Consider the following 55,277-nt stretch of genomic DNA (forward strand, 5'->3'; position numbering starts at 1 on the left):
GGGTCGAGGAGAAGCCGATGATCGGCGGCGTATAGTTGAAGGCGTTGAAGAAGCTGTAGGGGGCCAGATTGGCGTTGCCCTTGCCGTCGCGCGAGGAGATCCAGCCGATCGGGCGCGGCGCGACGATGGCGTTGAAGGGATCGTGCTTGAGGCCGTGGCCGTTCTTCGGTTCGTAGAAATGCAGATCCCGTTCGGTCACGCCGTCGTCCCTTCCGTCATTGCTGGCAATGACGGAGAACTTAGCTTGCAGCGCCCTTCGAACCAAGCCCCACCAGGACGAAATCGATCATCTCGTCGATGGTCGGTCCCGGCTTGGTGGCGCATTGCGCGATCATCTGGGGATGGAAGAAGCGCATCATCGCCGTGCAGGCACATTTTGCCGCCAGCGGAAGGTCGGAAATGGCGAACTCGCCCGACGCGGCGCCCTGCCCGATCACGCGGCCGATGATCTCCGTGATCAGCAGCATGTGGCACTCGCAGACCTCCCAGCTCTGCTCCATCGCCACCGCGACCATCTCGTGCAGCTTGTTGTCGCCGACATAGCGCTCGGTGTTCATGCGGTGGATGGTGCCGAGCAGCTCGCGCAGCCGCGGCGCGACCGGGCCGGGGCGCTCGGCGATCGCCATCGCCGCCGCCTCGACCTGCCCCATCAACGTCCGCGCGACACCCTCATGGATCGCCTTCTTCGAGTCGAAGAACCGGTAGACGTTCGCCGGGCTCATGCGGAGCTCCTTGGCGATGTCGGCGACGGTGGTCTTCTGGTAGCCGATCTGTCGAAACAGGCGCTCCGCCACGACGAGGATGCGTTCGCGGGTATCGGGTTCGATGTGTTCGGAAACCAGCGTCATCATGCCTGCGATCTTGTTGATCCCTTATTCGGCGGCCTCGGCGAGCGGAAGCGCCGGGGCCGGTCCATCAACGTGCTGCGCTGCAGAATGATCCGTCGCACCTGCCCCGCGCTCGTCCAGACTCTTGCGGAACCATAGGGCATACAGGCCCGGCAAGTACAGCAGCGTCAGAAAGGTCGCAACGAACAAACCGCCCATGATGGTGATCGCCATCGGCCCCCAGAACGCCGAGCGCGACAGCGGGATCATGGCCAGGATCGCGGCTAGCGCGGTCAGCACCACTGGGCGGGCGCGGCGCACCGTGGCCTCGATGATCGCCTCGCGCCGGGTCAGGCCGGAGGCGACATCGTGCTCGATCTGATCGACCAGGATCACGGTGTTGCGCATGATCATGCCGGCCAGCGCGATCAGGCCGAGCAGCGCCACGAAGCCGAACGGCGCATTGGCGACGTTCAGTCCCAGCGAGGCGCCGATGATGCCGAGCGGCGCGGTCAGGAACACCAGGAACAACCGCGAGAAGCTCTGCAGCTGAATCATCAGCAAGGTCAGCATCACGATCGCCATCAGCGGGAAGAGCGCGAAGATCGACGCATTGCCCTTGGCCGATTCCTCGATCGCGCCGCCCATCTCGATGCGGTAGGCCGGATCGAGCTTGGCCCTGATGTCGGCGAGCTTCGGCCAGATCTGGTTGGTGACGTCGGGCGCCTGCACGCCGTCGGCAACGTCGGCGCGCACCGTGATCGCCATGTCGCGGTTGCGCCGCCACAGGATCGGCTCCTCATGCGCATACTCGATCTTGGCGATCTGCTGCAGCGGCACGGCGACGCCGTTGCGCGAGGTGATGGTGAGGTCGCCGACGCCGGCGAGATCGAGCCGCTCGGACGGCACGGCGCGGGCGATGACGCCGACCTTCTCGATGCCGTCGCGGATCGTCGTCACCTGCACGCCGGAGATCAGCATCGCCAGCGACTGCGAGACGTCCTGCGGCGTCAGGCCCAGCGCGCGGGCGCGGTCCTGGTCGACGACGAGCTTGAGGTACGGCGACTGCTCGTTCCAGTCGAGCTGCGGATCCCTGACGTTCGGATTCTGCCGGACGACGTCGCGCACCTCGCGCGCGATCTCGCGCACCTTGGCGGTGTCCGGGCCGATCACGCGGAACTGCACGGGGAAGCCGACCGGCGGGCCGAAATTGAAACGGTCGACGCGGACTCGCGCCTCGTTGAGGTCGCCATTGGCCGCGGCCGTCTCGATCTTCGCCTTGATGCGCTCGCGCGCGGCGACGTCCTTGGCGACGATGACGATCTCGGCGAACGCCTCGTTCGGCAGCTGCGGCGACAGGCCGAGCCAGAACCGCGGCGAACCCTGCCCGACATAGGCGGTGAAGGTCTCGATGTCCTTGTCGTCCTTCAACAGCGCCTCGGCCTTGCGCGCGGCCTTCTCGGTGACGTTGAAGGCGGTGCCCTCCGGCAGACGCAGCTGCAGGAACAGCTCCGGCCGCTCCGACAGTGGGAAGAACTGCTGCTGGACGTGGCCGAAGGCGACGATCGAGGCGGCGAACACGCCGACCGTCGCGGCGACCGTGGTGATGCGATGCGTCACGCACCAGCGCACGACGGCGCGCAGGCCACGATACATCCGCGTGTTGTAGACGGCGTGCTCATCATGGCCGTGATGCGCCTTCATGTCCGGCAGCAGCTTCACGCCGATATAGGGGGTGAAGATGACCGCGACGAACCACGAGGCGACCAGCGCGATGGCGACGATCCAGAAGATGCTGCCGGTGTACTCGCCGACCGCCGAATTGGCGAAGCCGATCGGCAGGAAGCCGGCGGCGGTCACCAGCGTGCCGGTGAGCATCGGGAATGCGGTGGATTCCCAGGCATAGGACGCCGCGCGGACGCGGTCCCAGCCCTGCTCCATCTTCACCACCATCATCTCGACCGCGATGATCGCGTCATCGACCAGCAGGCCGAGCGCAATGATGAGAGCACCGAGCGAAATCCGGTGCAGATCGAGCCCCATGGCGCTCATCGCGATGAACACGATGCCGAGCACCAGCGGCACCGACAGCGCCACCACGATGCCGGTGCGCCAGCCCAGCGCCAGGAACGAGACGAACAGCACGATGACCAGCGCTTCGACGAAGGAGTGCACGAACTCGCCGACCGCGGTCTCGACCACCTTCGGCTGATCGGCGATCTGCTTCAGCTCGATGCCCTGCGGCACCGCCTTCATGAAGTCGGCGGAAGCGGCGTGAACGTCCTTGCCGAGCTCGAGGATGTTGGCGCCCTTGGCGGTGACGACGCCGATGCCGAGCGCAGGCTTGCCCTCCTGATGCACCTTGTAGGTCGGCGGATCGACGAAGCCGTGCGTGACGGTGGCGATGTCCCCGAGCCGGAACACGCGGCCATTGCTCTCCACCGGCGTCTCTGCGACCGCCTTGGCGCCGTCGAGCGCGCCGGTGACGCGCAGCGGCACACGCTGCGACGACGTCTCGACCGTACCGGCGGGAGTCACGTTGTTCTGCTTGGCAAGCGAATCGAACAGCGCCTGCGCGGTGAGGCCGAGCGTCGCCAGCTTGGCGTGACTGAACTCGACATAGATGCGCTCGTCCTGGGTGCCGTAAAGGTTGACCTTGGTGACGCCGTTGACCTTGAGCAGGCGCTGCCGCAGTCCCTCGGCGACCTTCTTGAGCTGCGCGTAGTCGGCGCCGTCGCCGGTCATCATGAACAGGATCGAATCGACGTCGGAGAACTCGTCGTTGACGAATGGTCCAAGCACGCCCGAGGGCAGCGAGCCCTGCACGTCGGCGAGCTTCTTGCGCAGCAGATAGAACAGATATGGCACGTCCTTCGGCGGCGTCGAATCGCGGAAGGTGACCTGCATCGCCGCGAAGGCCGGCTTCGAATAGGTCTGCACCTTCTCGAAATAGGGCAGCTCCTGCAGCTTCTTCTCGATGGGATCAGCGACCTGGCTCTGCATCTCCGTGGCGGTGGCGCCGGGCCACATCACCGAGACGTTGACGACCTTGACGGTGAAGAACGGGTCTTCGGCGCGCCCCAGCCGCTCATACGAGATGAAGCCGAACAGGCCGAGCGCGACGATCAGGAACAGCACCAGCGGCGGATGGCTGACCGCCCAGGCCGACAGATTGAACCGCTTCATGGCACGCTCCCCGATGAGGACCTAATCGTTTCGAGCATCAGTGGCCTCATCCTTCGAAACGCATCGCTTCCGCGATGCTCCTCAGGATGAGGGGTTGGCTCCTCATGGTGAGGAGCGCCGCCTCTTGCGGCGCGTCTCGAACCATGAGGCCACATACGGGCCTCGCCCTTCGAGACGCCCGCCTTCGGCGAGCTCCTCAGGGTGAGGGTTGAGAGTCAATCAGAACGTCAGCGCCGAGACCACGCGCACCTTCTGCGCGGGGTCGATCTTCTGCACGCCGAGCGCCACCACCTTCTCGCCCTCGTCGACACCTGACGTGACCAGCACGTCCTTGCTGTCGTAGGCCTTCACCTTGACCGGCTTCAGCGTCACCTCGCCCTTGTCGTTGACGACGTAGAGCGAGGGATCGCGGCCGTCGCTGAACAGCGCCGACAGCGGCAGCCGCGCGACGCGCGTGGTGGCGGGGTCGGACAGCGTGAGCGTCGCAGTCATGCCGAGCGAGACGCTGTCGTTTGCATCCGGCAGCGAGAATTTTGCGAGATAGGTGCGCGTCGCGGGATCGGCGGCCGGCGCGATCTCGCGCAGCCGGGCCGTGTAGGTCTTGCCGGACTCCGACCACAGCGACACCGTCGCCTTGCCGTTCTTGGCGCGGTCGAGCAGGGTCTCGGGGATCGCGACCACTGCTTCCTTCTCGGCGAAGCGCGCGACGCGGATGGCAGCCTGGCCGGCGGCGACGACGACGCCCGGTTCGATCATCGAGGCGGTGACGACACCGCGGGCATCTGCGACCAGCGTCGCGTAGGACAGCGAGTTGCGCGTCAGTTCGACCGAACGCTCGGCGCGATTGAGCCGCGCGCGGGCTTCATCCGCGGACGCCTTGGCCTGGTCCATCTGCGCATCCGTGGTCCAGCCCTTGGCGCGCAATTCCTTGGCGCGGGTCTCGGCCGCGGAGGCTTGCGCCAGCACGCCGGTGGCGGCGCGGAATTCGGCCTCGGCCTGCTCGGCCTGCAGCTTCAGGTCGACCTCGTCGAGCGTGGCGAGCGGCTGGCCGACCTCCACCGTCTGGCCGACCTCGACCAGGCGCTTGGCGACCTTGCCGGCGACGCGGAAACCGATGTCGGCCTCGATCCGCGGCCGGATGGTGCCGACGAAACTGCGCTCCGGCGTCTCGGCCTCAAAATGGACGGTTGCGACCAGGACCGGCCGGACAGGCTCGGCTTTCTGGGCGACGGTCTCATTGCAGCCGGCCAGGGCAACGGCCGCCGCGGCCAGCGCAACGCCGCTCAACAGCCTGGAAAAGCTGGAAAAAACCTGCTGGACGAGCATCGGACACCCCTTCGCTGCTGTTGCGAGAGAGTGTCGAGTGTCGAGTGACGATTGTCAATAATCGTCATAGATCATTACTTCGTGACCGTTAAGACATGTTGCCGCAGGTGCTCAGGAGAAGGGCAGATCTCGATTGGCGGGAGCGTCCATCACCCTGCGGTGTCATTCCGGGGCGACCGCGACAGCGGTCGAACCCGGAATCTCGAGCTTGGTTTGCACCACAGCGACTCATCTCGGGATTCCGGGTTCGGTCGCTGTCGCGACCGCCCCGGAATGACGGCGCCTGGTCCCAACGCACGGTGTCCGCAGTGCGGATCACCGCACGCGCTCACTCCGCCGGCGCCTGGCCGGCGAACTCCATCTTGCTTTCATGTCCGCCGAAGAACACCAGCAGACCGGCAATCAGCGGCAGCGCGGAGAGCGCGAGCAGGCCATGTGTGGTAGAGCCCGTCGTATCCTTGATCCAGCCGACCAGATAGGGACCGCCGAAGCCGGCGAGATTGCCGATGGAGTTGATCAGCGCGATCGCGCCGGCGGCGGCCGTGCCGGACAGCCATGCGGTCGGCAACGTCCAGAACACGCCGAACACGCAGAACACGCCGATCGCGGCGAATGTCAGCGCGACCATGGTCAGCGTGGGGTCACCGATCATGCTCGACGCAGCCAGCGCCACCGCGATCAGGATCATCGGCGCGCCGACATGCACCACGCGCTCGCGCGTCGCATCGGAATGGCGCGCCCACAGGATCATCGCAACGGTGCCGAACGCATAGGGAATCGCGGTGACGAAGCCGGTCTGCGTATTCGTCAGGCCGAACGCCTTGACGATCTGCGGCAGCCAGAACTGCATGCCGTAGAGCGCGCCGACGAAGCCGAAATAGATCAGGCTGAGCACGATCACCTTCGGCGACGACAGCGCCTCGCCGAGCGTCATGTGCCCGGCCGCCTGCTTCGCCGCGGTCTCCGCCTCGAGCTTGGCCGCGAGCCAGGCCTTTTGCTCCGCCGTCAGCCAGGTCGCGTGCTCCGGCCGGTCGGTCAGGTAGAACCAGGTGACGACACCGAGGATGATCGACGGGATGCCTTCGATGATGAACAGCCACTGCCAGCCCTGCAGCCCCATCCATCCGTGCAGGCCGAGCAGCAGGCCCGACACCGGCGCACCGATCACGGTCGAGATCGGCACGGCGACCGCAAAGGCGGCAAGGAAGCGGGCGCGATACTGCGCCGGGTACCAATAAGTGAGATAGAGGATGATGCCTGGGAAGAAGCCCGCCTCGGCGACGCCGAGCAGGAAGCGCAGCGCGTAGAAGCTCCAGGGGCCCGAGACCAGCGCCATCAGCGCCGAGATGATCCCCCAGGTGACCATGATGCGCGCGATCCACCGGCTGGCGCCGAATTTCTCCAGCGCCAGATTGCTCGGCACCTCGAAGATGAAATAGCCGATGAAGAAGATGCCGGCGCCCCAGGCGAACACCAGCGGGGAGAATTTCAGCTCGGCGTTCATCGTCAGCGCGGCGAAGCCGAGATTGACGCGGTCGAGATAGGAGAAGAAATAAGCGAGCACCAGGAACGGAATCAGCCGCCACGAAATGGCGCGGATGGTTGCGGCCTCGATGTCGGACCGGCCAGACGCGGCGGGACGAATGGTTGACGAGCTCATCGATCTCCTCCCGGGAGCATTGCAGAGTTTGATAGTTGGTGGCGGTGTTGAGCATCGGTCGTGGCAAGTCAATTGGAAAACAAGCAATCCCACAGCATGTCGGTGCATCGCGGGCGCGCGGCGTGCGCATGACGACCTCAGGGCCTGATGCTCCCGCCGCGCCGGCTCGACACGCATCGCCGTCACGACACGCCCCATTGTCGTCCCGGCGAAAGCCGGGACCCATACCCCCAGGGTGCAGTTTGAGGCGCGCTGGGGGTTGGCTTTTTCGCAACTCACATCGGCCGCGGCGTCTGGATCCCGGATCGGCGCTGCGCCGCGCGGGCGCGCGTCGCAGCTTGTCCGGGACGACAGTGGAGGGTGGCCGAGCATGACGGGACTGAATGAGCACCGCCGTGCGTTGGCCCTGGCGACAGCGTTGATCGTGATCGCGCTCGGCCTCGCCTTGCGCTTCTACGGTCTGGGCCTCGGCCTTCCCGCCTTCATCGTCAAATACGGCGGTTCCATCCTCTGGGCGACGATGGTGTACATGCTGCTGGTCGCGCTGCTGCCGCTGAGATCATGGCGGCAGATCGGCGGGCTCGCGCTCGCCGTCGCCGTGACCGTCGAGGCGAGCCGGCTGATCCATACGCCCTGGCTCGACAGCTTTCGCCTGACGCTGGCCGGCGCGCTGCTGCTCGGGCGCATTTTCTCGCTGTGGAACATCGTCGCCTATGCGATCGGCATCCTCATCGGCATAGCGATCGATCGGATCACGTTGCGGTCTCCTCGGCCTAACAGCACGGCGAAAGATGCTGCCAATTTGTAACTCCGTCATGCCCGGGCTTGTCCCGCCTGCGCGGCCGAAGCCGCTTCGGCGCGGCGAAGGCCCGGGCATCCACGTCGTTCCCAATATGCCGGATGACGTGGATGGCCGGGACAAGCCCGGCCATGACGACGTGGAGATGGACGAGCGCAAAACTGCCGTCCCAATGCGATCGCCCAGCACGGCTTAGGTTGCCTGGGGCGAGGCTCCATGCCGGCTGAGATCTCAGTTCGAATTGGCACCGGCGCGGCTGAAGAAAGCCATCAGTTCCTCCGCCAGGACGGCCGGCTGCTCCTCCGGGATGTAGTGGCCGCACGAGCCGATCGTGATGCCATCGACGTGCTCGGCGACCTCCCTGAGCGGCGCGGCCATGTCGACGATCGATCCCTGATCGGCACCGACCGCCAGCACCGGCGGCTTGAGTTTGCCTTTGGCTTTCAGCTCGCGGTTCTGATCCGCCGACAGTGCGGCCGCACGATAATAGCCAAGTCCCGCGCGCAGGCCGCCGGCCTTGGTCAGCACGCGCGCGTATTCGTCGAGATCGCTCTCGGAGAATGCTTCGGGATTGGCACCCTTGCGGCGCAGGAACCAGGCGAGATAGTCGCGCTCGCGGCCCTGGATCAGCATCTCCGGAAGGTCCGCGACGACGTGGAACGCGAAGTGCCAGGTGCGCCACGCGCGGTCCGGCGCGTAGGGCAAAGCCTCGGGCAAGGTCACGCCGGGAATCCCGGCATCCAGCAGCGCCAGGCTTTGCACCGCATCTCCGAACAGTGCCGTATAGGGATAGGCCACCCACGCGCCGATGTCGTGGCCGACGAGATGATGGCTCGTGACGCCAAGCTGCTGCAGCAGGCGATGCACTGACGTGGCGAGCGTCTGGGTGTCGTAGCCATCCGCCGGCCGGTCCGAGTCGCCCTGCCCTGGGAAATCGATCGCGATGACGTGATAACGCGCGTCCAGCAGCGGCATGACCTTACGCCAGGCGAACCAGCTCTCTGGAAAGCCGGCCAGCAGCACGACGACCTCGCCGTCCGGCCGGCCACCGCTGACATAGTGTAGCCTGAGGCCGTCGATGGTCTCGAACCGGTGCGTGAAGCCGGACAGCGCGGCGTCATCGCGCGCGAATGGCTCCGCCGGGACCAGCCGCGACGGAGCTTGGGGAGAAACGGCATTCATCAATTCCGACATGGATCATCCTCGTTATTATAGAACAAACGTTTCCTAATTTCGCGCAACATCACGCGAACAAGACCGAAGCTTGTTTTGCGATGGTCATCATCTCGCCCTTGGTGCGTCCCGTTTTGCCGACCACCCGCAAGCCCTGGATGACGCAGAACAGAGCCCCCGCTGCGACCTCCGCATCGAGATCCGGCCGGATCGATCCGTCCGCCTGGCCGAGCCTGATCAGGTCGCGCAACAGAGTCTCGACCCGGCGCAGCGAGGTGCGGACCTTGGCAGCGGCTTCCGCATCCAAGGTGGCGAGCTCGGTGGCGCTGGTGACGACCAGGCAGCCGCGCTGGCCCTCGCCATCGCTGGCGGACTCCGCATAGAATTCCAGCAAGATCTCGAGCTTGTCGCGACCGCAAAGTTGCGCATCGAGCCGCTCACGAAGCTGCCGGTCGCGGCGCGCGATGTAGTAGTCCAGCGTCGCCAGGAAAATCGCGCTCTTGTCCGCGAAGGCCTTGTAGAGGCTGCCGGTGGCAAGCTTCATCGCAGCCCGCAATTCCGCCAGCGATGCGCCGTGGTAGCCACGCTCGCTGAACACCACCAGCGCCCTGCCGAGGGCGGTGTCCATGTCGAACTCGCGCGGCCGGCCTGGCCCGCGGCGCTCGGATGAATTCGTCTGCGGCTTCGTCATGCCCCCTTTTAGGGAACATTTGTTTCCAAATCAAGCCGGATGAGCGCTCGGTCTGGCGGAAGGTCAATCGCCGAGCTGAAACCGCTGGAACCGGTGCAGTTCGTCCTCGATGGTCCGCTTCAGCGCCTTACGATGGTCGCCGCGCGCCGCCTTGCCCTGGCCGACCCAGCTCCATTTCTGCATCAGCAGCTTGCTGTTCTGCCGGTCGGTCTTCAAATCGATCGCCGCGACGATCTCCTCGCCGACCAGAACGGGTAGCGCAAAGTAGCCGAACAGCCGCTTGTCCTTCGGAACATAGGCCTCGAAGCGATGGTCGTAGTCGAAGATCGCCTGCGTCCGCTTGCGCTGGATGATCAGCGGATCGAACGGTGACAGGATGTGCACACGCGCAGGGTCGATCGCGATCGCCTCCTCCAGCGCGGCCGGCATCGCCCAATGCTCGTGCCTGCCGCCGCCCTCCAGCGCGACCGGCACAAGTTCGCCACGGCGGACCCGCGCGTCGATGACCCGTCGCACATCCGCCTTGCGCGGCGCATTGAGATGGCAGAGCGAGTCCAGGCTGACGACACCTTGGGATCGCAGGCCGCGGTCGAGCAGATAGGCTGCGATCTCGCGCTCGGTGGCGCCCTTCGGCAACCGGTCCCAGCCGAAATGGCGGGTGGTGAGATCGTAGGTCTTGAGCATGCCGTCGCGGCCGGCGACCGTCAGCGTGCCCTCGTAGAAGCCGAGCTGCAGCGCCCGTTTCGACGGCTTGCGGCTGGCCCAGGCGTGGTCCTTCTCCCGCAGCTCATCGTCGTCGATGTCGCGGATGGTCAGCGCGCCGCCCTGGCGGATCAGCCGCATCACCTTGCGCGAATCCTCAGGCTTTACGGTCTGCAGCCAGCGATGTCCTTCGCGGCGATAGCGCCGCATCGCCGGCACGAAAAAGCGGAAGTCCTGCACCGGCACGTAGGACAGCGCATGGGTCCAATATTCGAAGACGGTCTTGTCGCTGCTCTGCGCCTGCCTGAGATCGGCACGCCGATAGGCCGGGATGCGGCTGAACAGGATGTGGTGGTGGCAGCGCTCGATCACGTTGATGGTGTCGATCTGCACATAGCCGAGATGCGCGATCGCCGCCGCGACGGCTTGCGGGCCGGCGCCGAACGGCGCCTCGGTGTCGAGGCGCTGGGCGCGCAGCCAGAGACGACGTGCGGTGATCCTCGACAACGGAATGGGAGCAGGAACGGCGGCCATGACGGCGCGATCGTGCGAGATTCGGCGGTGCCCCCGCAACGCCAATCATGCCCGACAGATCCGGTTCGGGAACCTATGGCTTGCTCTTGTCGGGGATGCTGCCGGTGGCGATCTCGGCCTTGCAGCTGGCGCGGCCCGGATCCGGCGCGCGGCATTTGTAGATCCGTCCGGTCAGGCGGTCGACCAGCCAGGCCGTATCCTCCGAGGGACTCTCCAGCCCGACATAACGGTTGCCGACCGCGGTGATCAGCGTCGACAGCAGGATCGCCGCGGCGATGATGCCGGCGCCGATCAGCGTCGACATGGAACTCGTCGATCCCGACGAGTCCTGGCTGCTGGCCCGATGGGACTGGTAGTCGCGCCTGGGGGATGAGTTGAACACGGCTATGCTTTTCCGTTGGCGTTTCTTGACTTCAATCGTTTGTTGCCCGCCTCGCTTCCCACGGTTTGCGATTTTTTTCCGGCGAGAGATATCCGGTAGAACCGCATCTGGCCGATTTGTTGTTCGCAGACCGGCCACGTGCCGATGGCTTTGCGACAACCTCGCAGCAGTGGACGCGAGACGGCCATGCGTGATATCGATCACATTCGAACGCTTTGAACCCGTTCTATCGTCCAAGCATCCAATGGCTATGAGCCATGACCACCCGAGGATGACGACGATGACCGCATATTTTGGACGTATTGCAGTTCGAGCGGCGGCATTGACCGCCATGCTGACGATGAGCGCCGGCGCCGCGCTCGCCGGCGAGGCGGTGTCCGCCGATCAGATCCTGAACGCGCTGAAGCCGAAATCCGCCACCCGGGGCATCTCGGTCGGACCGCAGACGGCCCCGCAGGTCGATGCGGCGACGCAGGCCAAGCAATCCGCCTTCATCGACAGCATGCGCAACCGCAAGACCCGCTCGCTGTCGCTCGGCGAGCGCGAGCAGATCGCCGAGCTGGCGGCGACCAAGCCGAAGATCGATCTCGAGATCCAGTTCGACTACAACTCGGCCGAGATCAGCAAGGCCTCGATGCCTGCGGTGCAGGAGCTCGGCAAGGCGCTGTCCGATCCCAACCTGAAGGGCTCGACCTTCGTGGTCGCCGGCCATACCGACGGCATCGGCGGCGACGGCTTCAACCAGGATCTGTCCGAGCGTCGCGCCGACACCATCAAGCGCTATCTGGTCGAGAAGTTCGGCCTGACCGGCCAGGACCTCGTGACCGTCGGCTATGGCAAGACCAAGCTGAAGGATGCCGCCAACCCGGCCGATCCGCTCAACCGGCGTGTGCAGGTCGTCAACATGGACACCAAGACCGCGGCGAAGTGAGCGCTCCGCCGCGCGTATCGCCCCGCTTGCCGACGGTCCCCGGCAGGTGGGGCGCTTTTTGCCCTGTCAGATCCAGCTCTGGAACAGCATCAGCCGGGTGAACGTCCGCATCGTCGTGCCGATGAAGGCGGCGCTGATCGGCAGCATCAGGGCGAAGCCGAGCATCGCGATCCCGACATAGGCCCACATCACCCGGCGCGGCCACCGCAGCAGCACATGGACGAGCGCGAGGCTCGCGAGCGTTGCCGACGGCAGATAGTAGTAGAGAAAGCTCAGCGCGCGCGGCAGCAGCGCCCAGGGCAGATAGCAGCCGAGATAGAACGTCAGGATCAGGAACGCCGACGCGCTGCGCTGGACGACGAAATCCCGCGCGCAGATCGCGAGCGCCAGCAGCACCGGCCACAGCACCAGCGGATTGCCGAGCAGCACCACCGCGGCAATGTCGGTCTCGCTCGCCTTGTCGAACAGGAACCAGACGGGGCGCACCAGCAGCGGCCAGGTCGGCCACGCGCTCATATAGGTATGGCCGGCAATCGCCGTGGTGACGCTGTCGGCGAAGATGCGCCGCTGCGCTTCGGCGATCGCGCCGATGGACAGGCCGTGCAGCGGCACGAAGGTCGCGAGATAGCAGAGCGTGGGAACAGCGACGAGGCAGAGCGCGATGGACGCCCATCGCAGTTGCGGCCATTGCTCCGGCTGGTACCAGTCGGTCGGCTGGGGATCGCCGAACGAGGTCTGCCAGTGCTGCAGCAGCTTGATCAGGCCCACGATGAGAAGCGTCGTCAGCAGCGGAAACAGCCCGCTCCATTTGCAGGCGATCGCAAGACCGAACATCGCCCCCGCGAGCGCCAGGACGAAGTGCGGCCGCCGCAGCCTGAACGCGAACAGGAACGCCGCGATCCCGAGCAGGCCGAAGGCGAGCGCGCCGATGTCGAGCATCGCGATGCGCGCCTGCACGAACAGCATCTGGTTGAAGAAGGCGAGCAGCGCGGCGGCGATCGCCGGCGACTGCGCCGCAAACAGCGCAAGGCCGCACAGATAGATCGCGGCGACGGCGAGGCCGCCGAGCACGGTACCGGGATAGCGCCACGCGAACGCATTGTCGCCGAACGTCCTGATCGACAGCGCAATGAGCTCCTTGGCGAGCGGCGGATGCATCGGGTTGAGCTGCGGCGATGCCGGCGCCAGCCCGAGCATCTGCCGCGCAGCGGGCACGTAGTGCACCTCGTCGAACACGAATTTGGGCGGCGAGGCGAGGCCGATCATCAAGATGACGTGCGTGATGACGAAGATCATGAACGCCGTGAGCACACAGCGGCGCGCCGGCAAGGCGCCGTCCTGCGCGACATCGCCGTCGTCGTCATCCTCGTCACGGCGAGCCGCAGCTGACTTCATGGGCATGCGATTGAACTGACCTCAGGGTGAGCGCAACTAAACATCGTCGACGCATCGAGGCAAACTTGTGTCCATTTTACAACAACCTCGCGCAGGGTCCTCGGCTAGATTGAACCGGGAACAATCTTCGGTGTGGATATGAATCTGCGTCACCGAACATGCGTTGCTGCGCTGTCGGCCGCCGCCCTCTTGGGCGTCGCGGGACCGGCCCGCGCAGATAATCGCATCGGCGAAGCCGTGCTGGTGCAGAAGGACGTGCTGCGCATCGCCGGCACGTCGACCAGCCCGATCAATGTCGGCGACGGCGTGGTGCGCAACGAGACGGTGCGCACCGGCACCGACAGCGCCGCGCGTCTCGTCATGATCGACAGCACCAATCTTTCGCTTGGGGCCAATGCGAGCCTGACGCTCGATCGCACCGTGTTCAACGACGAGACCAGCTATCGCGACATCGCGATCCGGCTCGGCACCGGCGCGTTCCGCTTCGTCACCGGCCATTCCGAGAAGACCGCCTACAAGATCAACACGCCGCTCGCGACCATCGGCGTCCGCGGCACCATCCTCGACATCCGCTCCAGGCGCGGCGAGACCATGGTGGTGCTGCAGGAAGGCGCCTCGCGGGTCTGCACCCTCACCTTCCAATGCCTCGAGCTGACCCAGCCCGGCGACACCGCGATCATCACCGCGACCGGCCAGGGCCGCAGCGCGATCAGGAAGACCTCAAATCCGTCCTGGAGCTTCGCGGCGACCTGCACATCGACCTCGGGCCTTTGCACGGTCACCGATCTCGCCAGCAGCGCGCCGCCGCAGGACTTCACCGGCATTCTGTGCGGGCGATGACGATGCACGCACGCCGCAATCAGCTCGCTGCATGGACGGCCGCCATCGCAGGCGGGCTGCTCGCGCTCGCGGTGCAGGCGGCACCGGCCACGGCGCAGAGCAGCTGCGGCGTGGAGAATGTCGCCGCAGCGCTGTGCCCGACCCCAACGCCGTCACCGACCTCCTCACCCAGCGCAACGCCCACGCCGACCGCAACTCCGACGCCGACCCCGACGCCCTCGATCTCGCCGACACCGACGCCCGCGCCGACCGGCGCGGGAAGCAGCGCAAACTCGATCACCGGCCTCGCCGACCAGCGCTTCAACCAGATGATCACCAATCGCGTGCTCGGCCTGGTGCTGCTCGGCGTCAACGAGCAGGTCAACTGCAACGACTGCATCAGCGCGTTCGGCTCGGCCGGCTCGTTCTCGGCCGGCATCCACGGCCGCAAGCAGCTCACCGGCAATCTCGCGCTGCTCGCCGGCCTCGCCTACACGCACTACAACGAGAACGGCTATCACGTGACCTCGGCGCCGATCGGCGCGTTCGCGCTGCGCTACGACTTCGCCGATTGGGGCTCGTCGCGGCCGTTCTTCGACATCGGTACGATCCTGACGCCCTATGAGAAGGTGCGCTACGGCCGCAGCTACGCGACCAGCCTCGGCAACGTCTCCGTGGACGGCACCACCACGGCTTCGAACTACGCGGTCTATGGCCGCGCCGGCTGGATCAGCCGGATGTCGCCGCGCGACGAGGTCGCCGCCTCCGTCGAGCTGTGGCAGCTGTGGCAGCGCGTGGCCGGCTATCGCGATCCGGCTGCCGCGTTCAACCCGTTCGACGCCTCGATCGCCGGCGGCACCGACCGCACCAGCCTGGTCAAGATCGGCGGCCAGTGGACGCATCTGTTCGGCTCCAGCATCGAAGCCAACGTCAATGGCGGCTATGTGCAGTCGTTCGCGAGCAGATCCGGCCTCGTCGCTACCGTGACCGGCAACGGCACGGTGACGCCGACCATGGGCAACCAGGGCTGGTTCGAGTATGGCGGCCGGCTCGGCTTCCGTCTCCAGAAGGGCTGGATCGCCGATCTGTTCGTCAACGGCACGCTCGGCCCGCAGCCGGTCGGCAACACCATCCATGGCGGCGTCGGCCTGCGCATCCATTACTAGAGCATGATCCGGAAAAGTGGAGACCGGTTTTCCGAGAAGATCATGCTCAAACAAAGAGATAAGATCATGATGCGTTTCCGCCGAAACGCATCATGATCTAGACGCCCCGCCACTCGGCTGCCGTCCCCGTTCAAGAAATCATGACCGGTCTGCGCCCGGGCCTGCTTGACCCGCCAATGGCCGCGGTCATATTGGATGACGATCATCATTCAAATGCAACGCCGCCGGCCGGCGCGCGCGGAGGCAAAATGGACGTATCGACGGAGCCGCGCACGGCCGCACAATCCGCTGCGTCCGAAGCGACGCCCTGCCCGCCGCCTCCGGACGCCCAGCGCACGAAAGCCGCGGCGGCGCGCGCCGCCTTGCTGACCGGCCCGGTGCTGCCCACGCTCATCCGGCTCGCGCTTCCCACCATGACCGTGCTGGTGGCGCAGACCGCGGTCAACGTCGCCGAGGCGTATTATGTCGGCTTCCTCGGCACCGACGCGCTCGCCGGCGTGGCGATGGTGTTCCCGATCTTCATGCTGATGACGATGATGTCGAATGGCGGCATCGGCAGCGGCGTCTCCTCGGCGATCGCGCGCGCCGTCGGCGCCGGCCGCAACGCCGATGCCGACGCCATCGCCTTCCACGCCATCGTGCTCGCGGTGATCGCCGGCGGCCTGTTCACGGTCACGACCGCGCTGTTCGGTCCGGCGCTGTATCACGCGCTCGGCGGCCGCGCCGGCGCGCTGGAGGCGGCGCTGCGCTATTCGAATTATCTGTTCGCGGGCGCGATCGCCGTGTGGATCGTCAATCTGCAGGCGGCGGCACTGCGCGGCGCCGGCAATGTGCGGGTGCCCGCGCTGGTCACGCTGGTCGGCGCGCTGGTCATGATCCCGGCGTCGCCGATCCTGATCTTCGGCCTCGGTCCGCTGCCGGGCCTCGGCATCGCCGGCGCCGGCATCGCCTTCGGACTGTACTATTGCGGCGCCATGCTGGTGCTGCTGCGTTATATGGCGAGCGGCCGCTCCAGCCTGCATGTCCGCGTCGCGCCGCTGCAGCTCCGGCTGTTCGCCGACATCCTCGGGGTCGGCCTGCCCACCGCGCTCAACGCCGTGCTCGTCAACCTCACCGTGATCCTGGTGACCGCGCTGGCCGGCCGCTTCGGCACTTCGGAGCTCGCCGCCTACGGCATCGCCTCGCGGCTCGACTACATCATGATCCCGATCCTGTTCGGTCTGTGCACGGCGGCCTTGACCATGGTCGGCATCAATGTCGGCGCCGGCCAGGGCGGACGCGCCCGCCGCATCGCCTGGGTCAGCGCGCTGACCGGCGCGGTGCTGGTGGGCGCCATCGGGCTGGTCGTGGCGCTGCATCCGCCGCTCTGGCTGACGCTATTCAGCCATGACCCCGACGTGCTGCGGGACGGCGCGATCTATCTGCGCACCGTGGCGCCGGCCTATGCCGCGCTCGGCTTCGGCTTCGTGCTGTCCTTTGCCGGCCAGGGCGCCGGGCACGTGCTGTGGCCTTTCGTCGGCTCCGTTTTGCGCATCCTGATCGCCGCCGGCGGCGGCGCCATCGCCGTCGTGACGCTGGGCGGCGGCATGGCCTCGCTCGCCGCAACGGTCGCGGTGTCGCTGGTCGCCTACGCGCTGGTCTGCAGCCTGGTCCTCCCGTCGGACCGGATCTGGCTCTCGGCCCGGCGCTAACCGCACGTCGACGAACAAGCGAGCGCCACCGTTTCACAACTAACAAGCGAGACTTGGAGACCACCCTCCAGAGCAGGTGTTCTGTGCAATCACCACCCCCGAGAGGTAACATCACCCTTCTGTCGACGATCGCTCCAATGGACTGATAACCCTGAGTTCCCGCGTGCCGTACACAGGTTCCGTTTCGGGAACCGGATTCAGCTCGCGGTAATGTCTGCAGCCCATGTCGTGGACTGAGGGGGCTCCGATGTGGCGGCGGCGAGCCCTGAGCAGCCAGCAGGGGAAACGTCGTAGATGACCGCATCGATTTCATCCGAGAGTCTCCGTGCCCGGTGCCGCCGGTTCTGGCGCGCCCGGGACGGCCAGATCAGCATGATCTTCGCCATCGCCATCATTCCGATCGTGATCTCGATCGGCGCCGCCGTCGACTTCTCCAAGTCGAGCGACACCAAGACCCAGCTGCAGAAGGCCGTCGATGCGGCCGTGCTGGCCGGCGTGATCCAGCCCAGCGCGCAGCAGATTTCGACGGCGACCGCGGTGTTCAAGGGCGATTTCGGCGGGCGCTTCGGCTCGTCCGCCTCGGCCGCTTTCACCTCGAACAATGATGGCACGCTCACCGGCACCGCGACGGCCACGGTGAAGACGTCGTTCCTGAACGTGATGGGTACCACCTCGCTCGGCGTGACGGCCTCGGCCACCGCCAAGGCAGGCGCGCAAAGCAAGACGCCGGTGTGCATCCTGCTCGTCAGCACGCTCAACTCGCAATCGCTGCTGGTCAATTCCGGCGCTCAGCTCAAGGCGCCGACCTGCGAGGTGCACGTGCTGTCGACGCAGAGCCCGGCCGCCATCTTCAACGCGACCTTGAACGCCAAGCGCATCTGCATCAAGGGCTCGACCATCATCAAGAACGGCGGCGTCACCCCGCCGGCCGAAACCAATTGCGCGGCGATCTCCGATCCGTTCGCCGGCACGCTGCCGGCGGTGACGGTCGGATCGTGCACCACCAACAACAAGGTGTACGATCCCGGCTCGGTCACGCTCAATCCGGGCGTCTATTGCGGCTCGACCAATTTCAACGGCTCCGGCACGCTGACGCTCAACCCGGGCCTGTACATCATCAAGGGCACGATGACCTTCAACTCGGGCTGGACCGTCACCGGCAACGGCGTGACGTTCTATCTCGTCGATCAGAATGCCACGCTCACCTTCAACGGTAACGTCAGCGCGACGCTGTCGGCACCGACCACTGGCACCTATGCCAACATCCTGATGTACGAGCCGAACGGCCTGTCGCCGACCAACCTGCCGATCAACGGCACCAGCGGCTCCTCCTACACCGGCCTGATGTATCTGCCGAGCCGCAACGTCACCATCAACTCGGTCTCCAACGTCAGCAGCAACAGCGTCACCATGGTGTTCAACACCCTGATCCTGAACGCCACCAACTGGTCCATCGCCCCGGGCGCACTCTCGATGTCGGTTGCCAACGGCCCGGCGGGAACGGCCTATCTGTCGAAGTAGTTGCTGCCGGGAGTCATGCTCCCGCTTGCTGCTTTGAGACATGATCTCCAAGCGATGCCGCGCAGACGGTGCACTCCCTCTCCCCGTTCTTCACGGGGAGAGGGCTGGGGTGAGGGGCAGCCCCACAGGCAACCCTTCCATGATGCACGGCAGATCTGATGAGTCCATCAGACCTGTTCGTCGCGTGATTTCATCTTTGATGCGATCTGCTTCAGCTCCACGTCCATGGAATTGAGACCGCTCGTGTGGCTGCCCCTCACCCAGCCCCTCTCCCCGTGAAGAACGGGGAGAGGGGGCGCAGCGTCGCTCTTGGCGAAGGCGCGTCGTCTCTCGCTGATCGTTCGTGAAGCCCCCCCGTCGGCCGGGCCATGGCCGGCCGACGCTTCCGTCATCGCGTCCACCTCCCCGGCTCGGCGCCGCCGAGCGCGATGGCGCCGGACGACCACCCGCTCACACCTTCGTCACCGGCCTCCCCTTGACAGCACGAGTTGTTCTAGATGATTGTTATGTTATAACATCACACACGAGGCCGCATGCCTGCTCGCCGGCACCGACCGCTCCCCCTGAAGAGGCTGTTCGATCTCGATGCGCAAACTCCCCGTCACGGTCTTGTCCGGCTTCCTCGGGGCTGGGAAGACCACTTTGCTCAACCACATCCTGAACAACCGCCAGGATCTGAAGGTGGCGGTGATCGTGAACGACATGAGCGAGGTGAACATCGATGCGGACCTCGTTCGCGATGGCGGTGCCAATCTTTCGCGGACGGATGAGCAGCTGGTGGAGATGACCAATGGCTGCATCTGCTGCACCCTGCGCGACGACCTGCTGAAGGAAGTCCGCACGCTCGCCGAGAGCGGCCGCTTCGATTATCTCGTGATCGAGTCCACCGGCATCTCCGAGCCGCTGCCGGTGGCCGCGACCTTCGACTTCCGCGACGAGGACGGCATGAGCCTGTCGGACGTCGCACGGCTCGACACGATGGTCACCGTCGTCGACGCGGTGAACCTGCTGAAGGACTATGGGTCGTCCGATTTCCTGGCGCAGCGCGGCGAGGCGCTGGACGGCGACCAGCGCGCGCTGGTCGATCTGCTGGTCGAGCAGATCGAGTTCGCCGACGTGATCGTGCTGAACAAGATCGATGATGCCAGCGCAGACCAGCGCGACACCGCGCGCAAGATCATCCGGTCGCTCAATCCGGATGCCGACGTGATCGAGGCCAGCCACGGCGTCGTGCCGTTGGAGCGCGTGCTGGCGACCGGACGTTTCGACTTCGAACGCGCCCAGCAGCATCCGCTCTGGTACAATGAGCTCTACGGCTTTGCCGATCACGCGCCGGAGACCGAAACCTATGGCGTGACGAGCTTCGTCTATCGCGCCCGCCGTCCGTTCATCCCCGCCCGCTTCGATCAGTTCCTGCGCGAGCCGTGGCCGGGCGTGATTCGCGCCAAGGGTCATTTCTGGCTGGCGACGCGGCCGCAATGGCTGGGCGAGATCAGCCAGGCGGGCGCCATCGTGCGCACGAGCGCGCTCGGCTTCTGGTGGGCCTCGGTGCCGCAAAAATTATGGCCCGAGAATCCCGACTGGCGGGCCCGCATGCTGCAGCGCTGGGACGAGATCTACGGCGACCGCCGCCAGGAGATCGTGTTCATCGGCAGCAACATGGACGAAGCCGGATTGAGCGCACGGCTCGACGCCTGCCTGTTGCCCGGCAAGCCGGCGATGGATGTCGCCGCCTGGGCCCGGCTGTCCGATCCGTTTCCGGTGTGGCGCCGCGCCAACGAGGCCGCCTGACGGGCGACCGACGAGACACACGCGCGACAGTCGCCCCTGCTTCGCGTGTGGAGGGGGCGGTACAGCCGCTCCCTGCCCGGCGGAGCCATCGCGAGATGGCTCCGCCAATCTTCGCCGGCATTAGGATCGGGTCTCGCCGGGGTCGCGATGCACCGGATCGATCCACAGCACCGTCTCCGGCTTCTCGACCGGCTCGATGTCGATGTTGATGGCGACCGCCTCGCCGTCGCTGCGCACCAGCACACATTCCAGCACCTCGTCGGGGCTGGCATTGATTTCCTGATGCGGCACATAGGGCGGCACGAAGATGAAGTCGCCCGGTCCGGCTTCGGCGGTGAATTGCAACTGCTCGCCCCAGCGCATCCGCGCCTTGCCCTTCACGACGTAGATCACGCTCTCGAGATGGCCATGATGATGCGCGCCGGTCTTGGCATCGGGCCTGATCGTCACCGTGCCGGCCCACAGCTTCTGCGCGCCGACGCGCGCGAAGTTGATCGCAGCCTTGCGGTCCATGCCCGGGGTCGACGGCACGTTGCCGTCGAGCTGATTGCCGGGAATGACGCGCACGCCGTCGTGCTTCCAGCGCTCGTCGCCGTGATCGTGGGAATGGCCGTGCGCGTGGTCGTGAGAACCTGACATTTTTCTTCTTCTCGAATTCGTGATGGTCGATAGGAACCCACGCATCCTAGTCGAAATGCCGCGGCGGCGCCATTCCGGTTCCCCGCGAACCTTTTCGCGCCGCCCGCGTTGATCCCGCACAGTTCACGCAAACAACGGAGAGCAACTATGGGTTCGACCATGGACAAGATCAAAGGTGCGACCAACGAGGCCATCGGCAAGGCCAAGCAGGGCATCGGCGAGGCCACCGGCAGCGAGCGGCTGCAGGGCGAAGGCGCCATTCAGGAAGTGAAGGGCAAGGGCCAGCAGGCGCTGGGCGATGCCAAGCAGGCCACCAAGGACGCCGTGAACACTGCGGCCGGCGCGGCCAACAAGAACCTCTGATGAGGTGAGCGCGACAGCGCGCCGCTGAAGCGGTGCTGCTGATCGTCGACATCGAGAACACAAAGCCGGCTCCTGACGGGGCCGGCTTTGCCTGTTTGTTAGTTGTGATCCGTGGGGTGGGCAAAGGCGCCGAGCTGCTTCCATCGAAGCTCACCTGCCGCCCGCCGTACCCACCATTCTGACCACACCCGCCGATCGGCGGTGGGCACGCGTGCTGCCTTGCCCACCCTACGCGACAGCAAGATCGACAGCCTAGCGCTGCCTGATATAGCGCCCTCTCCCCTTGTGGGAGAGGGCATGTACGGCTCATCCACGTCCACGATGGGGTGAGGGGTCTCTCTCCACCGGATGCGCTCGTGGAGACAAACCCCTCACCCAACCGAGTACGCTGCTCTGTCCTACATGCCCTCTCCCACAAGGGGAGAGGGCGCAGTCATCAGCACCGCATCCATGCGCAGTGCTACGTGTGAAGTTGGCGATCAGGCGTCCTACTTCACGCCCAACAACTCCACATCGAACATCAGCGTCGCGTTCGGCGGGATGACGCCGCCGGCGCCGCGAGCACCGTAGCCGAGCTCCGGCGGAATGATCAGCGTGCGCTTGCCGCCGACCTTCATGGTGGCAACGCCCTCGTCCCAGCCGGCGATCACGCGCTTCATGCCGATCGGGAATTCGAACGGCTCGTTGCGGTCGACCGAGGAGTCGAATTTCTTGCCCTTCTGGCCATTCTCGTAGAGCCAGCCGGTGTAGTGCATCACGCAGGTCTGACCGCGCGACGGCGTGGCGCCGGTGCCTTCCTTGGTGTCGATGATCTGCAATCCGGAGGGAGTCGTCATGGTCTTTCCTGTCGGTTTGGCGGAACTGGTCTGTGCCGAGACCGGATGGAAGCCCAGCACGGCGCCGGCCGCAGCGGATGCCGCCGCCATCAGCGCAACTCTTCGATTCATCGGACGCCGCATGCTCCAGACTGCCTCTGCTCGTTCACGGGAGCCGCGGTTTAGCGCATGGCGGCGCAAGTGACCAGCCCGGCATCGACTTCCGAAATAAATAAACCTCTTGCGCTTTATCGGAATTCATGATTGATTGCCGTCATCCCGCCTCACCGCAGAGGGGCGTTGCGCGCGATCGTCACGACACGCGAGGCGGGGATGCGATGGCCGCGGTGTTGCCGCAGCGTGTCTTCGGGCACGCCGACGAACGGCTTTGCTGCGGACGTGAAATCGCAGCGTCCTGATACCCCGACGCTGGTATCAAGCCGCGATGGCGCTGACGTGCCGCGTGGTGATGGTGGCCAACAAGCCCGGCGCACCAGGGAGACTGCGTATAAGCGTGAAGACCGTCGCGCAGGGAATGCCGGTTGAACCGGCTTTGCCTGTGGTACCTGCCGCCTGCATTTTTTTCCGCAGGCGGGCCATGGGTGAGGCCTTCACCCGGCATTCCCTGCGCCCTCTGCATGTTTGCGAGGGACGAGCGATCGCAGACCTCGGGCGATATCGCCGCGAGAACGCGCTGCCACGTCCGTCACCTGCCCCAGCTGTTTGAGCCGTGAATCCATCCACTGTCGTCATCCCGGACAAGCCGTGACGCGCGAAGCGCGGCATGGCGCCGATCCGGGATCCATACGCCGCAGCAGACGTGATGGGCAAAATGCCAATGACCAGCCTGCCCCGAACCGCTCCCTGGGGGTATGGGTCCCGGCTCAAGGCCGGGACGACAGCAGAGGATGCGGACACAGCAATGCCTGCGCGCAGTGATGGTGAGGTCGTTCCTGAGAACGCGCCCGCCTCAATAGCCCAGCGCGCAGCCGTCCTTGCGCGGGTCGGAGCCGCCGGTGAGCGTGCCCTTGTCCCAGTCGATCCAGATCGCCTGGCCGCCGCCGAGCGGCGAGACCACCTTAGCCGTCTTGTGGCCGATCTTCTGCAGCCCCTCGACGACCTCGGCCGGGACGCCGTCCTCGAGCTGATAGACGCCCTCGTAGTGCAGGCCGCGCGCCATATCGATGGCTTCCTGCACGTCGCAGCCATAGTCGAGAATGTTGGTGAGCACGTGGGTCTGGCCCACGGGCTGATACTGGCCGCCCATGACGCCGAACGACATCTGGGCGCGACCGGACTTGGTGGCCAGCGCCGGGATGATGGTGTGCAGCGGCCGCTTGCCCGGACCGATGCAGTTCGGATGACCCGGCTGAATGCGGAAGCCGCCGGCGCGGTTCTGCAGGAGCACGCCGGTCTCGTTGGAGACGATCGCGGAGCCGAACGAGTGCGCGATCGAGTTGATGAAGGAGCAGACGTTGCGGTCGCGGTCGACGACCGTGATGTAGACCGTCTCGGGATTCATCGGCGGCGCGACGTTGGGCAGGTCGAGCAGCTTGTCGAGGCTGATCTGCGAGATGTACTCGTCGGCGAATTCCTTGGCGAGGATGCTGGCGACCTCGGTGGTCATGTGCGCGGGATCGCCGATATGCTGCTCGCGCATCATGTAGGCGATGCGCGCGGCCTCGGCCTCGAGATGGAAGCGCTCGATGCTGAGCGGCGCGATGCGCGTGAGGTCGAAGCGCGCGAGGATGTTGAGCATGACCAGCATGGTGATGCCCGGACCGTTCGGCGGGCACTGCCAGACGTCGTGGTCCTTGTAGGTGGTGCCGATCGGCGCGGTCACCTCGGTCTGGTGGTTGGCGAAATCCTCCAGCGTATGAAGACCGCCGATGCCGCGCAGGGTCTGCACCATGTCCTCGGCGACGGCGCCGGTGTAGAAGCCCTTCGGTCCGTCCTTAGCGATCACGCGCAGGGTCTGCGCCAGCTCCGGCTGGCGGATCACGTCGCCGGCCACCGCCGCCTTGCCGCCCGGCAGGAAGTGGCGCGCGGTGTTGGTGCCGTTCTTGAGCTTCTCGAACTGGTTATTCCAGTCGAAGGCGACGCGCGGCGCCACCACATAGCCGTCCTCGGCGGCGCGGATCGCCGGCTGCAGCAGCCGGTCGAGGCCGAGCCGGCCATGGTCGCGCAGGATACGGTCCCAGGCGTCGATCGCGCCGGGCACGGATACGGCATGGGCCGAGGTCAGCGGTACCGAATGGATCTTGCGCTCGAGATACCAGTCGACAGTGGCCGCCGCGGGCGCCCGGCCGGAGCCGTTATAGGCCATGATCCGGCCCTCGCCCTTGGGCTGCACCAAAGCGAAGCAGTCGCCGCCGATGCCGGTCGATTGCGGCTCGATCACCCCGAGCAGGGCGCAGGCCGCCACCGCCGCGTCCGCCGCGGTGCCGCCGGCGCGCAGCACCTCGATCCCGGCCAGCGCGGCTTGCGGGTGCGAGGTTGCGATCATGCCGTTCTGGGCGTGGACCGTGGACCTGCCGGGAAAGTGGAAGCTTCTCATCGTTGCTCGCTGCGTGATCTCGTGGTGGCCGTAATGCCAGTCCCGGCCAGCTACATGGCACATTCTTTCCAGCCTCGGCAATGGCCGGGGATACCAGCTTTTCTATGGTCAGGTCTGCTGGTAAACGGCCGCATGCCTCTGACCGTCGCCGCCTTCTATCAGTTCGTCGCCCTGCCGGATGTCCGCGATCTGCGACCGCCGCTCCAGGCCTTCTGCGCCGCGCGCGGTATCAAGGGCAGCATCCTCTTGGCCGAGGAGGGCATCAACGGGACGGTCGCCGGATCGGCCGAGGCGATCGCCGCGCTGGTCGACGAGCTTTGCCAGGGAACGCTGTTCGCTGGCCGCCTCGATCACCTCGAGCTGAAATATTCTCGCGCCGCTTCCATGCCGTTCCAGCGCTTGAAGGTCCGGCTGAAGCGGGAGATCGTGACGCTCGGCGATCCCGCCGCCGATCCGACCCGCCAGGTCGGGACCTATGTCAGTCCCGCGGATTGGAACGCGCTGATCGCCGCGCCCGACATGGTCGTGCTCGACACCAGAAACGCGTTCGAGGTGGCGATGGGGACGTTCGAAGGCGCGGTCGATCCCGGCCTGCGCAGCTTCGGGCAGTTCAAGGATTTCGTGGCCAGCTCGCTCGATCCGGCGCGGCACAGGCGGGTGGCGATGTTCTGCACCGGCGGCATCCGCTGCGAGAAGGCGAGCGCGCTGCTGCTGGCCCGCGGCTTTTCCGAAGTCTACCATCTCAAGGGCGGCATCCTCAAATATCTCGAGGAGGTTCCGGAGGCCGAGAGCCGCTGGCGTGGCGGCTGCTTCGTGTTCGACGAGCGGGTGGCGCTCGGTCACGGCCTGCGCGAGCTCGGCCACGCTGCCACCCCGACACACCCGGAGGGCGCGTGCCATGAGCAGCTCTGAGCAGCCGCAGTCGAGCCAGGAGCTCAGCGAGCGGATCGATGCGCTGGAGATGCGCCTGACGTTCCAGGACGACACGATCGAGACGCTGAACCAGACCATCACGGCGCAATGGCGCGAGATCGATGCGCTCAAGCGGCAGATCGCATTGCTGGTGGAGCGCCTGGCCGAGGCCCAGAGCACCGTCGAGGGGCCGCGCCATGAGCCGCCGCCGCACTACTGACGGCAGCGGCATCTCAGGCCGGAACGGTCGCCGGGGCCCTGCTCGACGGCAACTCGACGACCTCGCCGGCCATGACCATGCGGTCACGGCCGCCGTCCTTGGCAGCGTAGAGCGCGCGGTCGGCGGCTTCGATCAGCGAGGCCGGGCCGGCGGAGCGCTCGAAACCCGGACGGCAGACCGCGCCGCCGAGGCTGGCCGTCACGACGCCCCCAACGTTGTGCTCGTGGACGAGGCCGGCCGTATGCAGGGCGCGCCGGATGCGCTCGCCGAGTCGGGCGCATCCGGTGGCATCGGTGTTCGGCAGCAGGATGGCGAACTCCTCGCCGCCATAGCGGGCCACGAGGTCCGAGCTGCGCTGCGCCTCGTCGGCCAGGATGCCGGCGACGGTGTGCAGGCATTCGTCCCCCGCCGGATGGCCATAGGTGTCGTTGTAGGCCTTGAAGTGATCGATATCGATCATCAACAACGCCAGCGAAGTCCTTTCGCGGTAGGCCCTGCCCCATTCCTCCAACAGCCGCTCGTCGAAGCGGCGGCGGTTGGCGAGCCCGGTGAGGCCGTCCTCGATCGCGAGTGTCTCCAGCCGGCCTTGCAGCGTCTTCTGCTGCGTCACGTCGCGGGTCACCGCGACGAAGCCGTCGAGCTCGCCATCAGGACGGCGGGTGGCACGGATGGTGGCCTCGACCCAGATCTCCGATTTGTCACGCCGACGCATCCGGTAGGTCGCGCGCGCCTCGTCCGCGGCGCCCTTCCGGAGCTGATCGAGAATCTCCTGGAGTTGCGGACGATCGAGCGGGTTGACCCCCGAGATTGCGCGCTTGCCCAGGAGCTGCGACGGATGCCAGCCGAGAACGCGCGAGGTGGAGGGCGAGACGTAGCCGATGCACTCGTCGAGCTCGATTCGCGTCACGATGTCGCTGGAGCCTTCGGCAAGCAGCCGGAAGTTCTCCTCCTTGGCGGCCAGCGCCGAAGCGAGTTGCTGCCGCTGCAACAGCTGCTTCACCAGGAAAATGCCGATCGCGATCACGAGCGCGACCAGGGAGACCAGCACCGCGAGACGGACGAAGGCCTCGCGTCTCCACGAGGTCAGCACTTCGGCTTCCAAGCGCGTGGCAAGAACAAGGAAGGGGTAACGCTGCGCGTGCTGATAGAAGCCGATGCGCCCGGAAATCTCGCCGGAGCGGCGGAAGGACAAGATGCCAGATGCGGGATGATAGGGGATCGCCTCGTCGACCGGCCGACCGAGACTTTTCGGGTCCGGCTCGGAATTGTCCGCGAGCACGGCACCATCGCGGCTCATCAGACTGATCGTGCCGTGCGGCCCGACGTCGAACTGTCGGTAGTACTGAGCGAAATAGGCCACGTCGATGGTCGCCAGCACGACGCCGCCGAACCGGCCGTCGGCGTGATTCCAGCGCCGCGACAGGGTGATGACCCATTGCCCGCCGGACTTGCTCTGCACCGGACGGCCGATCAGCAGGGAGCGGTCAGCCGACGTGCGGTGATGAACGAAGTAGTCGCGATCCGAATTGTTGTAGTTGGTGAGCGTGACGTCCTCTGTCGTGGCGAGCCAGTCGCCGTTCTCGCCATAGGCGAAGACGCCGCGGATGCGGCCGAGGCCCGGTTTTCTCGACTTCAGGATCGTCTGCAGGCGAGTGATCGCGCCCGGCTTGCCGTCATCGGTCTCGAGCGCGGTGACGACGCCGCGCAGCAGCGAATCCGCAAGCTCGACGGTGTCCTCGACATGCTGGGTCAGCGAGCGCGCAAGATTGCCGAGATCAATCTCCGCATTGCGCATCTCCGCGTTCCGGGAGGTCCATTCGCTCCAGACACTGAAGGCAAGAATGGCGCCGCAGACGAGCGCGAGGACGCCTGCCGCCCACACTGGCAGGCGGCTTCGATCGACTCTGGTCGCAACAACGTCCATTCCGCGGGACTCTCCGGACGGCGGGAGAGTCCCATGGACATCTTATTTAACTCTGAAATGCGCCCCATCCGAAGCCGTTCGAAGCGAACCGTAAGACTACGGCAATCACCGTACAATTACGGAATTCTCGCATCCAACAAGCGCAGTTCGGCGCCGTCGCGCTTGTTAGTTCAGCGCGCGAACACCGATCGCACCTTGTCCCAAAGTGAGGGCTCCTGGTGCTCGCGCCCATTGGCGACGTCGTCCTTCATGCGCGTCGTCGACGGCTGCTGCAGGCTGACCGGATCGGATGCAGGGAACGTGTCCATCAGTCCCTTGTCGAGCTGCGTCTTGGCTTCGCGATCGAGGCGAACGGCCTCGCGCGGATCGACGGCGTGCTTGTCGTGCGGAGCGGGGTTGAATTTCTCGGCCATGATCGATCTCCCTGTCGGACGACAACGCGGCCGCGAAACGCGTGTTCCCCAATCACCAAGGCGTCCAGCTGCCGCAGTGGCCCCCGCACCCCGGCGCTGGCGGACCGATATGAGCTTGGCCGGAACCGCCCGGCCATGTATCACGGACGGTAAGCTGTTCCCCCGAGGTTGCGGAGCCCCGAGCGTGAGTGAGACTGCCGTGAACAAGCCTTTCATCGACGTGCTGGCCGGTCAGCGCAAAAGCGTACCTCCGATCTGGATGATGCGGCAGGCCGGCCGCTATCTGCCGGAGTATCGCGAGGTCCGTGCCAAGGCGGGCGGCTTCCTCGACCTCTGCTTCAACCCGGAGCTCGCGGCGGAGGTCACGCTGCAGCCGATCCGACGCTTCGGCTTCGATGCGGCGATCATCTTCTCCGACATTCTGGTGATTCCGCACGCTCTCGGCCGCAGCGTCCGCTTCGAGGTCGGCGAGGGACCGCGGCTCGATCCGCTCGATACGCCGGAGAAGATCGCGACGCTGCCAGGGCTGGCCGACCTTTCCAAGCTGGATGCGGTGTTCGAGGCCTTGCGCCGCGTTCGTGCGGAGCTGCCGCAAAGCACCGCGCTGATCGGATTTTGCGGCGCACCGTGGACGGTCGCGACCTACATGGTCGCCGGCCATGGCACGCCCGACCAGGCGCCGGCGCGGCTGCTCGCCTATCGTCATCCCGATGCCTTCCAGAAAATCATCGACGCGCTGGTGGACAGCTCGATCGCCTATCTCTTGAAGCAGCTCGAGGCCGGCGCCGACGCGCTGCAGATCTTCGACACCTGGGCCGGCGTGCTGTCCCCCCGCGAGTTCGCCCGCTGGTCGGTCGCACCGACCCGCCGCATCGTCGAGGGCGTGCGCAAGCTCAGGCCGGATGCCAAGATCATCGGCTTTCCGCGCGGCGCCGGCGCGCTGCTGCCGGGCTATGTCGCCGAGACCGGCGTCGATGCCGTCAGCATCGACTGGACCGCGGAGCCGGGCCTGGTGCGTGAGCGGGTGCAGAGCAAGGTCGCCGTGCAGGGTAATCTCGATCCACTGGCGCTGATCACCGGTGGGGCGGCGCTCGACCAAGCGGTCGACGACGTGCTGACGAGCTATTCAAGCGGCCGCCACATCTTCAATCTCGGCCACGGCATCACGCCGGAGACGCCGATCGCAAATGTCGAGCAGATGCTGGCGCGCGTGCGCGCCTACAAGGGATGACCGACTAACGGGGCCGGCTGCGCTCGATCAGCTCAGCCGCGCCATTGCCGAGCAGTTCGAGCCCGACCGCACGGCCGAGCTCGCGCGGACGATCAGCGGGGCCGCTGCGCTGCGCCTCGATGAAGCGGCCGCCGTCCTCGTCGAGCACCGAGGCGGTCAGCGTCATCTGCGCACCGTCGATGGTCGAAAAGCCGGCGATCGGCGAGTTGCAGTGGCCGTTCAGCACCCACAGCACCTCGCGCTCGGCATCGGCGCAAGCCCGCGCCGCCGCATCGTCAATGGTCGCCAGGATGCGGCGTGTCTCGAAGTCGGCCGCAGGGCATTCGACCGCGACGATGCCCTGCCCGGCGGCCGGCAGCATGTCGGCGACTGGAAATTCGTAGGAGGCGCGGTCGGCAAGGCCGACCCGCTCAAGCCCGGAGCGCGCCATGATCAGCGCATCCGCCGGTCCCACCGCACCGCCATCCGGCAGCCGCTGCAGCTCGCCATTGTCGAGCTTGCGGATGCGGGTGTCAGCGGCGCCGCGGAAATGGATCAGCTCGGCATGTGGAAACAGCCGCCGCGCATAGGCCGCCCGGCGCACAGCATTGGTGCCGATCTTGAAGCCCCGGCCGCCATCCTTGCGAAAGTCCTCCAGCGACAGCCCTTTGCGCAGCACCAGCACGTCACCCGGCGGATCACGCGACAGCAGCGCCGCAATCACTAGACCCGGCGTCTCCTCGTTGCCGGGCATGTCCTTCAGAGAGTGCATCGCCGCGTTCAGCTTGCCGTCCAGCATCGCCCGCCGGATCTCGGCGACGAACGCGCCGCCCTTGCCGCCATGGGTCAAGAGCTTGCTGGTCTGGTCGGAGTCGCCGGTCGTCTCGAACTTGACGATCTCGATGTCGAGCGACGGAATGGCGGCCTGCAGCCGGCGCGCGATCTCCTCCGTCTGCGCCAGGGCCATCGTGCTCTTGCGGGTGCCGATCCGGAAACGTGTCACGAACTCATTCCTGCGTCAGCGCGCGTCCTGCAAGATCATGTCGGAGGCCTTCTCCGCGATCATGATGACCGGCGCATTGGTGTTGCCCGAAACCAAGTCCGGCATGATCGAGGCATCGACGACGCGCAGGCCGTCGACGCCGCGCACGCGCAGGCGCTGATCGACCACGGCCAGCGCGTCCGTTCCCATCCGGCAGGTCGAGGTCGGATGATAGATCGTGCTGCCGGTCTGCCGGCAATAGGCCAGGATGTCGTCGTCGCTCACGATCTTGGACCCCGGATAGGCTTCATCCGAGACATACGGCTTCAGGGCGGGAGCCGCCAGAATTTTCCGCAGGATTCGGAGGCCGTCGACATTGGCGCGGCGATCGGTCTCGCTGGCGAGATAATTGATGCGGATTTCCGGCGGCACCGCCGGGTCGGCGCTCCTGATCCGCAGCGATCCCCGGCTTTCCGGCCGGAGCTGGCAGACCGAGGCGGTGAAGCCGGAGAAGGTGTGCAGCTTCTCGCCCATCTTGTCGGTCGAGAACGGGATGAAGTGGATCTGAATGTCGGGGCTTGCGAGCCGCGGATCGGTCTTGAAGAAGGCGCCGGCGGTACCGGCTGCGATCGTCAGCGGCCCCTTGCGGAAGGCCGCGTAGCGCGCACCGGCCAGCATCTTGCGCACGGGATGATTGACGATGTCGTTCAGCGTGATGCGCTGGCTGCAGCGCATGACGATGCGCACCTGCAGATGGTCCTGCAGATCACTCCCGACGCCGGGCGCATCGATCACGATGTCGATGCCATGCTGCTGCAACAGCTCGGCCGGGCCGACACCGGACAGTTGCAGCAGCTGCGGCGAATTATAGGCGCCGCTCGACACGAGGATCTCTTTGCGAGCGCGTGCTGTCCGCAGCCGGCCGCGCTGGCTGAAGGTCACGCCGCATGCCCTCCGTCCTTCAAACAGGATACGCTGGGCCAACGCGTCCGTCTCCACATGGAGATTGCTGCGGCCGAGCGCCGGCCGGAGATAAGAGACGGCGCTGCTGGCGCGGCGGCCGCGCCTTGTCGTGGTCTGGAAGAAGCCCGCGCCCTCCTGGGTCGCACCGTTGAAGTCGGCATTGAACGGCAGACCGGTTTCGACCGCCGCCTTCACGAAGGCCTCCGACAAGGGATCCTCGTGCCGCCAATCGGAGACCGGCAGCGGGCCGCCGACGCCGTGAAAATCATCGCCGCCACGCGATTGATTTTCCGCGCGCTTGAAATAGGGCAGCACGTCGTCATAGCCCCAGCCGACATTGCCGCGCTGCCGCCAGCGATCATAGTCCTCGTGCTGGCCGCGGACATAGAGCAGGCCGTTGATCGAGCTGGAGCCGCCGAGCACCTTGCCGCGCGGCTGGAACACCGATCGACCGTCGAGCCCAGGCTCCGGCTCGGTCTGGTACATCCAGTTGACGGTCTTTTCCTTGAACAGCTTGCCGTAGCCGAGCGGGACGTGAATCCAGATATTGGTATCCTTCGGACCCGCTTCCAGCAGCAGCACCTTGTGCCTGCCATCGCTGCTGAGCCGGTTGGCGAGAACACAGCCGGCCGAGCCGGCACCGACCACGACGTAGTCGAACTCCAGGTCCGCGTCACGCAACGCCACGCTGCCTTCCATCGCTTCCCCACCCGGCTCTCTTGTTCTTTCATCCTGGAGATACCAAAAATCCAGGACATGCAAGCGGCAAATCCGCAGGTCAGGCCGGCCCCGTCAGCCGCTGCGGCGCTCGGCGAGCAACCCCGCCGCATGCCGTGCCATCATCATCTCCTCATTGGTGTTGATCACGAACGCGCGGATGCGCGAGCGATCCGAGGAGATCACGGTTTCGCCCGCGCGATTCCTGCCCTCGGCCAGCTCGATCCCGAGCCATTCGAAGTTCTGGCAGATGCGTGCCCGGATCCGCCATGCGTGCTCGCCGATGCCGCCACAGAACACGATCGTGTCGAGGCCGGAGAGGACCGCAGCCATTGCGCCAAGCTCGCGCCTGATGCGATCGACGAAATAGTCGATCGCCTGAAGCGCCTCGGGCGTTCCGGCCGTCTCCAGCTCGCGCATGTCCTGAGACAGTCCGGACAAGCCCTTGAGACCCGAATGATGGTAGAGCAGATCGGCGACCGCCTCGGCCGTCATCCGCTGCTCCTGAAGCAGGTAGAGCACGACGCCCGGATCCAGCTGCCCGCAGCGCGTGCCCATCGGCAGGCCGTCCAGCGCGGTGAAGCCCATCGACGAGCCGATGCTCCGTCCGTCGCGGATGGCACACATCGACGCGCCATTGCCGAGATGCATCACGACCACCCGGCCCTTCTCGTCCTGCGGCGCGATCTCCTTCAACCGCGACACCACGTACTCGTAGGACAGGCCGTGAAAGCCGTAACGCCGGATGCCTTGATCGTAGAAATCGCGCGGCAACGCATAGGTATCGTTCACCCAGGGGTGGGCGCGATGGAACGCGGTGTCGAAGCAACCGACCTGCAGCGCATCGGGAAATGCACGCTGCGCGGCTCGCACGGCGGAGAGATTATGAGGCTGATGCAGCGGCGCCAGCGGGGCGAGCGTCTCCAGCCGTTGCAGGACATCGTTCTCGATGACGACTGGTCCGGCAAATGCAAGGCCGCCGTGGACGATGCGATGCCCGACCGCGTCGACCGAGGTACGACCGACGGCGCGCTGCAAGACGTCGAGCACGCGACCGAGAGCCGCCTCATGATCGGCAGCGTCGACGGCATCGATCCGTTCGTCGACGACCATGCGGTCATTCGACTTCGCAGTCAGCTTCGCCGCCGCGCTGCCCAGTCCCTCGATCTGGCCGCGCAGAATTTCGACCAGCTCGGCATCTTGCTCGAACAATGCAAACTTGATCGAGGACGAGCCCGCATTGAGGGTCAGGACGTGTCGCATTCGTCACCCCGCCTGGTCTCTCGGCAGCCGCCGCCAGCTGTCAAACTGCAGAAAATACGACCCATTTTCATGACGATCCAAAGACAAACAAAACGCTAGGTTGCATCATCATGGCCCGATGCTCGCTCGACGAGACTTAGGAGGACCATTGCGGTGACCATGCCTCGACATCTCCTGCCGACCACCGTGGTCGGAAGCTACCCGCAGCCGGACTGGCTGGTCGATCGCGCCATGCTCTCCAAATCCGTTCCCCGCATTCGGTTGCAGGGCATGTGGCGGATTCAGCGGCCGCTGCTCGACGAGGCGCAGGACGACGCCACGATCGTCGCGATCCATGACATGGAGCAGGCCGGGATCGACATCGTGTCGGACGGCGAGATCCGCCGCGAGAGCTATTCCAACCGCTTCGCCACCGCGCTCGACGGCATCGATGCCGACAATCCCGCAATCATCATCTCGCCCTCCGGAATCAAGACGCCGGTGCCGCGCGTTGTCGGCCCAATCCGGCGGAAATATCCGGTCGAGCTGCGCGACATGGAGTTTCTCCGCCGCAGCACCGCCCGCGCCGCCAAGATCACTCTGCCCGGACCGTTCACTTTGAGCCAGCAGGCGCAGGACGATTTCTACCGCGACGACGAGGCGCTCGCGATGGCCTTTGCCGAAGTCGTCAATGCCGAGGCCCGCGATCTGCAGCGGGCTGGTGCCGACGTCATCCAGCTCGACGAGCCGTGGGTGCGCAACAACCCGCAGGCGGCGCGGCGCTACGCCGTGAAGGCGATCAACCGCGCGCTGGATCAGATCACGGTGCCGACCATCGTTCATGTCTGCTTCGGCTATGCCGCCATCGTGCCGGGCTCGAGCAAGCCGAGCGGATACGCCTTTCTGCCCGAGCTGGCCGACTGCTGCGCAACGCAGATCGCGATCGAGGCGGCGCAGCCGCGGCTCGACCTTGGCGTTCTCAAGGATCTCTCGGCCAAAACCATCGTGCTCGGCGTGCTCGATCTTGGCGATCCCGAGGTCGAGCCGGTGGCGGTGGTCACCGAGCGCATCCGCAACGGACTCAAGGTCGTGGCCCCGGAGCGGCTCGTCGTGGCGCCGGACTGCGGCATGAAGTATCTGCCGCGTGCCACCGCCTTCGGTAAATTGAAGGCGATGAGCGCCGCGGCGGCGCGGGTGCGCGAGGAGCTCGCCTGACGCCAATGTGGCAGACGCGGCGCATGTCGGGCAGCGCCGTCCACGGCGGCGCCACCCTGCGACCCCATTGCCGGAATAAGGCAGGCGACGAATGCCCCGGGTCGGCTGCGCCGATCTTGTCGGAATGGAGGCTCCGATGGCCGTCTGCATCACGTCGAGACATGTCGCCGGTGCGATCGCCCTGCTCGGCTGGGCGTGCAGCGGGACTGCAAGCGCCGATCCGATTGACGACGTCATGGGCGGGCTGCTGCGCGACGCGCGCAGCTCGTTCGCACGCATGGTGCCGCTCGAGCTCGTGCCGACGATGCCGTCGTTGCAGCCTCCTCCGATCCAGCAACCCGGCCCGCCGCCCGTTGCCGTGCAGCAGCCGCCAACGCCCGCTCCGCAGGCGGCGAGCAAGCCGCCGCCTGTCCCCGAGCGGACGTCAAGGACACGTCCTGCACCGCCCAGTCCTGCCGCCGCGGCGTTCGCCGCCGCCGATGCCGCAGAGACCATCGCCGACGCCAATCTCGACGCCGCGCTGGCGGCCAACGAGAAGGCGGTCGCCGAGCGCAACGCGGCCGACGCGCTGGCGAAGGCCAATCCCACGCCCGCCAACATCGCTGCGGCGAAGGCGGCTGCCGAGGCTGCCCACGTCGCCGAGGCGAATCTCACCGACGCGCTGCTCACCGACAAGGATACCGATGCGCGCCTCAAGGCGGCGCGCGAGGCGCTTGCCGCGGAACAGGCCGGCCGGAAGCAGACCGCCCGGCCACAGCCCGCAATGCCGGTCAGCCTGACCGACAAATAGCCCGCCGAAAGCTCACAGCGCGTCGGCGCGCTCCAGCGTATCGATCGTCACCACGCCATGGGCGCGCGAGACGCAGGCGCACAGCTTGCGGCTCTCGTGCTTCTGCTCGGCGCTGAAGAACACGTCGCGATGATCGATCTCGCCCTCGACCTCGACCACGTCGACGGCGCAGACGCCGCACTCGCCGCGCCGGCAATCCGCCATGACCTCGTGGCCGGCGGCGTTCAGCACATCCAGCATCGAGCGGTCACGCGGCACGACGATCTCCTCGCCGCTATCGCGCAGGCGAACCTTGAACGGCTCGGTCGACAGCCGCCCTGATGATCCGAACGTCTCGTAGCTGAGATCGGCGGGCTGACGGCCGCATGCCGCCCAGGCGCTGCGTGCCGCATCCAGCATTCGCATCGGCCCGCAGAACAGCACCGCGGCGCCGGCCGGCAGGCCCGCAAACAGGCTGGCCAGATCCAGCCGCTGCGACTGGTCGGCCGCATAGACGGCAAGCCTGTCGCCGAGCAAGGAAGAGAGCTCCTCGACATAGGCGGCGTCGGCCTGCGATCTCACCGCGTAGTGCAGCGACACGTTCGGCGTCTTGCGGACAAGCGCCTGCGCCGCGCCGACCATCGGCGTGATGCCGATGCCACCGGCGACGAGACAATAATGCGGCCGCTGCCAGTCGACCTGGAGCAGCGAGGTGGGGCTCGTCACCTCCCGCCGCGCGCCCTGCTGCAGCGACCACAGATAACGCGAGCCGCCGCGGGAATCCTCGGCAAAGCGCACCGCGATCCGGTAGCCCCGCGGATCGGCCTCGCCGACCAGCGAATAGGAGCGCACATCCGGCTGGCCGCCGACGAGGACGCTGACCTTGATGTGGCTGCCGACCGGATAGGGTGCGCAGACGTAGTCGTCGGGCCGCAGGATGAACTCGCGAATGCTGGCCGCGAGGTCCCGCGTCGAGACCAGCGTTGCCGGCGACCAATTGTCCTGGAAGCGCATGATCGTCTCCGTCAGCTCGGGTTCGATGCCTTGATCAGAACGGCGGCCGGCACGAGATCCATCGGACCGCGGGCCTTGACCGCCAGCCGCAGATTGCGGGCGGCGAGACGGGCGTGCTCGCGCATGATGGCCTCGGCACGCGCGCCCTCGCGATTCTCGATCGCGTCGATGACGATGCGATGATGCTCCTGCGCGACCACCAGGATGTGACGCGCTTCCGGCAACGCCGACTGCGCCATCACGAAGCCGCTCGGCGAGGCGAACGGCAGCGCGCTGGCACGATCGACCTGGCGGATCACCGGAGGGCTGCGCGACAGCTCGGCCAGCAGCGCATGAAAACGCGCATTGAGCGCGACATAGGCGGAGAACGCATCGAAGGAGATCTCCTGCGGCGCGATCAGCTCGTCGATCTGGGCGAGGCACTCGCGCATCGGCTCGGTGTCGCGCACGGACACGCCGCGCTCGGCGGCCAGCCGCGCGGCGAGGCCTTCCATCGTGCCGCGGACCTCGATCGAATCGAGGACGTCACGCTCGGAGAACGATTTGACCATGAAGCCGCCGGATGGAATGGCCTCGAGCAGCCCCTCCTCCTCCAGCCGAACCAGGGCCATCCGCACCGGCGTGCGCGAAACGCCGGCGGCTTCGACCGCCTGCAGCTCCGAGATCCGTTCGCCAGGCCGCAAGCCGCCGGTCAGGATCAGGTCGCGCAGCGTGAGCTGCGCCCGGACGGTCTGCGAGATCGAGCGCTCGTTCTCACGCTCTGCCATTCCATTCACTCCGCGGCTTCGCGCAATGGAGTCTCACGTGCGATCATCCGGTCGATGATCCGCCGCGCCCACATTGCGCCTGCATCGATGTTGAGATTGTAGAACACGCGGCCCGGGTTCTCGTCCATCGCGCGCTGCTGCGCTTCAAGAATCAGCTCGTCCTCTCGGAAGATGCCCGACACGCCTTCGCGGATCTCGGTGGTCAGGCGCTGCTCGGCGAGCTGGTAGTTGCGCGCGAAGGCCCAGAAATAGTGACATGTCTTGTCGGTCTCCGGCGTGATGGTGTTGAGCACCATGCCGTTGACGCCCTGCGAGCGGTCGCCCTCCGGCGCGCCCGTCCCGGCCGGCGCGACGCCAACATCGATGGTCACCGTGCACGGCGCCTCGAAGCGGATGATCTGCCAGCGATCGACCAGGCCGGGCTTGCCGAGCTGCTTGGCCCAGAACGGCGGCGGCTCGATGCCGCGCATCCAGCGCGTCACGGTCGCGGTGCGTTCGCCATGGGTGACGTCGAACGGCGCTTCCGCCACGGCGTCGTTGCCGATCGACGAGCCGTGCACGAAGGTCTCGTGCGTCAGGTCCATCAGGTTGTCGACCACCAGACGATAGTCGCATTTGACCTGAATGGTCTTGCCGTCGCCGGCCCATGCCGGATCGTGATTCCAATGCATGTCGGGGATGTCAGCGGGATCGGCGAGCGCCGGATCGCCCATCCACAGCCAGACGAAGCGATGGCGCTCGACGGCCGGATAGGCGCGCACGCAGGCCGAAGGATTGATCGTCTCCTGCGACGGCATGAAGGTGCAGCGCCCCTGCGGGCTGAACTTCAGTCCGTGATAGCCGCAGACGACGGTATCGCCTTCGAGCCGGCCCTTCGACAGCGGCACCAGCCGATGCCAGCACGCATCCTCGAGCGCGGCGATGGAGCCATCCGCCTTGCGGTACATCACGACGTGCTTGCCGCAGATCGTCCGCGGCAGCAGCGCTTGCTTCACCTCGGCGTCCCAGGCGGCGGCGTACCAGGCATTCATGGGGAAGGAAGCGACCATGGGCGTGTCCTCTGCTGGTATTTTAGTATACTCTCTGCAGATCATTGTATACAGCGAGCGCCCGTATCTGACAAGAACACACGTTAATTTACCGTTTTGCGCTCATTTTGGTATACACACCCCATCTGGCATACCAGCATGGAACATCTCCTCGGCCGTTCCCAGTCGAAAAACTGATGGACACCCATCATTTCGGCCTGCTCATCCGCGTCCCAGGGACGAGCGTCCAGTTGCCATCCCGGCGGAGCAACTCGGCGTCCTGGTCGTAAGCGCCTTTGTCGGTGCTCACCTCGGCGCGCAGCCTCAGCCGGTCATCGGCGTCCCGCCCCGCCACCTCCCGTTTTCGTTTTGCTTGGCCTTGTAACGGAACTCGAGCTTCGGCGGATCAGACTCATCGATCTTGCGCGCGAACAGCCCCTTCAGACGCGTGCGGCAGGCGGCATCCTCGACGGCGTCCTTGATCGTGCATTCGACTGGCGCCGTATCGGCGCCGGCAGTCGATGGGGCTTGCGCGAATGACGAAGGGCGGGAGGAAAGAACACCAAGACACGCCACCGTCACCATCGTCTTCGACATGCAGGCCCCCTTCACCACCCGCCGCCCAGGCGCCACGGCCCCGGCTGAACCGCATCCGTCGCGGCGAGGTGATGAGCGGTTCAATGCTCACAGCGGAGCACCCTCCAGCCATGCCGCGCCGCGCGCATACAGCGCCTCGACCTCCGGTCCCTTCAATCCCGGCATGTCGCGCTTGACCGTGTAGCCGATGCGGGTCTGCAAATAAGCAAGATGGCGATAGCCGACCGGAAACTGCTCCAGCAGCGCGCGATCGAGCGCCGGCACCGCGCCTGGAGTGACCGGGTCCATGCGGTCCTTCTCGTAGATCGGCTGGCGCAGCACGATGCCCCATCTCCCCGCACGCTTTTCGAGAAAGTCGTAGAAGCGGCCGGTGCAGAGCACGTCGCACGCGACGCCCTCGACCTCGGCGCGCTGCGAGATCGTCATCTTGGTCTGCGCAATCGCGCGGGCTCCTGCGAGATCGACCGAGATGCCGCCGAGGAAGTGCAGGATGTTGACGCCCTTCGCCCAGGCCGCCTTGCTGATCTCGATGAACTCGTCGCCGGTGCCCTGCGTCCAGGTCGCCATCATCCGCCCGTCCGGGTGCCACACGGTGCGAAAGCGCTCCCAATCGCCCGCATCGCGCCAGATCGCCCAGTTCTGCAGCAGCTCACGAATCTGGCGGTCGTCTTCGATCTCGGCGGCGGTCTTGGTCATGACGGTTTCCTCTGCAAGTTGTCGCTGCTGGATACGGGATCGCGGACGTACTGCAAAGTCACGGCTGCTCATAGCTGCCCGGACCACGCGTCAAATTCAGTGTCGTCCCGGCCTCGAGCCGGGATCCATACGCCGCGCCGGATGTGGCCGGGTGAGATTTGTCCACTCGCGTGCCTCAAACAACTTTCTGGGGTTATGGGTCCCGGCTCAAGGCCGGGACGACAGCGGAGAGCGTGGCTCACAGTTTCCATTTCACCGCTGTCAGGCGAGCACTCGCCTTCTCGCGGCACGGGGTGCCCGAGTGATGCATCGTCATGTCCCTCCTGATCACGAGAGGGCGCGGAGAAGGCCGGACCTCGGCTGAGGCCCGTGGCCCGCCTGCAGAAAGAAAAGCAGGCGGCAGTCACCACGAGTACAGCCAGACAGACCCGGCCTTCCCCGCGCGATGGTTTTACGGTGTCCTTCGTGCTCTCCCTGGGGATCGGCTCTCTTGCCCCCATCGCCCGCGCGTGCCGTCACAGCAACGACCGCGAGCTTGACCTCAGCGTCGAGAGGCCAGGACCACACGACTTCGCCGTCCGCAACGGCTCGCGCTCGTCTGGCACGGCCGTCACGTCCATCGCCGCCCACCTCCACGTTCGTGACGACGCGTACGTCCCTCTGCACGAGGCGGGTTGCGCAGAGAAAAACATGATTTCTGAAAAAACGCAATAGAAAAGTTGCGCGAGCGACAACGAACCAGAGGAGCCGACCCGCACCGATGGCGGTGCACGACGGCTCCTCCTGATCGAGATCACCCGGGCGCGCTGCGGCTCCAGGGAGAACGGGACGCCCGACACGTTCCGAGCGCGACGCCCGGTCCTGACCAGCCGATGGGTGCAAGGCGCCGCACGCGCGGTCGTCGCGTGCTTACAGCTCGATCTTCAGTCGCTTGGCGGTCTGCGGACCAACCTGGCCATCGACGATGAGGCCCTTGGTCGCCTGGAAGGCCGCGACGGCGGCCACGGTGAGATCGTTGTACTCGCCATTGATCGGACCCGGATTGAAGCCGAGATCGCGCAGGGCGCGCTGGATGTCCTTGATGACGGAGGCCTTCATGTTGGGCCGGCCGATCGCATAGAGCTTGGTCGGCTCCTCCAGCTCGAGCTCCTCTCCCGCTTCGCCATAGGTGAAGTTCGGCAGCAGGACGCCCGTATCCCAGTGGCGGCCGGAGACCTTGCCCGCGCGGACGCCATAGGCCGTGCCCATGGCCTCGACGGTGCCGCCCTTGCCGTCGCACACCACGATGTGCCCCATCATGCCTGGACCGGGCGGATAGCGAAGCAGGATGGCGCCGACGGTCGACGCGGCCTGCTGCCACGGAATGCGTCTGCCAAGCCGTTCCGAATCCGTCTTCCAGGCGCCGGTGTAGGCCTCGACCGTCGCGGGATTGGCCTTGTCATCGACGCAGCCGTAGAGAAATCCCCCGATCTGATAGACCAGCCACGACATGAACTCGGCGCAGTCCCATGGACCATGCCAGTTCTTGTTGTTCTTCGGCACGCATACATTGACGTATTTCTCGCCGATGCGCGTCTTCGCCAATTGCAGCATCTTCTCGCCGTCGGTCATCGACATCCCTCCTGCCTCTGAAAACTGCGTCATGAAAGCTGCGCACGGTCGCGCCGAGACGCGACAGCGGCCACGAAAAGAAATGCGACGACGTTCGCTCGGCCCTCGGATCCCAGCGCCGCGCTAGATCATGATGCGTTTCGGCGGAAACGCATCATGATCTTATCTCTTTGTTTGAGCATGATCTTTTCGGAAAACCGGTTTCCACTTTTCCGGATCATGCTCTAGGCGGCGCGATCCGACGTCGGCCGCGCATTCAAGCGAAGTCCGAGCGCCGCCTGCGTCACCACGCCGGCATTGCCGTCCACCGGAATCTTGGCGTGAGCCTGGAACCACTCGACCGCCTGCGCCGTGGCCGGGCCATAGCGTCCGTCCACCACCAGCGCCGGCGTGGCTCCGAGATCGTTCAGCGCCTCCTGAAGCTCGCGGGTCTCGTCGGAGGCTGCGGCCGCCTTCCAGGCCACGTCGAGGGCGCCGGTCTTGCCGACGATGGCCCAGATGGTCTCGAACAGATCGGTTCGCCCGCTCAGTCCGTTGTAGCCGCCATTGATGATGCGCGTGATCTTGCGGATATCGTTCTGGTCGGCGTAGCGGTTGAGGCCGCCCTCGTCCCATTCGTGCAGCGCCGGCAGCAACGCTGCCTCGGGAGACACGATCAGATCGGGATCGGCGTAGAAATCGACGCCGGTGAGCTTGCCCATTCTGGCGTAGTTGGCCCCGCCCGTGGTCTGCAGCAGGCCGCCGCCGCGATATTTGTAGCCGTCTCCCGGCTTGGTATTGCCGAGCTCCTTCGCCTTCTTCGGATTGCCCAGGCCGTAGACCCGTTCGGCCAAGGCGCGATCATTGTTGAGGTACTGATCGACCTCGTCGGGCCGGATCGCCGCACTGTGATGCCCGACGCCGAAGATCTCCAGCAGCCGCGCCGCGGTCTTGTATTTGAGGCTTTCGAACAGAACGGTGCCCCGCCCGGTCTCGTACAGCGCCTGGGCGAGGAAATGCGCGATGCGCAGCGGCGTGTCGATCTTGAACCGTTCGAACAGCTCGTCGCCGGTTTCGAACGCCTTCAAGTAGTTGGGGTAGCAACGTGGAGCAACCTTGCGGACAATGGAGACGATGCGCATCGCAAACACTCCCGAAAACAATGTCACACGCGAAACGGTCTTCGAAACAGTCACATCCGACGCCAGCATGGGGGACCGCTGCAGGCGATTGCTGCATCGCGACACTTCCGGCTCTCCGATCGACGCTGATCGGCCGATGGCGACGATCGCGCCGGGGGCGTTTCGAGCCGGCCTCAACCTTTGGTCGCGCGAAGGTGACGTTCGGTCGGGGATCTCGAGAATTTATTTTTCCCAATCGCCGGCCGAGCGTGTCGGATGGTGCAGCCCGGCACCGTCCTTGGATCAGCCAGATCGACGACGCGCTGGCCTGAGCACAGCCCAACGGCCCGCATCGCGCGATGCGCGGCCTGCACCGGGAATTGAAGGGAACTCACAATGGCAAAGCACAAGAACACGATCTGTCTGTGGTACGACAAGGACGCAGAGGCGGCCGCGCGCTTTTATGCCGAAGTCTTTCCCGACAGCCATGTGAGCGCCGTGCACCGCGCGCCCGGCGACTACCCCTCCGGCAAGGCGGGCGACGTGCTGACGGTGGAATTCACCGTGTGCGGCATCCCCTGCATCGGCCTCAATGGCGGCCCGATGTTCACCCACAACGAGTCCTTCTCGTTCCAGATCGCGACGGACGACCAGGCCGAGACCGACCGCTACTGGAATGCCATCGTCGGCAATGGCGGCCAGGAAAGTGCCTGCGGCTGGTGCAAGGACAAATGGGGACTCTCCTGGCAGATCACCCCGCACGTGCTGACCAACGCCATGGCCGAAGGCGGCGAGGTGGCCAAGCGCGTGTTCGCCGCGATGATGACGATGCACAAGATCGACGTCGCCGCGATCGAGGCGGCGCGGCGGGGATGAGTGCGTGGTGAGACACGGAGCGCCGCGGCGCTCCGTGCTCACGGGCGCAGGCAGCGCAGATGCAGGAACAGCGGCACGCGCAGCCAGCGCCGGCTGCTGTCCCGCGTGATGATCGCCTCGGGCGTCGACGGCTCGCGCAGGGCCTCGATCAGGAAGCCTGCCTGCTCCAGTGCGGCAAAATAGCTCTGCAGTGGCCGATGCGCGCTGTGGAAGGTCATGCTGAGACCGTCGCGCTCGACCGGATCGCTGTAGGTGAAGCAGTCCAGATAGCTTCCCTGGATGACGAACGGCGCGTCCGCCGCCAGACCCGCAAATCGTCCGGCCGAATTGAGCGGATGGACGATCGCCATGCAGAGCCGGCCGCCCGGCTGGAGCACCCGCGCCGCTTCGCGGACGGCCGCCGGCATGGCGTCGACGTCCTGCAGCGACATGAACGCGATCGCGAGGTCGGCGCAGGCATCCGCCAGCGGCAGCGAAGCCGCATCGGCGCGGATGACGGCAATGGAGGGATCGCTCTGTCTGGCCGCGGCGATCAGAGATGGCGAGGCGTCGAGGCCGATGACCCGGTGCCCGCCGGACTTGAGCTGCCGGGACAACCGGCCCTCGCCGCACCCGATGTCGAGCGTGAGCTCTCCGGGTGGTGGCAGGAGGCGGCTGAACTGCTCGCCGTGATGACGCCAGAAGCTGTCGTGCTCCGGCGCCCTTGCCCAGGCGAGCCACTGGCCGGCCTGCGCTTCCCACCGCTCGCGCAAATTCATCGCGGTCCTCTCCCCTGATGCGTCAGTTTCAAAGAGCCGCGTCTTAGACCACTTGCTTACGACAGTCATCAGCAGCGCGGGGCGTGACGGGACGCGCGCGACCGTTCGACGCCAAAGCCTTGGGCCCAAACAAAGCCTCGGGCCGAAACAAAGGCCGCCGCCGAGGGAACCATGCGATCACGAGCCGATTGGCTCCATGACGCAATCCCCCACCCGGAGACATCTCATGTTCACGAAGGCTCTTACGTTCACTCTCGCGGCAGCCGCGGGCACATTGATGGCTGCAGCGGCCTCCGCTGCCCCGATGACGGCCGGTGTCTCGGTCGTCCCGGAGAGCAACATCCAGCAGGTTCGCATGGTCTGCAACGAGAACGGCCGCTGCTGGCGCGAACGCCGCGAACGCCGTGTCATCATCCGCGAAGACCGCGGCGCCTACGGCTATGGCCGGGGCGAGCGGCGTGGCTATGAGGACCGCGACCGTGGCGGCGTCGGCATCCGTGCGCCCGGCGTGAGCGTGGGAATCGGCCGCTATTGAGCGGAACGCGTTCGACCCTCCGATCGCTGCCGCCGCAATCCGCGTGATCCGAACGGCAGATGATCCGCAGGCACTTCCCGAGCCCGACATTCGCATGTGGCGGCGACGCTGTTTGTGAACGTCGGGCTTGACCCAGGGAGCGCGCAAGGCCGCGGCCGGGCTCATCATGACCGGCATCCGGTCTGATGAATGCGCGCAACGTGCCTTCGGCGGGGCGTGCTGATTGATGTCCTGCTGCGGCGCCGGCAACCGGATGCGACCCGGTCAATGTAGCTGACGACAAATAGTTTTCAGCGGGGCCTCGCTAATCGCACCTGCACGCACCACATCGTGGAGATCACCGCGCGTCCCTCGGCTGCCATCGGTGACTGAGAGCGTTGCGCTCCCGCCACGATCAGGAAGGCGGACCGCATGTCGAACAGCTCGATCTCCAACACCTCAAAATTCAGCATTCGGGAGCGGATGGTTCCTCCTCTCCTCGTGCCGCTCTCTTTTGGACTGCTCATCGCTGCCGCGGTGCTGGTCCAATGGTAACCGTCCGCAGCGAGCCGCCGCCGGCTCAGGCCGATAGCTCGTCCGAGCCCACGAAGCGCGATTCCTCGTCGCTGGCCTCGACGCTCACCCTCAGGGCGGAGAACGCGCTGGAGAGAGCCGAGCGAATGCAGCCTGGCAGCGAACGCGGAGCGGCGATGAAGGCGGCCAAGATCCTCGCCAACGCCGCCGAGCTTCTCAGGCATTTCAGCGGGAAGGTCGGCCTGCCGCTGAAGTGACGGCCGGGTGCCGGTCTGCTCTCGCTCGACCGCCCAAGCTCCGACCGCGGCCTGCGATGCAAGGACAATCGGCACATGCTCGAAATCCATCTCACGACAGAGCCCCCTCCTCACGGCGCCGTCACCGACCGCGACTTTCTCACTGCCGAGATTCGCAGCCTGAAACGTCTGCTCGCGGAGGCCGAGAGCGATGCAAAGACGAGATTCAAGAAGGCTGAGATCGAAGCACGCGAGCGCGAAGCGGTCGACAGGCTGCAGAAGCTGATTCTCGAGGAACTGCACCACCGCATCAAGAACACACTCGCGATCGTCGGCGCCATTGTTTCCCAGAGCATTCGCAACCTGCCGGAAGCCAAGGCCGCTCAGCACGCCATCTCCGGCCGCCTGTTGGCGCTCGGGCATGCGCACGACCTGCTGCTGCAGGCGAAATTGACCAGCGCCGATCTCCGCACGGTGATCCGCAGCTCCATCAAGGCCTTCGATACGCCCGACGAGACGCGATTTTCGATATCCGGATCCGAGATCCTGGTGGTCCCGGATGCCGTCGTCGCCATTGCGATGACGCTCAACGAGCTGTGCACCAACGCCCTGAAGTTCGGCGCGCTCTCGGTGCCGGAGGGGCGCATCGATCTGCTCTGGTCGGTCGATCCACAGACGCGGCAGGTGCACTTCACCTGGCGCGAAAAGCACGGCCCGGCCGTCCAACAGCCCACCAGCCGGAGCTTTGGGACGCGGCTGATCGAGACGCTCGGCACACAGATCGGGGGCAAGGTGCAGTTGACCTATGCGTCCACGGGCTTCTCCTACACGCTCGACGCGCCGATCGCCGTTCTGAACGCTCCATGAGACCACTGATGCACGACAACAGACGAGGACCTCCGATGTCGCTGAGCCAATTTCGCGTCGACGAACAGCCGCACACGATGGACGGACTGCGCCTGGTCGCCCAGGATGGCGCCACAGGCGTCGAGGCCTTCGTCAGCCGGAAGGTGATGGACGTCTGGGCCGAGTCGATCGAGCACAAAGGCGGACGCCAAAGCCTGTTCCGCGGCCAGTACAATGCGCTGGGCAAACTGAATCTGGCAGCGCTGAAGCGGATCGTGAGCACGAAATACCAGCGCGGCGCGACATCCAACCGTCAGTATCCCTTCATCGAGGTGCTGTTCTCGGACATCGCCGACAGCGGCGAAACTCTCGATCTCAGCAAGCTGGTGCGCGAGCCGTTGCCGCCGTCATTCCACCGGCTCCCGTGAGCCTGGCGGACGGCACTACTGTTGTTTGATTGATCAGGGCGTGCGGGGCTCGGCGCAGATCTCCTCGAGAAAATCGAGGAAGGCGCGGGCGCGCGAGGAGATCAGCTTGCGGCTCGGGAAGATCGCGGTGAGCTGCGCGGCGCGGGTGTCGAACACGACCTCCCTGCCGATCTCGACCAGCCGGCCTTCGGCGATCAGCTCGATGCAATAATGCTCCGGCAGAAAGGAAATGCCGGCGCCGTGCGCCACCGCCCGGCGCACCGCCAGCGGATTGTTGATCCGGGCGACATGCGCCCCGACATCGAAACGGACGAGATGACCATGCTGCTTGATGGTCAGGGTGCGATCGCCGTAGCGGCGCTCGCAGATCATCAGATGGCTTTCGAGCGCGCGGACGTCCTCGCCGATGACGTTGGCCGCGAGATAGGCCGGGCTCGTCACCCAGATCAGGCGGCCGCCGATGAGCACCTTCTGCGCCAGCTCGGAATCCTCCTGCACGCCGACGACGACGGCAATATCGAAGCGGTCGGCCAGCATGTCGATGGCGCGCGTGGTCGCTTCGACATCGAGCTCGATGCGCGGATAGCGGCGGTGGAATTCGGCGAGCTTGGGCGCCAGGATCTCCTCGCAGAAGGCCGGCGGCAGCGCCACCGACAGCCGGCCGCCGGGCACGCCGACCAGCCCGGTCATGACGGCATCGGCTTCCGAGACCTGGTCGAGGATCTTCTGACATTGCTGGAAGAACAGCTCGCCCTCGCGGGTGACGCGAACGCGCCGCGAGTTGCGGTCGAACAGGCGGATCCCGAGGTCCTGCTCGAGCCGTGCGACCGATTTGCTGACCGAGGATTTCGGCATGCCGAGAGAGCGCGCGGCGCCGGTCATGCCTCCGGTCGCCACCACGGCATGGAATACCGGAATGTCCTCGATCCGCCACTTCATCTCGCGCCCGCTCGTTCATTGGGAGAAACGATCCGTGCACACTAGCATTGTTGTCTAACAGGGGAAACTTCGTAAGGTCCCTCGAGGCGCGGCCGCGCGTCATTGCCTGATGCGGCCCGCATTCGAGGAGGGACACATGGCCCGGATCATCGGCGGCATCGGCGCGTCGCACTCGCCAACGATCGGCTTCGCGCTCGACACCCACAAGCAGAACGATCCGGCGTGGAAGCCGATCTTCGACGGTTTCGACGCCGTGCGCGACTGGGTCAAGCGCAAGGACATCGACGTCCTGTTGATGATCTACAACGACCACATCACCTCGTTCTTCTTCGACCACTATTCGGCCTTCGCGCTCGGCATCGACGATCGCTACGTCGCGGCCGACGAAGGCGGCGGGCCGCGTGACGTGCCGCCCGCCAAGGGTCATCTCGGCCTGTCGCAGCACATCGCCATGGCGATGGTGGCCGATGAGTTCGACATGTCGTTCTTCCAGGGCAAGCCGGTCGATCACGGCCTGCTCTCGCCGCTGTCGATGATGGGCGACGCGAGCGGCCCGTGGCCGGGCAGCGTGGTCCCGCTGCAGGTCGGCGTGCTGCAGCTGCCGATCCCCAACGCGAAGCGCATGTGGAAGCTGGGCAGGACGTTGCGCAAGGCGATCGAGAGCTATCCGGAGGATCTCAACGTCGCGATCTTCGCCACCGGCGGGCTGTCGCACCAGGTGCATGGCGAGCGCGCCGGTTTCCTCAACGAAGACTGGGACCGCGAATTCCTCGATCTGCTGGAGAAGGATCCGGCGAAGCTGACCGCGATGCGGATCGCCGACTACGCGATCAAGGGCGGCATGGAAGGCGCCGAGGTGATCATGTGGCTGATCATGCGCGGCGCGCTGTCCGACCAGGTCAGGCTCGTGCACAAGCAGACCTATGCGCCGTCGGTCACCAACATCGCCACGCTGGTGTTCGAGGATCTCGGCGATGCGCCTGATCCGCAGGCGATCGCGGCCTATCGCGCGCATGTCGGCCACGAGCTGCAGGGCGCCGAGACGCTGGCGGGCACCTATCCGTTCACGCATGGCCGCAGCCAGGCCAATTTCCGTATCAACGACTTCCTGCACCGCCTCGTCATCCCCGCGCACCGCAAGAGATTCGTCGAGGAATTCGATGCGCTCGCAGACGAATATGAGCTGACGGCAGAGGAGCGCGAGCTGATCAGGAACCGCAAATGGATCGAGATGATCAGGCGTGGCGTGAGCTTCTTCGTGCTGGAGAAGATGGCCGCCGTGATCGGCGTCTCCAACCCGGAAGTCTATGCCGCCTTTCGCGGCGAGACCCTGGAGGCCTTCCTCAAGACGCGCAAGGTGCCGATGCGCTATTCGGTCGCCGGCGGCGCCAAGGCCGACGCGATCGACGCGCATTGAGACACGCACGGCCTGCGCCGCCCACGAGGAGCGGCGCAGGTCATGTCTCGAGCAGGATGATGCCGCGCGCCTTGGCCCAGCGCTCCAGCACCTTGCGCTCGTCCGGATGCGCCGGGCGGTTGGCGAAGCCGCGCACCTGCACCGCGCGGTGCTGCCGGTCGAGCTCGATCGTCAGCAGCCGATCGACGTTGCCGGGACGGCGGTAACGCAGCGACCAGATCGAGGCGAAGCCGGCGATGCACTTCGCCGCGTAGCTCGAGACGCAGTGCCGCATGGCGCGGGACTCCGCGACCAACGACTCCGCCGTGCGCAGCTGCGTGATCACATACTCGTCACGCTTGGCGGATGCCTTGGCTGACGGGCTCCACGACCAGTCCGCCAGCCGGGCGCCCGGCCAATGCACGGTGAGATCCGCCTCTCCGGCCGAGCGATGACGCGCCAGCTCCGCGCGGCGCCGCGCCGCCTCGATGCGTGCGACCACCGCGAGGTCGCGATGCCAGGCCTGCATCAGACGACGCAACGCCGCGAGCGAGCGCCCCTTCAGGCTGAACTTGCGCTCGCGCCGGCGGCGATCGGCGATGTAGTCGCAGAGATCGTCGATCTCTTCGACCGTCGTCGGCTGCGCGCAGAAGAACTGCGCCGCCTCGCGCCAGAAGGCGAGCTCGCCGCGCGGCGTCCGCGCGATCCTGGACCGCGTGATCCGCGACACCAGGGCCGGATCATCGGTGGTGGAGCGCGCGATCGCCTGCCAGATCGCCTCGTCGAAGCCGACCGTGCCGAGCGGGTTGAGGAAGGCGTGAACCTCCTTGCGCGACAACAACGCCGACGCGCCCGCCTTGTACAGTGAGCCGCCGCCGGCGGCCGCGACGTACCAGCGCTTGCGCAACTCCGTCTCGGCGCGGTCGAGCCCGGTCGCGTCGATCCAGACCTGCTCCAGGTGCGGAGCGACCGGATAGCGCGCGAACAGATGCCGTGCGGCCGCCAGCCGCAGACGCGCGGGATCGCGCGTCTTCAGCTTCGGCTTCCAGCTCGCAGGGTCGCGGATGGTGTCTGCAGCGAAGCCACGTTCCGCCTCACGGATCGCATTGTGCAGGTCCGGCGGCGGACGCGTCGGCCGCGCCACACGGCGCAGCGTCAGCTCATAGGCTTCAACCCGTGCGCGTTCGGCCTCCTGCCGGCGCGCGATCAATGACTTGGCCATTGTCGTTCAACATCAAAGAGTGACTATCAGCCGGACGCACTGCGAGCGTCGGCACGGATCGTGTCGCGCACAGTGGACTTGACATGGCTGGTGGCCTCTCGCGTTGAACGCGTCTGGAGTTGAAACGGGCGGCGTACATACATCTCATCAGCTAGGAGCGCAAGCGGAAAAGCTGTGGCACTCGGCGGGCGCGGCCGATTGGCCTTCTCCTTGCATCGTCTCCTTGTCAGCCGGGTTGCTCCATGGAGTTGTCAGATGTCCGACAGCCTGCACACCGTCGTCGTAGCCAGGAAGGCGATCGAGGCGCACAACATGGCCTCGTTCGAGCTCGTTCCGGCCGACGATCAGCCGCTGCCGGGGTTCACCCCGGGCAGCCATATCGACGTCACCCTGCCGAACGGACTGACGCGGCAATATTCGCTGCTCAACAGCGCGGCCGAACGCAACCGCTACTGCATCGGCGTGTGGAAGGATGCCAACAGCCGCGGCGGCTCCAAGGCGCTGCATCTCGACATCAACGAGGGCGACCGGCTGCAGGTCAGCCGGCCACGCAACCGCTTCAAGATTCCGAAGGACACCAAGCGCGCGCTGCTGGTGGCGCGCGGCATCGGCGTGACGCCGATCCTGTCGATCGCCGACACGCTGAAGGCCAAGGCGATCCCGTTCGAGCTGCACTACGTGTTCGCGCTGATGTCGCCGGACGCATTCCGCGGCCGGATCGACGCCTCGGCGTTTGCCGCCGATACCAAATACTACAAGGAAGCGACCGAGGATAATCAGCTGCTGAAGGCGGCCGAGCTGCTGGCCGACCGTCCCGACGACACCCAGCTGTTCATCTGCGGCGTGGACTGGTGGATGGATTTGATCATCGCGCAGGCCAAGCAGAAGGGCTTTGCCGAGGAGCGCATCCATGTCGAGCGCTTCACCGCCAAGGCTGCTGCCGCGCTGCTCGACAAGGTGTTCGACGTCACCATCAAGAGCACCGGCGCGACGTTCAAGATCCCGGGCGACAAGACCGTCACGGCGTTCCTCGAGGAGAACGGCGTTAAGATCGCGACCTCCTGCGAGCAGGGGATGTGCGGCACCTGCAAGACAAGGGTCGTCGAGGGCGAGATCGATCATCGCGACAAGCGGCTGTCGGCGGCCCAGCGTGCCGAGGGCTACTTCCTGCCCTGCGTGTCGCGCGGCAAGGGCGACCGGCTGGTGCTGGATCTGTAGCGGCCGTGACCACCGAAACGGATCTCTGGCAGACCGCGTGGATCATGGCGGAACAACACGGCAGCGACGGGCCGGCCTTTGCGACCCGCATGGCTGACAGTTTCAAACTGGGCCACAAGATCGACGCGCATCAGGCGTGGCTGTCGATCGCGGCCAAGGTCGCCGTGCTGATCGAGACCACTGCGTCGCGCAGCGCGCATCGGCATTGATGTCGAAAAACGGACAGAGCCCGCAAGGCGCTCTGTCCGGATTCGCACACGATCGCGGTCGTTGCATTATCCACCGATCTGCCGATCATATGCGACCTGCTTCCCCATCGTCATTCCGGGGCGACGCGCAAGCGGCGAGCCCGGAATCCATATCCACCAGCCGTGGTTATGGATTCCGGGCCTGCGCCCAAGCGGGCGCATCCCGGAATGACGAGCGGAGAAAGGTCGGTCTTCCGGAACGAAATTTGCTCAGCCACATCTGGTCGCCCATCGACCATCCAGCATGCGCGACTTCCGACATTGCGCCTTGTGAGGAACCATGTCCGTGTCACCGTCCAGCGTGGCCAGGCTGCCGGCTGCCGCCGACATCGCGCTCGCCTACCACGCCCGCACCAAGCACAGTCTGAAACGCTATGCGGCCGGACCGGAGACGCTGGACTGGGACGCCCAGCCCAACCCGTTCCGCGAATTCGCCGGCTGCCCGCGCATTGATCTGCCGCTGACCTCGGATCGTCTCGCGACGAGCTTCGCCGAGGCCTGCGACTGCACGGCGCCGATCCATCCGCTCACCGTCGACAGCGTTGCGCTGCTGCTTGAACTGTCGTTCGGGCTGGCGGCGTGGAAGGAGCATGGCCCGGACCGCTGGGCGCTGCGCTGCAATCCGTCGAGCGGCAATCTGCATCCGACCGAGGCCTATGTGATCGCGGCGAATGTGAGCGGCCTCGGCGACGGCCTCTACCACTATGTCAGCCGCGATCACGTGCTGGAGCAGCGCTGCCGGCGCGGCACGGCGGCAAAAGGCGAGCCGCGGCTGTGGCTCGGCCTGTCCTCGATCCACTGGCGCGAGGCATGGAAATATGGCGAGCGCGCCTTCCGCTATTGCCAGCTCGACCTCGGCCACGCGCTCGGCGCCATCAGCTACGCGGCGGCCGCGCTCGGCTGGCATGCGCATGTGATCGAAGGCGTCGGCGGCACGCAGTTGGCCGCCATCATGGGTCTCGATCGTGCCAGCGATTTCGCCGGCGTCGAGACCGAGGATGCGGACGTGCTGGTCGCGATCACCCCGCGCGACGCCGGCCCGTCGACGCATGATGCCCTTCCCGTCGCCGACACGGCCATCGATAGCTGGAAGGGCACGGCCAACCGGCTCGACCGGCATCCGCTCTATCGCTGGCCCATCATTCCCGAGGTGAGCGCGGCGACGGCCGGCGCGGCGCAGGACGCCGTCGCGGCCCCTCCGGCCTGCCCGCCGCGGGCCCCGCGACCGGCAACGCGCGCGGCCGAGCTCATCCTCAATCGCCGCAGCGCGCAACGCTTCGACGCCAGGTTCACGATGACCGCAGGCGCGCTTCATGAGCTGCTCGATGCGCTGCTGCCGCATGCGAGGCCGCCGTGGAACGCCTGGCCCTATGCGCCGCGGCTGCATCCGCTGCTGTTCGTGCATCGCGTCGAAGGCATGACGCCCGGGCTCTATGCGCTGCCGCGCAGCGAGGGCGCGGACAGCCGGCTGCGCCGCGCGCTGCGCCCCGATTTCGACTGGCGCCGTGTCGAAGGCGCCCCCGATCGCCTGCCGCTGTTTCATCTGCTGCCGACCGACAGCCGCGGCGTGATCCGCACCGCGAGCTGTCACCAGGCCATTGCCGGCGACAGCTGCCTGGCCGTGGCGATGCTCGCCGAGTTCGCGCCGCTGGTCGCGGACAATCCGTGGCGCTATCGCCAACTGCATTGGGAAGCCGGGCTGATCGGCCACGCGCTCTATCTCGAAGCCGAGGCGGCCGGCCTGCGCGGCACCGGCATCGGCTGCTATTTCGACGACTCCGTGCACGAGATGCTCGGCGTCGTCGGCTCTCAATTCCAGATCCTCTATCACTTCACCGTCGGCCGTCCCCTGACCGACGATCGCATCACGACGCTGCCGGCCTATCCCGGCCGCACGCGCAATGAAGCGGGAGTCCTGCCATGAAAGGATGGCCATGAGACCGCGTGTTCCGTTCCAGCGCATCGACATCGGCCAGGCGGCCGAGCTGCTGCAGCGCGACGACGTGCTGCGCTTCGACGTCCGCGACCAGGCCGCGTTCGCTGCCGGGCACCTCACGGGGGCGCAACACCTTACGCAGCGCAATCTGTCGGAGCTGATCGCCGGCACGACGCGGCGCACGCCGATCCTGATCTACTGCTATCACGGCCATGCCAGCCAGGAGTACGCGCAGACCTTCTCCGATTTCGGCTTCACGGAGGTCTACAGCCTCGACGGCGGCTACGAGGCGTGGCGGCAGCATCGCCCGGCGCGCAGCGGCGCCGCACAGGTCGGCCCTAGCCTGGCGGCATGGCTGTCAGCGCAGGGATTTCCAGCCGACGACGTCGACGCCATCATTGCCAATCGGACCACGCCGCTGATGAAGGCCGCGCATCTCGGCAACGTCGCCGTCATCCGCGAACTGCTCGCCGCCGGAGCCGATATCTCGGCTCGAAACGCCGACGGCAACAATGCGCTATGGCTCGCCTGCGTCGGTCGGCATCTCGACGCCATCGACGCACTGGTCGAGGCCGGCATCGATGTCGACAACAGCAACGACAACGGCGCCACGGCGCTGATGTATGCGTCCTCCTCCGGCAAAGCCGATGTAGTCGCGCATCTGCTGGCCAAGGGCGCCAATATCGGCGCCGAGACGCTCGACGGCTTTTCCGCGCTCGACATGGCCGCTTCGGTCGAGTGTCTGACCCTGCTGCGGAACGCCGCCAAGGCGGCCAAGGCACCGATCGCCGAGGTCCGGCCATGACCGTCATCGAGCACGATTTCGGAATGCAGCAGCGACAGGTCGAACGCCGCTTCCGGACGCTGCTCAGCCTCGATGCGCTGCATGAGGCCAATGTCCGAGCCAACCCGATCCCCTATCTGGAGCGCGCCAGCGAGCGCATCTACCAGCTCGAAAAAGCGCTGTTCGAGGCGCTGCAGGCGGCCACCGCGTCCGCCGACGAAGGCGGCGAGACGATCAGCATCAGCAAGGCCGAGCATGCGCGCCTGCTGCAATGCCAGGCGATCGTCGCGCGCGCCTATGCGCAGCTGGTCGCCGATCAACCGCAAGCCGAATGACATTGAAGGTGGAGAACGACATGAGTGACGGCTTCTTCGTGGACTGGGATGGCAATCTGCGCAGCGCCGCCGATCCCGGCGGCGGCTATCTGTGCGACATCGATACGGTGGCGCGCTACGTCGCCGTCACCACCAAGAACGGCACGCTGGTGCACGAGGCGACCTTCTTCAAGACGCGGGCCGATGTCGAAAAGGCCGGCATCAAGGCGCAGCTTGTGCCGGGCAGCCATCCCTGGGGCAAGAAGGCAGATGGGTTCTGACGGCAAGGAGTGCGTAATTCGCGGATAGCGACGTCCTCCTGCCGGACTTGATGATTCAAGCCGTGCGACCACCCCAAGCGACGCCGCGCTCCCTCTCCCCGTCCTTCACGGGGAGAGGGCTGGGGTGAGGGGCAGCGGCACGGGCGGTGTCAACACCATCCAACGACATACGGCCTCATGACAGAGGATCGAGGGAGCGCCATCGCATCTTCGATGCGACCTACTAGGTGTCAGATGACAAGAAAGTCTGACCGTGTGGCTGCCCCTCACCCCAACCCTCTCCCCGTGGAGAACGGGGAGAGGGAGCGGACCGCCCTCGCCTCAAGAGCTTACGTCCCAATCGGCCAAGAGGGGGAGTGATCCTTCAAAATCAGACTCATCCCCTCAATCCGGATGGAT

General features: G+C 66.0%; 55 protein-coding genes (2 of these 55 cut by a window edge). 26 read left to right on the top strand and 29 right to left on the bottom strand.

The window, feature by feature from the left end; genetic code table 11:
• From QXZ94_RS17260 to QXZ94_RS17280, 5 genes are all read right to left on the bottom strand, one after another.
• Window positions 1-199 carry the 5' end (the start) of a flavin reductase family protein gene (locus QXZ94_RS17260; RefSeq protein WP_315721407.1) on the bottom strand. Its footprint begins 425 nt before the window's first position, so the window shows 199 of its 624 coding nt (coding positions 1-199); its start codon is at window positions 197-199; its stop codon lies beyond the left edge, outside the window.
• A 40-nt stretch (window positions 200-239) separates the two neighbouring features.
• Window positions 240-848: a TetR/AcrR family transcriptional regulator gene (locus QXZ94_RS17265; protein ID WP_315726331.1), complete on the bottom strand. Its 609-nt coding sequence runs from the start codon at window positions 846-848 to the stop codon at window positions 240-242.
• 24 nt (window positions 849-872) lie between these two features.
• On the bottom strand, window positions 873-4,013 hold the full coding sequence (locus tag QXZ94_RS17270) for an efflux RND transporter permease subunit (protein WP_315721408.1): 3,141 nt from the start codon (window positions 4,011-4,013) through the stop codon (window positions 873-875).
• A 219-nt stretch (window positions 4,014-4,232) separates the two neighbouring features.
• Window positions 4,233-5,339 carry an efflux RND transporter periplasmic adaptor subunit gene (locus QXZ94_RS17275; protein WP_315721409.1) on the bottom strand — a complete coding sequence of 369 codons (1,107 nt, stop codon included), beginning with the start codon at window positions 5,337-5,339 and terminating at the stop codon, window positions 4,233-4,235.
• Window positions 5,340-5,667: 328 nt separating this feature from the next.
• Window positions 5,668-6,999 (bottom strand): MFS transporter, encoded by a 1,332-nt coding sequence (locus QXZ94_RS17280; RefSeq protein WP_315721410.1) that lies wholly within the window; start codon window positions 6,997-6,999, stop codon window positions 5,668-5,670.
• 370 nt (window positions 7,000-7,369) lie between these two features.
• On the opposite strand from QXZ94_RS17280, the gene QXZ94_RS17285 reads away from it, so the two are divergent.
• Window positions 7,370-7,807: a DUF2809 domain-containing protein gene (locus tag QXZ94_RS17285; protein ID WP_315721411.1), complete on the top strand. Its 438-nt coding sequence runs from the start codon at window positions 7,370-7,372 to the stop codon at window positions 7,805-7,807.
• A 222-nt stretch (window positions 7,808-8,029) separates the two neighbouring features.
• On the opposite strand, the gene QXZ94_RS17290 is transcribed toward QXZ94_RS17285, so the two are convergent.
• The 4 genes from QXZ94_RS17290 to QXZ94_RS17305 form a co-directional block, all read right to left on the bottom strand.
• Window positions 8,030-8,992: an alpha/beta hydrolase gene (locus QXZ94_RS17290; RefSeq protein WP_315721412.1), complete on the bottom strand. Its 963-nt coding sequence runs from the start codon at window positions 8,990-8,992 to the stop codon at window positions 8,030-8,032.
• Window positions 8,993-9,041: 49 nt separating this feature from the next.
• Window positions 9,042-9,599 (bottom strand): TetR/AcrR family transcriptional regulator, encoded by a 558-nt coding sequence (locus QXZ94_RS17295; protein ID WP_315721413.1) that lies wholly within the window; start codon window positions 9,597-9,599, stop codon window positions 9,042-9,044.
• 126 nt (window positions 9,600-9,725) lie between these two features.
• A complete protein-coding gene (locus tag QXZ94_RS17300) occupies window positions 9,726-10,898 on the bottom strand; it encodes a winged helix-turn-helix domain-containing protein (protein WP_315721414.1) in 1,173 nt (390 codons plus the stop codon).
• Window positions 10,899-10,971: 73 nt separating this feature from the next.
• On the bottom strand, window positions 10,972-11,202 hold the full coding sequence (locus QXZ94_RS17305; protein ID WP_172133549.1) for a hypothetical protein: 231 nt from the start codon (window positions 11,200-11,202) through the stop codon (window positions 10,972-10,974).
• A 358-nt stretch (window positions 11,203-11,560) separates the two neighbouring features.
• Here QXZ94_RS17305 and QXZ94_RS17310 point away from each other — a divergent pair, with 358 nt between their 5' ends.
• A complete protein-coding gene (locus QXZ94_RS17310; RefSeq protein WP_172114108.1) occupies window positions 11,561-12,211 on the top strand; it encodes an OmpA family protein in 651 nt (216 codons plus the stop codon).
• A 66-nt stretch (window positions 12,212-12,277) separates the two neighbouring features.
• Here the strand turns inward: QXZ94_RS17310 and QXZ94_RS17315 are convergent, their stop codons facing one another.
• Window positions 12,278-13,612 carry a phospholipid carrier-dependent glycosyltransferase gene (locus tag QXZ94_RS17315; protein WP_315721415.1) on the bottom strand — a complete coding sequence of 445 codons (1,335 nt, stop codon included), beginning with the start codon at window positions 13,610-13,612 and terminating at the stop codon, window positions 12,278-12,280.
• Between the two features lie 132 nt (window positions 13,613-13,744).
• Between QXZ94_RS17315 and QXZ94_RS17320 the strand changes: the two genes are divergently transcribed.
• From QXZ94_RS17320 to zigA, 5 genes are all read left to right on the top strand, one after another.
• Window positions 13,745-14,446: a FecR domain-containing protein gene (locus QXZ94_RS17320; RefSeq protein WP_315721416.1), complete on the top strand. Its 702-nt coding sequence runs from the start codon at window positions 13,745-13,747 to the stop codon at window positions 14,444-14,446.
• Entirely contained in the window at window positions 14,443-15,591 is a 1,149-nt protein-coding gene (locus QXZ94_RS17325; RefSeq protein WP_315721417.1) for a hypothetical protein, read from the top strand. The genes QXZ94_RS17320 and QXZ94_RS17325 overlap by 4 nt, the downstream gene beginning before the upstream one ends.
• Before the next feature lie 248 nt (window positions 15,592-15,839).
• Complete coding sequence (locus tag QXZ94_RS17330) at window positions 15,840-17,282, top strand: MATE family efflux transporter (protein ID WP_315721418.1); 1,443 nt, start codon at window positions 15,840-15,842, stop codon at window positions 17,280-17,282.
• Between the two features lie 294 nt (window positions 17,283-17,576).
• Window positions 17,577-18,803 (top strand): TadE/TadG family type IV pilus assembly protein, encoded by a 1,227-nt coding sequence (locus tag QXZ94_RS17335; RefSeq protein ID WP_315721419.1) that lies wholly within the window; start codon window positions 17,577-17,579, stop codon window positions 18,801-18,803.
• A gap of 585 nt (window positions 18,804-19,388) precedes the next feature.
• A complete protein-coding gene (gene zigA, locus QXZ94_RS17340) occupies window positions 19,389-20,594 on the top strand; it encodes a zinc metallochaperone GTPase ZigA (RefSeq protein WP_315721420.1) in 1,206 nt (401 codons plus the stop codon).
• 120 nt (window positions 20,595-20,714) lie between these two features.
• On the opposite strand, the gene QXZ94_RS17345 is transcribed toward zigA, so the two are convergent.
• Window positions 20,715-21,233, bottom strand: coding sequence for a cupin domain-containing protein (locus QXZ94_RS17345; protein WP_315721421.1), 519 nt, complete (start codon window positions 21,231-21,233; stop codon window positions 20,715-20,717).
• Between the two features lie 147 nt (window positions 21,234-21,380).
• Between QXZ94_RS17345 and QXZ94_RS17350 the strand changes: the two genes are divergently transcribed.
• On the top strand, window positions 21,381-21,596 hold the full coding sequence (locus QXZ94_RS17350) for a CsbD family protein (protein ID WP_315721422.1): 216 nt from the start codon (window positions 21,381-21,383) through the stop codon (window positions 21,594-21,596).
• Window positions 21,597-22,084: 488 nt separating this feature from the next.
• Here QXZ94_RS17350 and QXZ94_RS17355 read toward each other — a convergent pair whose 3' ends face one another.
• Both QXZ94_RS17355 and ggt read right to left on the bottom strand, forming a co-directional pair.
• Complete coding sequence (locus QXZ94_RS17355) at window positions 22,085-22,543, bottom strand: FKBP-type peptidyl-prolyl cis-trans isomerase (protein WP_409998494.1); 459 nt, start codon at window positions 22,541-22,543, stop codon at window positions 22,085-22,087.
• An 838-nt stretch (window positions 22,544-23,381) separates the two neighbouring features.
• Window positions 23,382-24,968 carry a gamma-glutamyltransferase gene (ggt, locus tag QXZ94_RS17360; RefSeq protein WP_315721424.1) on the bottom strand — a complete coding sequence of 529 codons (1,587 nt, stop codon included), beginning with the start codon at window positions 24,966-24,968 and terminating at the stop codon, window positions 23,382-23,384.
• Between the two features lie 132 nt (window positions 24,969-25,100).
• Between ggt and QXZ94_RS17365 the strand changes: the two genes are divergently transcribed.
• Both QXZ94_RS17365 and QXZ94_RS17370 read left to right on the top strand, forming a co-directional pair.
• Window positions 25,101-25,880: a rhodanese-related sulfurtransferase gene (locus QXZ94_RS17365; protein ID WP_315721425.1), complete on the top strand. Its 780-nt coding sequence runs from the start codon at window positions 25,101-25,103 to the stop codon at window positions 25,878-25,880.
• Window positions 25,867-26,100, top strand: a complete 234-nt coding sequence (locus QXZ94_RS17370) for a SlyX family protein (protein WP_315721426.1) — start codon at window positions 25,867-25,869, stop codon at window positions 26,098-26,100. Before QXZ94_RS17365 ends, QXZ94_RS17370 begins: the two co-directional genes overlap by 14 nt.
• 13 nt (window positions 26,101-26,113) lie before the next feature.
• Here QXZ94_RS17370 and QXZ94_RS17375 read toward each other — a convergent pair whose 3' ends face one another.
• Together QXZ94_RS17375 and QXZ94_RS17380 are read right to left on the bottom strand one after the other, a co-directional pair.
• On the bottom strand, window positions 26,114-28,024 hold the full coding sequence (locus QXZ94_RS17375; RefSeq protein ID WP_315721427.1) for a diguanylate cyclase: 1,911 nt from the start codon (window positions 28,022-28,024) through the stop codon (window positions 26,114-26,116).
• A 170-nt stretch (window positions 28,025-28,194) separates the two neighbouring features.
• On the bottom strand, window positions 28,195-28,437 hold the full coding sequence (locus tag QXZ94_RS17380) for a hypothetical protein (RefSeq protein ID WP_315721428.1): 243 nt from the start codon (window positions 28,435-28,437) through the stop codon (window positions 28,195-28,197).
• 199 nt (window positions 28,438-28,636) lie between these two features.
• On the opposite strand from QXZ94_RS17380, the gene hemE reads away from it, so the two are divergent.
• On the top strand, window positions 28,637-29,668 hold the full coding sequence (gene hemE / locus QXZ94_RS17385; RefSeq protein WP_409998796.1) for a uroporphyrinogen decarboxylase: 1,032 nt from the start codon (window positions 28,637-28,639) through the stop codon (window positions 29,666-29,668).
• Between the two features lie 4 nt (window positions 29,669-29,672).
• On the opposite strand, the gene hemC is transcribed toward hemE, so the two are convergent.
• The 3 genes from hemC to QXZ94_RS17400 all read right to left on the bottom strand — a co-directional run bounded on the left by hemC (window position 29,673) and on the right by QXZ94_RS17400 (window position 33,572).
• Window positions 29,673-30,650 carry a hydroxymethylbilane synthase gene (hemC, locus tag QXZ94_RS17390; protein WP_315721430.1) on the bottom strand — a complete coding sequence of 326 codons (978 nt, stop codon included), beginning with the start codon at window positions 30,648-30,650 and terminating at the stop codon, window positions 29,673-29,675.
• 15 nt (window positions 30,651-30,665) lie between these two features.
• Window positions 30,666-32,291, bottom strand: a complete 1,626-nt coding sequence (locus QXZ94_RS17395; RefSeq protein WP_315721431.1) for a choline dehydrogenase — start codon at window positions 32,289-32,291, stop codon at window positions 30,666-30,668.
• A gap of 93 nt (window positions 32,292-32,384) precedes the next feature.
• Window positions 32,385-33,572, bottom strand: a complete 1,188-nt coding sequence (locus QXZ94_RS17400; RefSeq protein WP_315721432.1) for an acetate/propionate family kinase — start codon at window positions 33,570-33,572, stop codon at window positions 32,385-32,387.
• A gap of 159 nt (window positions 33,573-33,731) precedes the next feature.
• Between QXZ94_RS17400 and QXZ94_RS17405 the strand changes: the two genes are divergently transcribed.
• The gene (locus QXZ94_RS17405; RefSeq protein ID WP_315726333.1) at window positions 33,732-34,766 is read left to right on the top strand and encodes a cobalamin-independent methionine synthase II family protein; all 1,035 of its coding nucleotides are present in this window, start codon (window positions 33,732-33,734) and stop codon (window positions 34,764-34,766) included.
• A gap of 136 nt (window positions 34,767-34,902) precedes the next feature.
• Complete coding sequence (locus tag QXZ94_RS17410) at window positions 34,903-35,556, top strand: hypothetical protein (protein ID WP_315721433.1); 654 nt, start codon at window positions 34,903-34,905, stop codon at window positions 35,554-35,556.
• A 12-nt stretch (window positions 35,557-35,568) separates the two neighbouring features.
• On the opposite strand, the gene QXZ94_RS17415 is transcribed toward QXZ94_RS17410, so the two are convergent.
• The 5 genes from QXZ94_RS17415 to QXZ94_RS17435 all read right to left on the bottom strand — a co-directional run bounded on the left by QXZ94_RS17415 (window position 35,569) and on the right by QXZ94_RS17435 (window position 39,637).
• Window positions 35,569-36,549 (bottom strand): PDR/VanB family oxidoreductase, encoded by a 981-nt coding sequence (locus QXZ94_RS17415; protein WP_315721434.1) that lies wholly within the window; start codon window positions 36,547-36,549, stop codon window positions 35,569-35,571.
• 11 nt (window positions 36,550-36,560) lie between these two features.
• Complete coding sequence (locus QXZ94_RS17420) at window positions 36,561-37,316, bottom strand: GntR family transcriptional regulator (protein ID WP_315721435.1); 756 nt, start codon at window positions 37,314-37,316, stop codon at window positions 36,561-36,563.
• 5 nt (window positions 37,317-37,321) lie between these two features.
• A complete protein-coding gene (locus QXZ94_RS17425; protein WP_315721436.1) occupies window positions 37,322-38,365 on the bottom strand; it encodes an aromatic ring-hydroxylating dioxygenase subunit alpha in 1,044 nt (347 codons plus the stop codon).
• Window positions 38,366-38,668: 303 nt separating this feature from the next.
• On the bottom strand, window positions 38,669-38,941 hold the full coding sequence (locus tag QXZ94_RS17430) for a hypothetical protein (RefSeq protein ID WP_315721437.1): 273 nt from the start codon (window positions 38,939-38,941) through the stop codon (window positions 38,669-38,671).
• An 87-nt stretch (window positions 38,942-39,028) separates the two neighbouring features.
• A complete protein-coding gene (locus QXZ94_RS17435; protein WP_315721438.1) occupies window positions 39,029-39,637 on the bottom strand; it encodes a nuclear transport factor 2 family protein in 609 nt (202 codons plus the stop codon).
• 369 nt (window positions 39,638-40,006) lie between these two features.
• Here QXZ94_RS17435 and QXZ94_RS17440 point away from each other — a divergent pair, with 369 nt between their 5' ends.
• Window positions 40,007-40,351: a hypothetical protein gene (locus QXZ94_RS17440; RefSeq protein ID WP_315721439.1), complete on the top strand. Its 345-nt coding sequence runs from the start codon at window positions 40,007-40,009 to the stop codon at window positions 40,349-40,351.
• A 195-nt stretch (window positions 40,352-40,546) separates the two neighbouring features.
• On the opposite strand, the gene QXZ94_RS17445 is transcribed toward QXZ94_RS17440, so the two are convergent.
• Both QXZ94_RS17445 and QXZ94_RS17450 read right to left on the bottom strand, forming a co-directional pair.
• Window positions 40,547-41,248 (bottom strand): peptidoglycan-binding domain-containing protein, encoded by a 702-nt coding sequence (locus QXZ94_RS17445; RefSeq protein ID WP_315721440.1) that lies wholly within the window; start codon window positions 41,246-41,248, stop codon window positions 40,547-40,549.
• A gap of 224 nt (window positions 41,249-41,472) precedes the next feature.
• On the bottom strand, window positions 41,473-42,369 hold the full coding sequence (locus tag QXZ94_RS17450; protein WP_315721441.1) for a peptidoglycan-binding protein: 897 nt from the start codon (window positions 42,367-42,369) through the stop codon (window positions 41,473-41,475).
• 375 nt (window positions 42,370-42,744) lie between these two features.
• Here QXZ94_RS17450 and QXZ94_RS17455 point away from each other — a divergent pair, with 375 nt between their 5' ends.
• Entirely contained in the window at window positions 42,745-43,224 is a 480-nt protein-coding gene (locus QXZ94_RS17455) for a VOC family protein (protein ID WP_172114082.1), read from the top strand.
• Between the two features lie 38 nt (window positions 43,225-43,262).
• On the opposite strand, the gene QXZ94_RS17460 is transcribed toward QXZ94_RS17455, so the two are convergent.
• Complete coding sequence (locus QXZ94_RS17460) at window positions 43,263-43,982, bottom strand: class I SAM-dependent methyltransferase (protein ID WP_315721442.1); 720 nt, start codon at window positions 43,980-43,982, stop codon at window positions 43,263-43,265.
• A 226-nt stretch (window positions 43,983-44,208) separates the two neighbouring features.
• On the opposite strand from QXZ94_RS17460, the gene QXZ94_RS17465 reads away from it, so the two are divergent.
• The 4 genes from QXZ94_RS17465 to QXZ94_RS17480 all read left to right on the top strand — a co-directional run bounded on the left by QXZ94_RS17465 (window position 44,209) and on the right by QXZ94_RS17480 (window position 46,540).
• Window positions 44,209-44,517, top strand: coding sequence for a hypothetical protein (locus QXZ94_RS17465; RefSeq protein ID WP_315721443.1), 309 nt, complete (start codon window positions 44,209-44,211; stop codon window positions 44,515-44,517).
• A 527-nt stretch (window positions 44,518-45,044) separates the two neighbouring features.
• Entirely contained in the window at window positions 45,045-45,287 is a 243-nt protein-coding gene (locus QXZ94_RS17470; RefSeq protein ID WP_315721444.1) for a hypothetical protein, read from the top strand.
• A gap of 75 nt (window positions 45,288-45,362) precedes the next feature.
• Window positions 45,363-46,133 carry a sensor histidine kinase gene (locus QXZ94_RS17475; RefSeq protein ID WP_315721445.1) on the top strand — a complete coding sequence of 257 codons (771 nt, stop codon included), beginning with the start codon at window positions 45,363-45,365 and terminating at the stop codon, window positions 46,131-46,133.
• A 35-nt stretch (window positions 46,134-46,168) separates the two neighbouring features.
• Window positions 46,169-46,540 carry a signal transduction histidine kinase gene (locus QXZ94_RS17480; protein WP_315721446.1) on the top strand — a complete coding sequence of 124 codons (372 nt, stop codon included), beginning with the start codon at window positions 46,169-46,171 and terminating at the stop codon, window positions 46,538-46,540.
• Window positions 46,541-46,573: 33 nt separating this feature from the next.
• Here QXZ94_RS17480 and QXZ94_RS17485 read toward each other — a convergent pair whose 3' ends face one another.
• Window positions 46,574-47,479, bottom strand: a complete 906-nt coding sequence (locus QXZ94_RS17485; RefSeq protein WP_315721447.1) for a LysR family transcriptional regulator — start codon at window positions 47,477-47,479, stop codon at window positions 46,574-46,576.
• Between the two features lie 136 nt (window positions 47,480-47,615).
• Here QXZ94_RS17485 and QXZ94_RS17490 point away from each other — a divergent pair, with 136 nt between their 5' ends.
• Window positions 47,616-48,896 (top strand): gallate dioxygenase, encoded by a 1,281-nt coding sequence (locus tag QXZ94_RS17490; RefSeq protein WP_315721448.1) that lies wholly within the window; start codon window positions 47,616-47,618, stop codon window positions 48,894-48,896.
• Between the two features lie 40 nt (window positions 48,897-48,936).
• On the opposite strand, the gene QXZ94_RS17495 is transcribed toward QXZ94_RS17490, so the two are convergent.
• Complete coding sequence (locus QXZ94_RS17495; protein WP_315721449.1) at window positions 48,937-50,097, bottom strand: PcfJ domain-containing protein; 1,161 nt, start codon at window positions 50,095-50,097, stop codon at window positions 48,937-48,939.
• Window positions 50,098-50,352: 255 nt separating this feature from the next.
• Between QXZ94_RS17495 and QXZ94_RS17500 the strand changes: the two genes are divergently transcribed.
• The 6 genes from QXZ94_RS17500 (at window position 50,353) to QXZ94_RS17525 (ending at window position 54,878) form a co-directional block, all read left to right on the top strand.
• Window positions 50,353-51,315 carry a PDR/VanB family oxidoreductase gene (locus tag QXZ94_RS17500; RefSeq protein WP_315721450.1) on the top strand — a complete coding sequence of 321 codons (963 nt, stop codon included), beginning with the start codon at window positions 50,353-50,355 and terminating at the stop codon, window positions 51,313-51,315.
• Window positions 51,316-51,320: 5 nt separating this feature from the next.
• Entirely contained in the window at window positions 51,321-51,524 is a 204-nt protein-coding gene (locus QXZ94_RS17505) for a hypothetical protein (RefSeq protein ID WP_315721451.1), read from the top strand.
• 319 nt (window positions 51,525-51,843) lie between these two features.
• Window positions 51,844-53,487 carry a nitroreductase family protein gene (locus QXZ94_RS17510; protein WP_315721452.1) on the top strand — a complete coding sequence of 548 codons (1,644 nt, stop codon included), beginning with the start codon at window positions 51,844-51,846 and terminating at the stop codon, window positions 53,485-53,487.
• A gap of 79 nt (window positions 53,488-53,566) precedes the next feature.
• Entirely contained in the window at window positions 53,567-54,304 is a 738-nt protein-coding gene (locus QXZ94_RS17515) for an ankyrin repeat domain-containing protein (protein WP_315726335.1), read from the top strand.
• Window positions 54,301-54,618, top strand: coding sequence for a hypothetical protein (locus QXZ94_RS17520; protein WP_315721453.1), 318 nt, complete (start codon window positions 54,301-54,303; stop codon window positions 54,616-54,618). The genes QXZ94_RS17515 and QXZ94_RS17520 overlap by 4 nt, the downstream gene beginning before the upstream one ends.
• A gap of 20 nt (window positions 54,619-54,638) precedes the next feature.
• The gene (locus QXZ94_RS17525) at window positions 54,639-54,878 is read left to right on the top strand and encodes a hypothetical protein (RefSeq protein WP_315721454.1); all 240 of its coding nucleotides are present in this window, start codon (window positions 54,639-54,641) and stop codon (window positions 54,876-54,878) included.
• A 384-nt stretch (window positions 54,879-55,262) separates the two neighbouring features.
• Here the strand turns inward: QXZ94_RS17525 and QXZ94_RS17530 are convergent, their stop codons facing one another.
• On the bottom strand, window positions 55,263-55,277 hold the 3' portion of the coding sequence (locus QXZ94_RS17530) for a Rieske (2Fe-2S) protein (protein WP_315721455.1). The gene runs 435 nt beyond the window's last position; only the last 15 of its 450 coding nucleotides appear in the window; its start codon lies off the right edge, out of view; its stop codon occupies window positions 55,263-55,265.

Source organism: Bradyrhizobium sp. SZCCHNS2022, from assembly GCF_032377575.1.
Classification (GTDB): Bacteria; Pseudomonadota; Alphaproteobacteria; order Rhizobiales; family Xanthobacteraceae; genus Bradyrhizobium; species Bradyrhizobium aeschynomenes.

Excerpts from the sequence above, each read along its gene's own strand:
- QXZ94_RS17275 (WP_315721409.1), bottom strand. The coding sequence starts at position 5,339 with ATGCTCGTCCAGCAGGTTTTTTCCAGCTTTTCCAGGCTGTTGAGCGGC.
- QXZ94_RS17345 (WP_315721421.1), bottom strand. The coding sequence starts at position 21,233 with ATGTCAGGTTCTCACGACCACGCGCACGGCCATTCCCACGATCACGGC.
- QXZ94_RS17510 (WP_315721452.1), top strand. The coding sequence starts at position 51,844 with ATGTCCGTGTCACCGTCCAGCGTGGCCAGGCTGCCGGCTGCCGCCGAC.
- QXZ94_RS17380 (WP_315721428.1), bottom strand. The coding sequence starts at position 28,437 with ATGGCCGAGAAATTCAACCCCGCTCCGCACGACAAGCACGCCGTCGAT.
- QXZ94_RS17480 (WP_315721446.1), top strand. The coding sequence starts at position 46,169 with ATGTCGCTGAGCCAATTTCGCGTCGACGAACAGCCGCACACGATGGAC.
- QXZ94_RS17280 (WP_315721410.1), bottom strand. The coding sequence starts at position 6,999 with ATGAGCTCGTCAACCATTCGTCCCGCCGCGTCTGGCCGGTCCGACATC.
- QXZ94_RS17350 (WP_315721422.1), top strand. The coding sequence starts at position 21,381 with ATGGGTTCGACCATGGACAAGATCAAAGGTGCGACCAACGAGGCCATC.
- QXZ94_RS17460 (WP_315721442.1), bottom strand. The coding sequence starts at position 43,982 with ATGAATTTGCGCGAGCGGTGGGAAGCGCAGGCCGGCCAGTGGCTCGCC.
- QXZ94_RS17520 (WP_315721453.1), top strand. The coding sequence starts at position 54,301 with ATGACCGTCATCGAGCACGATTTCGGAATGCAGCAGCGACAGGTCGAA.
- QXZ94_RS17300 (WP_315721414.1), bottom strand. The coding sequence starts at position 10,898 with ATGGCCGCCGTTCCTGCTCCCATTCCGTTGTCGAGGATCACCGCACGT.
- QXZ94_RS17450 (WP_315721441.1), bottom strand. The coding sequence starts at position 42,369 with ATGCGCATCGTCTCCATTGTCCGCAAGGTTGCTCCACGTTGCTACCCC.
- QXZ94_RS17425 (WP_315721436.1), bottom strand. The coding sequence starts at position 38,365 with ATGGTCGCTTCCTTCCCCATGAATGCCTGGTACGCCGCCGCCTGGGAC.
- QXZ94_RS17270 (WP_315721408.1), bottom strand. The coding sequence starts at position 4,013 with ATGAAGCGGTTCAATCTGTCGGCCTGGGCGGTCAGCCATCCGCCGCTG.
- QXZ94_RS17465 (WP_315721443.1), top strand. The coding sequence starts at position 44,209 with ATGTTCACGAAGGCTCTTACGTTCACTCTCGCGGCAGCCGCGGGCACA.
- QXZ94_RS17475 (WP_315721445.1), top strand. The coding sequence starts at position 45,363 with ATGCTCGAAATCCATCTCACGACAGAGCCCCCTCCTCACGGCGCCGTC.
- QXZ94_RS17405 (WP_315726333.1), top strand. The coding sequence starts at position 33,732 with ATGCCTCGACATCTCCTGCCGACCACCGTGGTCGGAAGCTACCCGCAG.
- QXZ94_RS17370 (WP_315721426.1), top strand. The coding sequence starts at position 25,867 with ATGAGCAGCTCTGAGCAGCCGCAGTCGAGCCAGGAGCTCAGCGAGCGG.
- QXZ94_RS17325 (WP_315721417.1), top strand. The coding sequence starts at position 14,443 with ATGACGATGCACGCACGCCGCAATCAGCTCGCTGCATGGACGGCCGCC.
- QXZ94_RS17420 (WP_315721435.1), bottom strand. The coding sequence starts at position 37,316 with ATGGCAGAGCGTGAGAACGAGCGCTCGATCTCGCAGACCGTCCGGGCG.
- QXZ94_RS17445 (WP_315721440.1), bottom strand. The coding sequence starts at position 41,248 with ATGACCGACGGCGAGAAGATGCTGCAATTGGCGAAGACGCGCATCGGC.
- QXZ94_RS17430 (WP_315721437.1), bottom strand. The coding sequence starts at position 38,941 with ATGTCGAAGACGATGGTGACGGTGGCGTGTCTTGGTGTTCTTTCCTCC.
- QXZ94_RS17395 (WP_315721431.1), bottom strand. The coding sequence starts at position 32,291 with ATGGAAGGCAGCGTGGCGTTGCGTGACGCGGACCTGGAGTTCGACTAC.
- QXZ94_RS17335 (WP_315721419.1), top strand. The coding sequence starts at position 17,577 with ATGACCGCATCGATTTCATCCGAGAGTCTCCGTGCCCGGTGCCGCCGG.
- QXZ94_RS17310 (WP_172114108.1), top strand. The coding sequence starts at position 11,561 with ATGACCGCATATTTTGGACGTATTGCAGTTCGAGCGGCGGCATTGACC.
- QXZ94_RS17410 (WP_315721433.1), top strand. The coding sequence starts at position 34,903 with ATGGCCGTCTGCATCACGTCGAGACATGTCGCCGGTGCGATCGCCCTG.
- QXZ94_RS17500 (WP_315721450.1), top strand. The coding sequence starts at position 50,353 with ATGTCCGACAGCCTGCACACCGTCGTCGTAGCCAGGAAGGCGATCGAG.
- QXZ94_RS17320 (WP_315721416.1), top strand. The coding sequence starts at position 13,745 with ATGAATCTGCGTCACCGAACATGCGTTGCTGCGCTGTCGGCCGCCGCC.
- ggt (WP_315721424.1), bottom strand. The coding sequence starts at position 24,968 with ATGAGAAGCTTCCACTTTCCCGGCAGGTCCACGGTCCACGCCCAGAAC.
- zigA (WP_315721420.1), top strand. The coding sequence starts at position 19,389 with ATGCGCAAACTCCCCGTCACGGTCTTGTCCGGCTTCCTCGGGGCTGGG.
- QXZ94_RS17365 (WP_315721425.1), top strand. The coding sequence starts at position 25,101 with ATGCCTCTGACCGTCGCCGCCTTCTATCAGTTCGTCGCCCTGCCGGAT.
- QXZ94_RS17525 (WP_315721454.1), top strand. The coding sequence starts at position 54,639 with ATGAGTGACGGCTTCTTCGTGGACTGGGATGGCAATCTGCGCAGCGCC.
- QXZ94_RS17265 (WP_315726331.1), bottom strand. The coding sequence starts at position 848 with ATGACGCTGGTTTCCGAACACATCGAACCCGATACCCGCGAACGCATC.
- QXZ94_RS17375 (WP_315721427.1), bottom strand. The coding sequence starts at position 28,024 with ATGGACGTTGTTGCGACCAGAGTCGATCGAAGCCGCCTGCCAGTGTGG.
- QXZ94_RS17470 (WP_315721444.1), top strand. The coding sequence starts at position 45,045 with ATGGTAACCGTCCGCAGCGAGCCGCCGCCGGCTCAGGCCGATAGCTCG.
- QXZ94_RS17305 (WP_172133549.1), bottom strand. The coding sequence starts at position 11,202 with ATGTCGACGCTGATCGGCGCCGGCATCATCGCCGCGGCGATCCTGCTG.
- QXZ94_RS17355 (WP_409998494.1), bottom strand. The coding sequence starts at position 22,543 with ATGAATCGAAGAGTTGCGCTGATGGCGGCGGCATCCGCTGCGGCCGGC.
- QXZ94_RS17415 (WP_315721434.1), bottom strand. The coding sequence starts at position 36,549 with ATGCGCTTCCAGGACAATTGGTCGCCGGCAACGCTGGTCTCGACGCGG.
- QXZ94_RS17435 (WP_315721438.1), bottom strand. The coding sequence starts at position 39,637 with ATGACCAAGACCGCCGCCGAGATCGAAGACGACCGCCAGATTCGTGAG.
- QXZ94_RS17285 (WP_315721411.1), top strand. The coding sequence starts at position 7,370 with ATGACGGGACTGAATGAGCACCGCCGTGCGTTGGCCCTGGCGACAGCG.
- QXZ94_RS17490 (WP_315721448.1), top strand. The coding sequence starts at position 47,616 with ATGGCCCGGATCATCGGCGGCATCGGCGCGTCGCACTCGCCAACGATC.
- QXZ94_RS17315 (WP_315721415.1), bottom strand. The coding sequence starts at position 13,612 with ATGCCCATGAAGTCAGCTGCGGCTCGCCGTGACGAGGATGACGACGAC.
- QXZ94_RS17295 (WP_315721413.1), bottom strand. The coding sequence starts at position 9,599 with ATGGACACCGCCCTCGGCAGGGCGCTGGTGGTGTTCAGCGAGCGTGGC.
- QXZ94_RS17400 (WP_315721432.1), bottom strand. The coding sequence starts at position 33,572 with ATGCGACACGTCCTGACCCTCAATGCGGGCTCGTCCTCGATCAAGTTT.
- QXZ94_RS17495 (WP_315721449.1), bottom strand. The coding sequence starts at position 50,097 with ATGGCCAAGTCATTGATCGCGCGCCGGCAGGAGGCCGAACGCGCACGG.
- QXZ94_RS17485 (WP_315721447.1), bottom strand. The coding sequence starts at position 47,479 with ATGAAGTGGCGGATCGAGGACATTCCGGTATTCCATGCCGTGGTGGCG.
- QXZ94_RS17455 (WP_172114082.1), top strand. The coding sequence starts at position 42,745 with ATGGCAAAGCACAAGAACACGATCTGTCTGTGGTACGACAAGGACGCA.
- QXZ94_RS17290 (WP_315721412.1), bottom strand. The coding sequence starts at position 8,992 with ATGTCGGAATTGATGAATGCCGTTTCTCCCCAAGCTCCGTCGCGGCTG.
- QXZ94_RS17330 (WP_315721418.1), top strand. The coding sequence starts at position 15,840 with ATGGACGTATCGACGGAGCCGCGCACGGCCGCACAATCCGCTGCGTCC.